We start from the raw sequence: 44,448 nt of genomic DNA, 5'->3' as shown, positions 1-44,448 counted from the left end.
CCGAAAAAGCCTTTCATTGCTGAAAGGCCTCTTGTGCGGAGAGTGAGGGATTCGAACCCCCGAACCTGTGACAGTTAACGGTTTTCAAGACCGCCGCATTCGACCACTCTGCCAACTCTCCGCGACAAAAGTAGAAATTCTGACTAGATTTGCAAAACTTATTTTTGCTGCCCCTTCTTATGATTTGAAAATGAGCTAGATTGTTTTTATCAACGCTAGGCAGAGATAATCTCGTGGCAATGTTTTTTTATATTGGTAGCGATTTTATCAATCGGCAGATCGTCTTGATCTACTCCAAAAGGTTCTTCTATGGATTCTCCGATCAATTCCAGCGAAGCTAATACGTACAAAATAAACGGGACAGCCACGACAACGAAATATCCGATAGAAAATACATAGCCAATAGGAAGTGTCATCGTATAAAAGATGATAAACTTTTTGATGAAGGCACTATAGGACAATGGGATCGGCGTATTTTTGATTCTTTCACATGCTCCACATACATTTGTCATGGACACGATTTCCTCATTGAGTATAAAGAGCTGGTCGCCACTGATAATTCCAGTTTTATATAGTTCGTTTATTTTCTGAAAAATCATATTGGATACCTGATTAGGACCATGTTTTTTACTGTCCAGCGACTTTAATTCGGGATGCTCATTTTCGTCAAGCATAAATTTGGTGTAGTCAGACCGCAAAAAGTCATATAATGTCTCTGCGAATAGGGGAATAGCTTTACGGAAAAAGCTGCGGTTCACTTTGTCTTCTTCGGATAGAATAGCATTGAGTTTATACGAAAATGCTCGACTGATATTGGTCAGCGTGCCCCACTGTTTACGGGCTTCCCACCAGCGGTCGTAAGCTGAATTCGTGCGGAACACCAGCAATAGGGAAATGACAAAGCCTAACAGATTATGGACAATGGTAATGTTCTTAACCCAGCTTTTTTCATTTAATTTAAGGTACTCGAGCTCGAGATAGGCGATCCCCCAAGAATAAATGGCAATTAAAATGAGAAAGGGCAATAGCTTTTTAAAGGTATCTGATTTGTGTAGCTTGAAAGTTGCTGACAGCCAGTCTTTAGGGTTGTATACAATCATATACAAAAATATAAATTGTTGGGAAAACTTTGTGAGTTTATTATGATTGCCGTAACTTCATCTCGTATGACGCAACAGCGAACAAAACAAACGAAGGCGACGGTGAAGCACAAACCGGCCCGTGAGACCAAATGGATATGGACAGCGGGGGCGATGCTTGTTTTTTTTCTGGCGCTAATGGCCTGGCATTACAAAGCTGGTATAATCTATTACTTTCGGACGATAACCTCTAAAAGCCGAACCTTGGCAAAGGATGTCAAGTACGATATCCGGAATATCGAAATCATGAGTAAGCACAATGATAAGGTATTTGGGATAGATGTATCAACCTATCAGGACAATATTGACTGGCAAAAGGTAAATACAATAAACGACCAGTTTCCCATTGACTTTGTCTTTATACGGGCAACAATGGGCGAGAAAGGGGTAGACGATAAGTTCAGCAGAAACTGGTCCAAAATAGAAAATAGAGCAATCCTAAGGGGAGCTTACCATTACTTTCGGCCGAATGAAAATTCAGTCAAACAGGCCAAAAATTTTATCCGTAAGGTCAAGCTCCGGCCAGGAGATCTACCGCCAGTACTGGATATCGAAGAGCATCCAAAGCAACAATCGATGGACAGCCTCAAGGTAGGTTTAAAACGATGGCTTAACGAAGTGGAATCGCATTATAAGGTCAAGCCTATTCTCTATTCTGGGGACAAATTTTATAGCGATTTTTTGGAAAGGGAATTTTCAACATACACCCTCTGGATTGCCAACTATAATTTTTGGATTGAAAATCCGAAAGACCACTGGGCGTTTTGGCAGTTTTCCGAAAAGGGCACCGTAACAGGCATCCGTGGTGATGTAGATTTAAATATCTATAATGGTAAAATTGAAGAATTGGAAAAATTGCTTATTCCGTTTAAATAAAAAAAATGCGAAGATTTTTAATGTTTATGTTTACCACAGGTATGCTTATTTGGGCCGGAGGTTCACCTGCTTCGGCCGGACAGGAAAATACCTGTTGTTTTTTGTTTGGTGTTGCCCAAGATGTCCCGACGCTCAGCGTCGAACAATTTAAAAGGTACCGTAAGCAGACTGACGTCATCGTATTGGATACACGCTCCGGTGATGAGTTTTTAAAAGGCTTTGTTCCCCAGTCTGTCAATATCGGTTTCAAGGGGCCTTTCGATACTTTTTTGATGCGGGTGTTTCCGGATAAGAGCCAGAAGCTGCTCGTTATTGTTAAAGACGTGGAGAGGGATGCAGTATTACAGCGGCTGCTCGGATTGGGATATACCCGAGTTATTGGTACTCTGATCGGTGGGATAATCGAGTGGAAGTGCAGTGAAGCCGTGGACTCCATATCAGACCTAACAGTAAGCGAATTTTATAAAAAATCAGACCAAGGTCATATTGTTGATGTTCGTACTCCCGAAGAGTTTGATCGCGGACATATTGACAATGCAATGAACATTCCGTTGTTGGATTTCGCTAATTTTGGGAATACGCTTAAGAACGACAGCCCATGGGTGTTTGTACACTGTCAGTCAGGATATAGAAGTGTGATCGCTGTCTCCATTTTACGCGCAAAGGGATTTAAACATATTTGCAATATCCAGGGAGGATATAAGGCATTAAAAGAAGAAATAAAGGAGAATAATAATGGCAACTTTTGACCAGATTATACAATCAAATTCACTGGTTTTGGTGGATTTTTTTGCAACGTGGTGCGGTCCATGCCAGACTATGGCGCCAATATTACAGGATGTAAAGGAGTTTTATCAGGAGGATCTTTCTATCATCAAGATAGATGTGGACAAAAATCCTAAAATTGCTGCTATTTATAGGGTAAGCGGCGTCCCGACGTTTATACTGTTTAAAAATGGACAGCAGGTATGGCGGCAGAGTGGGATGATTCCGAAGATGGAATTACACAAACTGATCGATCAGGTGAAGTAATCGAAAGTGAAAAAATAAGGCGTTCAATGTACATTGAACGCCTTATTTTTGTAATGATTCTCTGGTTTTAATAGGTAGTGTTGTATGCACTATATATTAAAATTCATCGTCATCATCGAAGTCATCCAATCCTCCAATCGAGTCGATTTCAGATATATCGAAATCATCATCGAAATCATCATCGTCGTCATCAGGTCCGTTGAAAGATGCGAACTTTACTTCTTCAAGATCTTCGTTAGCTAACATTGCCGTGTTCATAAAATAATACTTTATTGTTTCTTATTCAATGTTGTAAAATTAGAGAAGAAAACGATTTTTTAAAACTTTTTTTAAAAAAAATATATGGCTTTATTTTTCTGTTAATCAGTATGTTGAACTCTGTTTTAAAAATAAAAATTTATTTTATTTTATTTACTCATTGGTTTCGCCAATTGCATTGTCTTCTGTCACGATATCTTTAAGCTGCGGTAAATCGCGGACACCATTAATCCCGAAATGATCCATGAATTGTTGGCTGGTGGCGTAAAGTAGCGGTTTGCCGATACTGTCAGCTTTACCTGCGATCTTGATCAATTTCTTTTCCAATAGCCTTTGAATAGAGTAATCACAGCTCACTCCCCTAATTTGTTCAACCTCTAGTTTTGTAATTGGCTGTCGGTAAGCGATGATGGCCAAGGTTTCAAGGGCGGACTGGCTTAGTTTCCTTTTGTTGCTGTGGTTCTGTAACTGTTGGATCGATTCGTGGTAAACGGCTTTTGTCAGAAACTGATAGGAATTGTTAATATACCTTAGCTCCAAAACGTAATCTTCGTCTTGATATTTGATTTCGATCTTTTTGATCAGGTCACGCAACTCTTCCCTAGAGATCTCAATTGCGAGCGCTTCCTGCAAAATCTGCTTGATGTCGCCCAGATCGATGCCTTCTGCAGAAGCAAATATAATTGCTTCGATATTTCTAATGACGTCTTTCAATGTAAATATTAATAATTAATCACTTGTTCGACCATATGCGTCGGAAGCTCTCTGAACTCATATTTTTGTGTTCTCAATTGGGGTTTAAAACCTGCTTCTATGATAGCTTCCTGTATCGACCTCGACGTGAAACGATGTGGTGCACCGGCTGCTGAAACAACATTTTCTTCAATCATAATGGACCCAAAATCATTTGCTCCTGCATGAAGGCACAGTTGCGCTGTTCTTTTGCCAACAGTAAGCCAGGACGCTTGGATGTTTTTAATGTTGGGTAGCATAATCCTGCTTAAGGCAATCATGCGGATATACTCTTCGCTGGTTACGTTGTTGGTAATGCCGCGGAGCCGTTTCAATAAGGTGCCATCATCTTGGAAAGGCCAAGGAATAAAAGCGATAAAGCCGTAGGCGTCTTTTGGTTTTTCTTCCTGTACTTCCCGAATCCAGACGAGATGTTCAAACCGTTCTTCTATGGTTTCTATGTGTCCAAACATCATTGTCGCAGAAGTAGGCAAATTTATTTTATGTGCGGCACGCATCACATCAAGCCATTCCTTTCCGCCACATTTTCCTTTCGAAATAAGTCGTCTGACACGGTCGTTAAGGATCTCCGCGCCGGCACCCGGAAGAGAATCCAGACCAGCAGATTGTAGCTGGGTGAGCACATCGATATGACTCATATTTTCCAGTTTGGCGATATGAGCGATCTCGGGCGGGCCAAGTGAATGCAATTTTAGTGTAGGATAAAGATCCTTTAGCTGCTTAAATAGATCTTTGTAGAAATTAATACCTAAATCGGGATGGTGGCCTCCTTGCAATAATAACTGGTCACCACCATATTTAAAGGTTTCTTCGATCTTCTGTTTGTAACTTTCGATATCAGTGATATAGCTATCCTCGTGTCCGGGTCGACGAAAGAAGTTGCAAAACTTGCAGTTCGCAACGCAAACATTGGTGGTATTGACATTTCGGTCAATCTGCCAGGTTACTTTACCATGCGGCACTTGTATCTTTCGCAATTCATTGGCTACAAAAGTCAAATCAGCTGTAGGGGCGTTTTGATATAAAAATACACCCTCTTCCTTGGAGAGGAACTCAAATCGGAGCGCCCGTTCTAATAAATTACTTGCATTCATTTATCACAAATATAAGTACCTTTTGGCGTATTTATATGTATTTGCAGAATATTTGACAATTCTGTTTTGACAACATAGCGAAAAACATGAACACAACAGAGTATTGGTCTTTTGTAACAAAAATACCGATAAATAGCTTAGTGTATAAAATACAATATCTTGATTTATAATGTGTTGTAACTTAAATTCATTTTTTTCTTTCTTTTTACATTTATTATTCTTTACATTTATTTAACAGATTTTAACATTTTCTGAAAAATAACCAAACAAATAAAAAATGATAACCAAAATGCGCCATGGCCAATGGCATTTAATATTGTCGGAGATTGAAGCGCAATAACCAAACTAAAAGACCAATAGAACCAAGAAACAATAGACATAAATTTTTTTAAACCACCTATTTATAAAATTATGATGAAAAAAACGGACAAAAATTGCTGTTTTGATCTCATATTGGGCCAAAAGTTCAATAAGAGGTTCCTGTTGATGAGTTCTCTTCTCGTTGCAGGAGGAATGACTGCTCATGCAGCTGCCAATGGGTTGGAGGCTCATAAGCGAGTTGAAGTCGTTTCACTATTTAAAGTCAAAGGATTTCAGGAGACACCGATTAAGGGTGTGGTTAAAGATGCCGTTACCGGTGAACCCATCAGCGGTGTCTCGGTAAAAGTTAAGGGGACTGCGAAAGGTACTTCCACCGACGCGAATGGTGCATTCACCATCGACTCAAAAATAGGTGACGTACTGATCGTAAGCTATATCGGTTATAGCAGCTCAGAAATAACAGTTGTCGGAAAAGCAGATTTAACAATTTCGCTCAACTCTTCAGAAGACGCCCTGGAAGAAGTTGTTGTGACGGGCTATTCGACACAACGCAAGAAAGATTTGACAGGATCTGTCGCCGTTGTCAATACCGATCAGTTGAAGACAACTCCCTCTGCAAGTGCCGTAGAGTCTTTGCAAGGACGTGCGACGGGCGTGCAGGTAGTTACAGATGGTGCTCCTGGAGCTACTCCGGCGATCAAGATTCGGGGATATAGTACTATCAATAATAATGAACCTCTTTACGTTATTGATGGAGTACCTTATGAAGGTAAATTAAGCTGGCTGAACCAAAATGATATCGAATCTATGCAGGTGCTAAAAGACGCGTCTGCTGCTTCCATTTACGGTTCTCGAGCAAATAACGGAGTCATTATTGTAACCACGAAGAATGGGCGATCGGGAAGCAAACCCCAAATTAATTTTGATGCTTACTATGGTGTGCAAGTTCCTAACAGCTCGCGATTCCCCAAAATGTTAAGCCCACAGCAAATATTGGACCTAAACAATAAATTAAATGGAGAAAACAATGTGCTTCCTGATTATTTGATCGCAGGAAGTAAAATAGGAGCCGATGTGACTGCTAGTGATGCAGATATGTCAAAATATAAATACGCAGATAATAAGGAAGAGTTTTATCAAATTACTAAGGCGAATAAGGCGGGCACGGACTGGTTTAAGGAGTTAAGTCAGAATGCGCCAACCCAATCTTATCAATTGAGTACGGTAGGGGGAGGTGAAAATGCAAGTTACGCTGTTTCGGGAGGATATCTGGGGCAGAAAGGTACCGTGATTCACACAGGCTTCGAACGTTTTAATATTCGCTCTAATACAAACTTTTCTGCTTTTAACAAAAAACTCCGTTTCGGGGAAAATATGCAATACAGCTTCACAAAAGGACATGGTATTGGCGTAAACACAAATACGGCAGGAGATTATATCGGTGAGGGCAGTGTAATTGGTTTTGCCTATCGTATTAAAAATATTATACCGGTATACGATGAAGGTGGGCACTTTGCAGGTTCTAGAGGTGGCTGGGGGAATGGTGAAAACCCCGTAGCAATTGCATATCGGGCTAAAGATGACGTCAGCAAGAGCAATTTATTTTTTGGAAATGCATTTGGTGAATATGATATTTTTAAAGGTTTGACTTTCAGGACAAGTTTCGGTATCAAATATGAGAATTATTACTCCATGGACTATACTTATCCGAACTTAGAGTTTACCGAAGGTAGCGCAAATAATGGGGTAACCGAAACCTCTGGTTATAACACAGAATGGACTTGGACAAACACATTAAACTATAAAGCCAATTTTAATGATGTTCACAACTTAAATATCTTGTTGGGATCTGAAGCTATTGACAACTCCTATCGGCAGGTTCAAGGTAAAGGAAATGATTATTTTATCACAGATAATCTGGATTACTTTTATGTAAGTTCGGGCAGTAAGAAATCAGGTGAAAGCGAAGGAAACTTTGGATCTCTATACTCTATCTTCGGTAAGGTAGATTATTCTTATAAAGATCGATATTTATTGAGTGCAACTGTAAGGCGGGACGGGTCTTCTAATTTTGGTCCGAAGAACAAATATGGAACGTTCCCCGGGGCGAGTGTAGCCTGGCGCCTGTCCCAAGAGGAATTTATGCAAAATGTGTCTTGGCTGAGCGACCTCAAAGCCAGGGTAGGATACGGTATTACAGGTAACCAACGTATACCGTCATTTCAATATTTAAAAAGATATCAATTGTCGCAAAATTCATCTTCTTATCCAATAGGCGGTAGCTTGACTAGCGGTATGTGGATAAGCGATTATAATAACGATAATGTGAAATGGGAGCAAGTTAAATCACTAAATGTGGGGCTGGATTTTTCTTTATTCCAAGGTAAAGTCGACGGAACATTTGACTGGTACAACAAAAAGACTTCAGATATGCTTTTCGCGTTGCCATTAACAGCGACAGCGGTAGGAAGAGGGAACTCGCCTTATATCAACATCGGTGATATGGAAAACAAAGGTGTTGAAGTCTCGCTTAATTATCATCATCAACAAAAAGATCCGGATAAATTTAATTTTGATATTGGGGTTAATTTTTCTAAGAACAAGAATGAAATCATTTCATTGGCTCCCGGTGTTGATGAAGTCGTCTATGGAGCATTCCGGAGTATGGAAACTTCTATCATGAGAAAAGGACAGCCATTTGGTGCTTTTTACGGTTTTAAAGTCGCAGGTATTTACCAGAATGAAGGTGAGCTGAAAAGTTACCCTGGTTATACTGATGCTCGAGTCGGCGGTTTTCGGTTCGAGGACATCAATAGTGATGGCGTGATCGATGCTAACGACAGAACGATTATCGGCTCGCCACACCCTGACTTTACTTACTCATTAAATTTTAACGCAAATTATAAGAGCTTTGATTTAATGATGTATTTCTATGGTTCGCAAGGTAATCAAAACTATGAAGCGACACGGTATTTTACTGATTTTGGTGTATTTGATGGGCAGAAAAGCGTTCGTATCCTTGACGCTTGGAGTACATCAAATACCGGTAGTATGATTCCATCTCAGACTAAAGAAAAGGTCTCTGCGAATGAGTATGCGTCGTCGACCTATTATATACAAGATGCTAGTTTCTTAAAAATGAAGAATCTACAGATAGGTTATAATTTTAAAACAGATAAATTGTTTGGAGCGGAAAGTAGTGTTAAAAAATTACGAGCGTATTTTGGTGTAACAAACCTATTTACAATTACCAAATATGAAGGATTAGATCCTGAAGTGACCGCAACACCATCAAAATACCCCGCATTAGGTGTAGATTTTGGGGTGTATCCACAGTCTAGGCAATATATGTTAGGTGTAAGTTTAGGGTTTTAACTTAAAGAAATGTAAAAATGAAAAATATAAGAGTTTTTATAGGTTTAGTGAGTGTTGGAATCGCGGGATTGGTTGGATGTAGTAAGGGGTTTTTAGAGAAAACGCCGCAAGGTCAACTCATTGAAGAGCAAGTAGGAAATAAAAAAGGTGTGGAAGCTGCTTTAATCGGGGCTTATTCAATACTAAATGGAAATGTTAATGGCACATGGGGAAATTATGCGTCTGCTCCCAGCCAATGGGTCTTCGGAGAAATCACTTCAGATAATGCTCATAAGGGATCTACTCCAACTGACCAACCTAATATGAATATGTTGGTGAATTTTTCGCCCTTATCTTCCAATGATAATTTAAGCACCATGTGGCAGGTTTATTATGAAGGCATCATTAGGACGAATAGTACATTGGCTTTGTTAAAGCAAGACCAAGCGGGGACCAAAAGTATTTCTGCGGATCGTGCAAAACAAATTGAAGGTGAAGCTAAAATGCTACGTGCTCATTATTATTTTCTTCTTTGGCGGGTCTTTAAAAACATTCCACTTATCGATGAGAATACGACTACGGAAGAAGCTAAGCTTGTCAAAAACACTCAGGAGAACGTGATCTTGCCTTTTATCGAAAACGATCTGAAAGTTGCTGTCGCCAATTTGCCGACTTCTAAAATCAATAACGAAGCTGGTCGGATGGATCAGTATGCGGCAAAAGCGTATTTAGGAAAGTTATACCTTTATCAGAAAAAATATAAGGAGGCGCTAGATCTTTTTAAAGCAGTGATTGCCGGTCGGGATATTACAACAATGCCTTATCAGAACAATTACGATGTATTGAAAGAAGATGGGCCGGAAGCTATCATGGTGTCTAAGCATGTAATCAATCCTGACGGTTCTGGAGATAACGCGAATGTGGGGGATATGTTAAGTGGGCTAAATGGAGACAACCCTGTCGGTTGTTGTGGTTTCTATCAACCGACCATTGATTTGGTCAATGCGTACAAGGTGGACGCAAATGGTCTCCCTTATTTGGACGGATCGTATCGAAATAACCCATATACCTCCGATATTAAATTGACAGGCGAAGCGTTAAAAAATTATAAGCTTGATACCAAACTGAGTTTTGATCCTCGTCTGGATTATAATGTTGGACGTAGGGGAGTCATGTTTCTGGATTATGGCATCTTCCCGGGCGATCCTTGGTTGAGGTCTGAAGGAAATGATAGACCACATGGTGGCCCTTTTTCCGGCATTAAGACAATGATTCCTAAAGCGCTATTTTCTGGTCATACATCTAACGATGGAAAATATGTAACAGATTTGGATGTGAACATTATTCGTTTAGCTGATGTCATCTTAATGGCCGCAGAATGCGATGTTGAGTTAAATAATCTAGGAGAAGCGTTGATGTATGTGAACTGGATTAGAAGTCGCGCAGCGAAACTCCCACCTAAGTTGACAGCAGATGGAACACCTGCTGCTAATTATGTTGTTAAACCGTATCCATCATTTCCGAACCAAGACTATGCCCGGAATGCCGTTCGATTTGAACGCAGATTGGAGTTAGCTATGGAGGGCCATCGTTTTTACGATTTAGTTCGTTGGGGAATCGCAAAGCAAGTCATTGAGTCTTATTCCGCTTTTGAAGGAAATATTCTTCCTACATTCAAAGACATCACGTTTACGACCAACAGAAACGAGATATTTCCAATACCACAAGATGAAATTAATAGAAGTATGGGGAATTTAGTTCAAAACCCAGGCTATTAACAATCTGTATGTAACTAAAAAAGGAGGAATTGATTTCCTCCTTTTCTATTTTAACGGTTTGTATCCGAATTTTGGCAATAGGTGAAAAGGACTTGTCGCGCTTTTTTGTATGTTTGAGCCGATGAAAAATTATCTGCGCTCCATCCTGCTATTTTTGATGGTTCCATGTCTTATACATTCGGTACATTCCCAGGAATTTGAAGACCTCTACCGGATGTTTCAGGAATCAAAGATACTGAATGATCATTTTTACGGATTTTCGCTGTATGATCTCCATTCCGATAGGTTCGTTATGGATATCAATGGCAATAAGCATTTTACGCCGGCTTCCAACACCAAAATGTATACCACGTATGCAACGCTTGAACTCCTGGGAGATTCGATACCTGGATTGGAGTATGTGGAGAGAGGTGACTCGTTACTAGTCTGGGGGACCGGAGATCCTACTTTTTTACATAATAGACTGGATACACGGGTGGTCTATAATTTTTTGAAGAAAACCGACAAAACAATCTATATTGTGCCCGGAACAATGAAAAATAAGTTCTACGCACATGGCTGGGCAATGGAAGATTACGAGGCGTATTATCAGCCTGAAATAAGTACATTTCCAATTTATGGAAATGTCGTGACCTTCCGCCAGAAAGGTTATAATCGCCTTGTTACATCCCCCGCAAGTTTTCAAAAGCTCCTGGATGTCCTGGCGGAACCTAAGCAGGGAGGCTTCGAACTCTCCCGCTCTTTTAGAGATAATCGCTTCTGGATGTCCAAACGAGCTGTGCCAGAAGATTACGTCAATGAGGTACCTTTTATTTATTCTGATACTTTGTTTATTCGGCTATTGTCGGACACCCTTGGCAAGAATGTGCAGTTATTGGATTACGCGAAACCAAATGATACCAAAATTCTGTATTCAGGACTGACCAAAGACCTCCTCCGGGAAATGATGCTACCCAGTGATAATTTTATTGCCGAACAGTTTCTGATGATGTGTTCATGGCGACAGTTTGGGCAGTTTGATACTTATCTGGTACGTGACTGGATGAAAAACAATGTGTACAAGTTCTTTTCAAGCGAAGTGGCCATTTTTGACGGATCTGGCTTATCGTCCTATAATAAAGTGACTCCCAACAATAATATCGATCTGCTGGTGTTACTAAAAAGTAAGATTCCGGATGAAAAAGAACGGTTCCGGCTATTCCCGGCCGGTGGGGTGGACGGTACATTAAAGAGGACCTACAGCAAGGATCTGGGTGTACCCTTCGTCTTCGCCAAAACGGGCACCATCACCTCTGTTTACAATCAGAGCGGGTACTTAATAACACGATCCGGCAGACGCTTTGCCTTTTCGTTTATGAACAATAATTACATCGATGATCAGGCACCTGCAATTCGTAAAGAAATGGCTAAAATAATTACTTATATTCGTCAAACTTATTAAGCCAATTTACATGCAAGCAATTGAAAAAAACAATAAAAAATTGATCCGGTCCTGGGCCATGTTTGACTGGGCTAATTCTGCTTATAACCTTGTCATTACCTCTACCATCTTTCCGGTTTACTATACCACGATTACGACTACAAAAGAGCATGGTGATGTGGTTAATTTTTTCGGCTTTGAAATTGTCAATACCGCATTATCCAATTTCGCACTCGCGGTAGCTTATTTGTTGATGTCCTTTTCATTGCCTTTTATATCCTCCTATGCTGATGCACGGGGGCTGAAGAAACAAATCATGAAATTTTTTACCTACATGGGGGCAATCTCCTGTATGTGTCTATTTTTCTTCAAACTTGAAACGCTGGAAATCGGAATAATTTGTTTCGCTTTAGCTGCAATGGGCTATATCGGAGGTGTGCTATTCAATAATTCATATTTGCCGCTACTGGCGACTGTGGATCAACAGGACCGCGTGAGTGCCCAAGGGTTTGCTTTTGGTTATATAGGCTGTGTTACCCTACAGATACTTTGTTTTATCGTAGTGCTGAAGCCAGCATGGTTCGGTATCACTGATCCTTCTTTGCCAGCACGGATATCTTTTCTAATGGTCGGATTGTGGTGGTTGGGATTCTCCATGATACCTTTTAAATACCTGCCCAAAATTGAAGCGTCGGCAAACAATACGGACAAAACCTTTGTGCAGAACGTAAGGGATGAATTTACTTATGTAACTCAGAAAATAAAGGGCATTCCGGAGATTAAGCAGTTTCTACCTGCTTTTTTCTTTTATGCTATCGGCGTACAGACCCTCATGATTGTCGCCTCATCCTTCGGTGAAAAAATTCTTCATCTTGGTGCTGAACGGTTGATCGCTACGATTCTTTTGATTCAGCTGGTCGCTATATTGGGAGCGTTTCTGATGTCTTATTTATCGAGGATCTATGGGAATATCAAAGTGTTGATTGTGGTTGTCATGTTGTGGATCGCGATATGTATAGCCGCATTTTACTTGTCTACGGCCTTGCAATTTTATATTATTGCAGCACTGGTTGGTTTAGTGATGGGCGGTATACAATCTTTATCCCGGTCAACCTACTCTAAATTGATTCCTGCCGATATCAAGGATACAACAGCCTTCTTCTCTTTTTATGATGTGACAGAAAAAGTAGCGATCGTACTTGGGCTGTTTTCCTTTGGACTGATCGAGCAGATCACACACAATATCCGTTACTCTGCTTTGGTCTTGTCTGTGTTTTTTGTAATTGGATTGTTACTTTTGATACGGATATTAGTATCCAATAAATCTTAATTTTATTGATTGAATTAAATATGAAAGTAGAACTTTTTGTTCCTTGTTTTATAGACCAGCTTTATCCGGACACTGCTTTTAATACGATCCGTTTGTTGGAAAAAGCGGGTTGTGAAGTGGTCTACAATCCTGATCAGACTTGCTGTGGCCAACCGGCCTACAATGCTGGATTTTGGGACGATGCGAAACAGGTCGGCAAGAAGTTCCTCGATGATTTCTCAGGACAGCACCTGATCATATCACCCTCAGCCTCCTGCACTGGTATGGTCAGACATGGTTACAGCGATCTATTTGCCAATTCGGCCGATTCTCACCAGTGTCATAAAATACAACAGCAGGTAATGGAAGTTTCCGATTTTCTAGTCAATGTACTGAAAAAAGAGTATTTTGGGGCTGAATTGGAGGGTGTAGCGGTGTATCATGATTCTTGTTCGGCACTGCGTGAATGCAAAATTAAAAATGAACCTAGAAAGTTGCTGAGCAGGGTGTTGGGGCTGGAAATGGTAGAGGTCAAGGACAGCGAAACTTGCTGTGGTTTTGGGGGGAGCTTTGCTGTTAAATTTGAAGGTATATCAGCGGCCATGGCCGAGCAAAAGGTTCGTAACGCCATGGCACTCAATGCCGATTATATTATATCAACAGATTCTTCCTGCTTATTGCAATTGCAGGGATATATTGATAAACATAAATTACCCATTCAGACTCTGCATCTTGTGGATGTACTGACGACTGGCTGGGGAAATATATAAATAACACACTTTAAATCTAAACACATGAATTCGAGAAGAGATTTTCTAAAAAACCTTGCATTAGCTTCTGCTGGTATCGCATTGGCGCCATCGTTGGAAAGTTTTGCCACCGCAAAGAAAGATTGGTTTGACATTTCCTTAGCTGAATGGTCCTTACATAAAACGTTATTTAAAGGTGATCTGAATAATTTGGATTTCCCAGTTGTGGCAGCCAAAAAATATGGTATATATGGTGTTGAATATGTAAATCAGTTCTTCAAGGACAAGGCCAATGATAATAACTATCTAACAGAGCTTAACATGCGCGCCAAAGATAATGGTGTCCGCAATGTCCTCATCATGGTGGATGGCGAAGGGAACCTAGGTGATGAGGATGAAACTAAAAGGAAACAAGCTGTACAGAATCATTATAAGTGGATTTCAGCCGCAAATTTTTTGGGTTGTCACGCTATCCGTGTGAATGCCGCCGGTAAAGGCACTCCCGAAGAGGTTAGCAAACGTGTGGTTGAGAGTTTGACGGCATTATCGGATATCGGAAAAAAAGCAGGTATCAGCATCATTGTAGAGAATCACGGTGGTATATCGTCCCACGGTGACTGGTTGGCTAAGACATTAAAAGCTGTGGGAAGCAAATACTGTGGCAGCTTGCCGGATCTCGGTAATTTTTATGAATATGACCGTTATCAAGGGGTAGCAGACCTGATGCCTTATGCGCATGGTGTCAGTGCAAAGACACATGACTTTGATGCCAATGGAAATGAAACGCAGATCGATTATGAACGCATGCTGAAAATCGTGAAAAAGGCGAAGTTTAAAGGTTATATCGGCATTGAATATGAAGGAAGTAAATTAAGCGAGGAAGAAGGTATCTTCGCTACTAAAAAATTATTGGAGCGCCTGCGCCCGCTGATTTAATTGAAAGCCGCGTTTCTCTAAAAAGGGAAATGCGGCTTTTCACAGGAGCTAGGCTGATGCCGGACCGCTGGTCCGCGCCTGTCTCTATCATCATCCCATATATTAACTATAGTTGTTACAGAACCTTTCGTTGAGTGTTTATCGTATCATAGCAGATATTCAGCTGGGGATAAAAAGGAATAATCGACATCACACTACCTGATATTGAAAAATAAGAATTGAAAACATGAATTTGGAAAAAGATGCTGTTCTGGAGTCCCATCTAACTCAAGTGGGGGCTGAACATGTATTGGTGAAAGGACATCCCGCAGGCTTATTTGTATTGTTTTTTACTGAAATGTGGGAACGCTTCAGTTATTATGGGATGCGAGCCCTATTGGTCAACTTTCTGGTTTCTACGATTGCCCAGCATGGCTGGGGCTGGACCAATTCAGAAGCCATGAAACTATATGGTCTATATACCGGCATGGTCTTTTTAACACCATTATTCGGTGGGATTATTGCTGATCGCGTCACCGGATATAAAAAGTCTATTATGGTGGGGGCGATAATCATGACCTTAGGGCATCTGTCGATGGCCATGGAAGGTTTTAGCAAGAACTTTTTTCTAGCTGGGCTGATGCTCATCGTTCTTGGGAATGGTCTTTTCAAACCGAATATCTCTTCGATGGTTGGTAAACTGTATCCTGACAAAGGAGGGAAAAAAGACGCTGGATATACGATTTTTTACATGGGCATCAACGGAGGAGCCTTCCTCGGCATGATGTTATGTGGTTATATTGGCGAGAAAATTGGCTGGCACTTCGGCTTTGGACTCGCAGGGATCTTTATGTTCTTGGGGATGCTGCAATTTTATTTCGCACAGCGTATTTTTGGGACAATAGGTAACAGTCCGGAGAAAGCGGATATAATGCTGGAGCAGTCCGTAAAAGAAGACGAGCATCCGAAGCACATCGTGCGTGACCGCCTATTGGTAATTGCTATTTTTATGTTTTCCAGCATCGTGTTCCATCTAGCTTTTGAACAGGCAGGTGGATCGATGACTATATTTGCAAAGAATTATACACAGCGCCTGTTGAGCGGAGGAGCTGCAACGATTTTTAAATGGGCTGACTTTGCATTGACGATAGTACCTATTGTCGTGATCACGGGCGTACTCTATGTATTGGCAAAAAAGATAATCCGTAAATATCCGCTCATTATACTTTTTTCAGGGATTTCATTTGTTATCATCTGGTCTCTATGTCTCTGGAAGGTGTACCGTGAATACCATGGTATGAACTCTGAAGTTACCGTTTCTTGGTTTCCTATGCTCAATTCCTTCTTTATCATTACTTTAGCTACATCTTTTAGCAAGATATGGGAAAAGGTATGGAACCCCTCCGGCCCGATTAAATTTGCCATGGGCCTCACATTGGTAGGAGTTGGCTTTGCCGCATTGTCTGTGGGGAGCGCCGAAATACCGACAGGGGCGAAAACTGCTTCGGTAAGTATGATCTGGCTGGTGGCCGCTTATTTTTTTCATACCGTAGGCGAACTGTGCATTGGTCCCGTGGGATTGTCGTATGTCAGCAAGCTGTCACCAAAGAAATTTTTGGGACTGCTGTTTGGTTTTTGGTTTTGTGCCAACGCCATTGCCAATTTTATTGGTGGCTTTATCGGATCTTACATCGATAACATCACCAGTTCTCATTCCATGTCGTATTTCTTTGCGGTATTTACCATAATACCGATGATTGCAGCTGTATTGCTGATTCTAGGAAATAAAAAAATAAAAAAGATGATGCATGGAATTGATTAATTCATAGAAAAATAGTGTATATTCAAGCGATTTTTAACAAAATAAAAACAAAACCTGAGTTATAAAACAATTATCGAAATTATATGAATCAAGAAAAAGATCAAGTTCTTGTAGCACATCTGGCCAAACAGGGGATTGACGACAAGATGGTGAAAGGGCATCCTGCCGGATTATTCGTGCTATTCTTTACAGAAATGTGGGAGCGTTTTAGCTACTATGGTATGCGTGCGCTTCTGGTTAACTTTCTAGTCTCCACGATTGCACAACAAGGCTGGCAATGGACAAATGAAGAGGCAATGAAATTATATGGAGTATATACCTTCGCCGTTTACCTCACACCGCTCTTTGGGGGCATGATTGCTGACCGCTTGACGGGTTATAAAAAAGCGATACTTATAGGCGCTTTGATCATGACTCTCGGGCATGCCTCAATGGCCTTGGAAGGTATTTCTAAAAGTTTCTTTTTTCTTGGTTTAATCTTGATGATTTTGGGGAATGGGATGTTCAAACCCAATATATCTTCCATGGTCGGTAAATTATATCCCGATACGAGCCCTAAAAAGGATGCGGGCTATACTATTTTCTATATGGGTATCAACGGAGGTGCATTTTTAGGTATGTTGCTCTGCGGTTATATTGGTGAGAAAATCGGCTGGCATTATGGGTTTGGATTGGCTGGTGTGTTTATGTTTTTTGGGATGATCCAATTTTACTTTGGGCAGCGTATTTTTGGAATTGTAGGTGAAACTCCAAAGGCCATTCAGGCGGACCATGACAAAAAGATGAGTGTCAACAAGGAGGAGGAAGAAACGATTCCGGCAAATATTGTGCGTGACCGTCTGGTAGTCGTTGCGGTTCTGATGATAGCCAGTATCGTGTTCTTCTTGGCGTTTGAACAAGCAGGCGGTTCGATGACAATTTTTGCAAAAGATTATACACAGCGCCTGCTCAGTGGAAATATGGCCATTGGTTTTAGGTGGCTGGATGCTGCCCTAACCATATTCCCTATCATGGTCATCACCGGTGTACTTTTTTCGCTGGCTAGAAAGGTGTATACCAAGTATCCACTGACCATTATTTTTACCGCTATCTCCTTTGCCATCATCTGGGTTTTGTGTATCTGGAAAGTGCACCGCGAATTTACAGCAGTGAATACGGAGGTAACCGTGTCTTGGTTCCAGATATTAAACTCGTTCTTTATTATTACACTTGCATCGAGTTTTAGTAAGTTCTGGGAGAAGGTATGGAATCCCTCGGGCCCGATTAAGTTTGCGCTGGGTTTAATATTGGTGGGCGTAGGTTTTGCAGCCCTGTCATATGGAAGCCTTTCTATTCCACAAGGAGCTAAAACAGCCTCTGTAAGTATGATCTGGCTGATATTAGCCTATTTTTTCCACACTTCCGGCGAGTTATGTCTTTCTCCTGTAGGCCTTTCCTATGTGAGTAAATTGTCACCAAAGAAATTCCTGGGCCTCTTATTCGGTTTTTGGTTTTGTGCGTCTGCAATAGCAAACCTGATCGGTGGATTTTTGGGTGCATATATTGATAAGATAACCACAACACATTCGATGTCCTACTTTTTTGGCATCTTTACAATCGTACCCTGTATCGCAGCTTTAATTCTGATTTTATTAAATCCAGTACTGAAAAGAATGATGCACGGGATCAATTAATAACGTACGTATCATAGTTAGAATACATAGTAACCGAGGGGCGGTCCAACTTATTACCGGCCCTCGGTTTTGAGCACTAAGATTCCATGGGTGCGTACCGCAGGCGCAGATGCCAGTGGTTTGTTACTCTTCTATTTTCAGTAACAGCTTGTCTATGCGGTTGCCGTCCATGTCCAGTACCTCCAACACCAAATTTTTAAAACGTACACGCTCTCCTTCTTCCGGAACATGATCCAGTAATAAAAATACTAGGCCGCCCACGGTCGTGACGTTGTTGATGTCATCTTCATCTTCCTCGGAAAGACCTACCTCAAATTCGTCAAAAAGATCTTCGATCTGATACTGTCCATCCACGACATAGTCTCCACTTTCAAGCTGCCGTATGGAGGGACGTATACTGATGTCACTTTCCGTAATATTTCCCACCAAATCGCCGACGATATCACGTAGTGTAATGATGCCTTGGGGCGAACCATATTCATCTATGACCACAGCTTGATGCACCTTGGATGTGCGCAATATGTTCATGATGCTATAAGAAGAACTGAATTCGTTGACAAATTTTATCGGAAGCAGCACCTCCTGAAGATTAAACGGTTTGTTCTCTAGGCACTGCCGTAGCAAAGACTTGACATGAACTACCCCCTTAATATTGTCCAGACCACCTTCACAGACGGGATAGATCGAGTGATCGTTATTCAGGATTACCTGTCTGTTTTCTTCAAAGGAGTCCTCTAGGTCCAAGAATACGATATTTTTGCGGTGAGTCATCAGGTTAATGGCTTTCTTGTCTCCCAGGCTTAGAAGACGGTCAACAATGTCATGCTCAATACCTTCGATCACGCCACTGTCTACACCTTCGTCGACCAGCGCTTTTATCTCCTCTTCTGTTACGCTGTTACCTGTGCTTTTAATGTTCAGGATCTTGACAATAAACTCCGTGGATGCGCTTAAAAGCCAGACAAAGGGTCTGACGATCTTGCTAAGCAGGTTCATTGGGTAGGCGATAAACATGGCGTATTTTTCGGGGATAGCCATACCGATACGTTTCGGGACCAGTTCACCAAGCACCAGGGAAAAGTAAGTGATAACGAGCACGACCAAAATGACGGCTAATTGCTGGCTGTAGGGGGCAATGATGCTCGATTTGTTGAAGATTTCAATGAGATAGGCTGAAATACTGCCGCCCGAAAAGAATCCTGTTAGAATGCCAATCAGGGTGATCCCTATTTGTACTGTCGAAAGAAAACTGTTGGGCGACTCTTTCAGATGGAGAGCGATTTTCGCGGCTGGATTATTTTTATCGCTTTCGGCCTGCAGCCGCGCTTTTCTGCTGGACACGATAGAAATTTCGGATGCGGACAGTACCCCGTTTAGGATAATCAGTATGAGGATTATAATTGCTTCAGTGAGCATAATGTGTTGAAAGTTGTTTACTAATGCTAATTTAAGAAAAAGACAGTCTAAATCGTAGAATAATCGCTTTATAAAGCAAAGAAGCTGCATCTTTGTGAGATACAGCTTCTTTTATTGGGGATAAATTTTTGAAATTACATACCGCTGTCATCCAGCATAAACGTGTTCTTTTTAGTTTTCCATTTCCCTCTGGTAAAGTCCGGAAACTCGAGCGTTTTGTTACCCTTCTTGATGGATTCAGTAGAAAGCGGAAATACAGCACTCATGGTGACAGAGTCGTATACGTCAATAGGCGTTTGTACCTTTTGCTTAACAGCTTGAATGAACGCATTGAACACAAACCAGTCCATACCGCCGTGACCGGATCCTGTCGCTAGTTCTTCATATTTTTTCCAGATTGGGTGATCGTATTTTTTTACCCATTCATCTGCTGGATCCCATGTATGCGGCTTAGATTTGCCTTCGATATGGATGCCTTTGGCAACGTCCATCCAGATGCCCTCCGTTCCTTGCACACGGAAGCCGATAGAATAGGGTCTTGGCAGGTGGGTATCGTGTGTCAGCAACATCGTCTCTCCGTTGGCACACTGAAGCATCGTCTGCGTGATATCTCCGTTTTTGTAATCGATTTTGCTGTTTGGATGGCCCGGCGAAACTTTATTTACATAGGCCGCCAAACCACGTGCTTTGCTGGAGTAAGAGGTTAAGTGTGTGAATCTATTGCCTTTGTTGATATCTACAAATTGCATGATCGGGCCTAAGCCGTGCGTAGGGTATAGGTCGCCGTCTTGGTCGATGTTAAATTGTGTGCGCCATTGAGCTTCAGAAATCGCCTTTGGCCCGTATTCCACACCGTGACCGTAGTAGTTCTTTCCATCATTGAATAGCACTTCTCGCAGGTCGTGCTGGTAGCCCCCTTCGAGGTGCAATAATTCACCGAAAAGTCCTTGTCTGTGCATATTTAATACGGCAAGTACGTCACGGCGAAAAGCAACATTTTCTAGCGTCATGTAAGGCTTTCCGGTTTCTTCTGATGCTTTGACGACATCCCAGTGATCTTGCACTGTTAGACCCGCGATTACTTCGCAGCCAACATACAGGCCTGCTTTCATCGAATCAATAGCTTGGTCTTTATGAAACTGCCAAGGCGTAGCGATGATGACAGCATCTAGCTTTTCATTGCTCAGCATTTTTTTGTAGGCATCTACGCCGCCGGTATATTCTTTAGGTAGTTTGGTGCCCTTCGCATTGAATTGTTTGCGACACTGCGCAAGAGATTCTTCTTGCGTATCACATATGGCTACAATTTCTAAATCGTCTCTATTTAAGGCTATCTGAACATGGTTACGTCCGCGAAGGCCGACTCCAATGAAACCGATTTTAATCTTTCCAGTTGTCTGGGCAAAAAGATCTGTGCTTGACAGGACACCGATTCCAGCCGTAGTGATGGCCGTTGATTTAATGAAATTTCTTCTATCCATTGTTTTGAGATATGAGGAGTTGTATATTAGTTATTTAACGCCGTAAAACCGTCTAAGCGACTGGCTCTTATCAACAAATATATTATTTCATTTCCTATAAATGAAAGTGCAAACGATTGTCTAAAATTATTTAATTTCATGCAATCGTTTGATTGAAATAAAAATTATCATTTATTAATTCAATTTGTGATATTGCAGGCACATTGATGATTTAAAAAACATAGTTTAATGTCTGATTTTAACCAATTAGTAGTAGAGAGCGCAGCAAAACAATTTACGTTAGAAGGAGATATCATTTCAGTACAGCCTTTTGGTTCCGGTCATATCAATGATACGTATCGTGTAGTAAGTTCTGTCAATAACGGCATATCCTATTTATTGCAGCGAATTAACCATCATGTTTTTCCAAATGTGGATGGCTTGATGCATAATATAGCGATTGTGACCAAGCATCTGAGTAAGAAGGTAAAAGTTGCCCAAGGAAAGAGGGTGACGGATCATGTGCTGACGATCATTCCGACAGTAGAAGGAAAATTATATACAAAAGATAGCCAGGGCAACTACTGGCGCATGTTTATTCTGATTGAAGATACAAAGAGCTACGATATTGTGGAGACAGAGGTGCAGGCAGCAGAGGGCGGGCGTGCTTTTGGACTGTTTCAGAAACAGCTTTCTGACTTGGATGCATCTCAGATCGTTGAAGTACTTCCCAATTTTCACAATATAGAATTCAGGCTCGACAACCTCAGGAAGGCCATCGAAACGGATGTCTGTCAGCGCGTCGACGCGGTGAAGGACAAATTAGATTTTATCTTTAGCCGCGAAGGACGGATGAAAACAATTCTGGATCTGGGAAACAAAGGCGCATTGCCTGTGCGGATTACACATAACGATACCAAGTTTAATAATGTGCTTCTGGATATCCATGACAAAATGCAATGTGTAATCGACCTGGATACGGTAATGCCCGGATATGTAGCCTATGATTTTGGAGATGCGATCCGAACCATTATTAACCCTGTTGCGGAAGATGAAAAAGATGTTTCCAAGGTTGTGCTCAATCTGGGTTTATATAAAGCGTATGCCGAAGGGTACCTGGAAGAAGCAAACGCATTTTTGACCACCCTGGAGAAGGAAACATTGGTTGACGGTGCATTTTTATTGCCTTATATGCAGGGTGTACGTTTCTTGACCGACTATCTGGAAGGGGACCATTATTATAAAACCAGATATGATGAGCATAATTTGGTGCGTACCAACACACAATTGAAGTTAGTTGAGGAAATGGAGAAGAATGAAGAGTTTATGCGCAAAGTAATCTTTGATTCTATTTAGCGATTTTATACCTTTAAATTTATGAATAAACTGACTATCCTTCCGATCCTCTCAAACCTGCCCGGTAAGGAGGATTTCTACCAGTTGTCAGCGCTTGTTGAAAATCTGGAGTGGAATACCTTATCCTATTGCAACTGGAGCGAATCCTATCCCTATCAGCCATGCGTACGGTTCAGGATCGGATACACGGAGGACGCATTTCTATTGCAGTTTGATGTAGAAGAAGAGCAGATGCGTGGAAATTATTCCGAAATGAACCAAAATGTCTGGGAAGATAGCTGTGTAGAGTTTTTTATTTCATTTGATGAGGGGAAAACCTATTACAACATTGAATTTAATCTGATTGGTACAGGTCTCATCGGTTATGGATCCGCAGACAAGTCGACCCGGAATAGACTGAGTGCCGACGAAATCGGGTCTGTGCGAACATTTTCCATGATTGAGCGTCATGGTGAAAAGAAGCATTGGAGCATGATCCAACTTGTTCCATTTGCCGTTCTAAAGCTTAGCAATTCAGGTGATCTGAAAGGTAGGAAAGTGCATGGTAATTTCTATAAATGTGGTGATAAGTTAAAAAATCCGCATTTTTTATCCTGGAGCAAAATAGACAATCCAACTCCTAATTTCCATTTGCCTCAGTTCTTTGGGGAATTGGTCTTTGGATAGAAGTTGGATTGTAGAAGTGTCTATGCTTATTGGTAAACAGATTCTTTTTTGAATTTTTTTGCCAATAATGCGTATACCAATACACGGTACTTATTTTTATTGGATTTACCAATGGCTGCGATCACCTCTTCCAACGCTTTGTCTAAATCCGGCCCATCTTTTAGCCCCAATTTTTTAATTAAGAAATTTTGTTTGACACGATTAAGTTCATCGGGATCTGAAGCGGCGATAGTCTCCGAATCTGGGTTATAAATGGAAGGTCCGAACGCCCTTGTTACTTTGGCAATAAAGGCTTCATCCAATGATAAACCTAATTTTTTGGACTCTGCAGTGTATGCTGCGATTTTTTCATCTAATTTGCTCATAATTATGTAAACGATTTAATTGTAGTAAGTTAAATTAATGAAAAAAAGTTGGAGAACAAAATAATTCTTGGGAGATTAATAAAGATTGTTACATTTGTACGCAGTTGATGCCGGTAACTCAAAGTGTGGAAAAATTCCCTGAATTATTCTGAATAACTGTTGCAAGTTACATTTTTATAAGTTATCTTTGCACCTCAATAATTGAATATACGTAATCATAATAATAATGAAAAAAGATTTGCACCCTTCAAATTACAGATTAGTTGTATTTAAAGATATGTCAAATGACTATGCTTTTCTTACCAAATCTTGTGTTGAAACCAAAGAAACTATTCAATGGGAAGATGGTAATGAGTACCCAGTTGTAAAATTAGAGATTTCTCATACATCACACCCTTTCTATACAGGTAAGATGAAATTGGTTGATACAGCTGGTCGTATCGATAAATTCCGCAACCGTTACAACAAGAAATAATTGTAGCAGATCTGTATATTACAATATCAAGAACTCGATAAATATGATTTGTCGGGTTTTTTTTATTACTTTTATTTTGTGAAAATCTTTTTTGTAGACAGCTCAGAGACTGTTCAGCCATTGGGCAAACTTAGCCACCCAGTAGCTTTTTTTGATAAAAAGAGTTTATATCCGTTTACCTTTATCAAATCCTGTTTAGACTTGCGTGTAGGAATTCTTACGCTCAAAGAGAAGTGGATTAAGCTGGCGTCTAAACTAGCACTTGAGCTGATATGCGTTGGAGATAGCAGAGGCGAAGAGGGTTTAATCTGGGTTTCAGCGAATGTTGTTCCCTCCGTACCATTACTCAAGGTTATCCAAGGAATGGCTGCCGGTGATGTCCTGCAACAGGAAGGGCAGGCTGTGGCTGTTCGCTATAGCGTCAAAGGCGATTACTCCCTCCGCGATTTGCCGGTAAGGGTCAGTCTTCTACAAGGGGTCGAAGACCTATTCTTGACAGTGGGAGCTGAAATTAGAAGCGACTTCGGCCTGCTGGTCGAAGAACAGGTGCAACCTCTAGTGTCATCGACCAATCAATTGCTCGGTACAGCCTTTTCTATTGGCGCAGATGTATCTATGGAGTGTGCTACTCTCAATGCGATGGATGGGCCAATCTATATTGACGAAGGAGTCACTATTATGGAAGGAGCCCGTTTACGTGGACCTCTATATCTTGGACAAGGAGCCGTTGTAAAGATGGGGGCTACAATTTATGGTAATGTTTCCGTTGGCAAACAGAGTGTAGTGGGCGGTGAGGTCGGTAATTCGGTCATCGGCGACTTCTCTGCCAAAGGGCATCATGGCTATCTGGGCTGTTCGGTTGTCGGCGACTGGTGCAACCTTGGCGCTGGCACCTCCAATTCGAATCTGAAAAACAATCTCAAAACGGTGTCGATTTATGACTATAAGCAAGAAGCCTTTCGCGACACCGGTCTCCTCAAATGTGGCGCTTTTATCGGTGACTATTCAAGGCTGGGGATAAATTCAGCTCTAAATACGGGGACAGTAATTGGTATGGCAAGTATGCTGGCAGATACAAGTTTTTATGCTAAATTTGTACCGTCATTTGCATGGGCGTTCGATGGCGATGTGCAGCCCTATCGCTTGGACAAATGCATGGAGTATCTGGAAGAGTTATACAAATCAAAAGGGCAGAAGCTTCCAGAACAGATCAAAAGGGAATTGAATCAACTTAACAGAAATATCATTAAATCGTAAAAATCATGCGTAAAAAAATCGTAGCTGGTAATTGGAAAATGAATCTGGACTATCAGTCTGGACTAAGTCTGTTTTCCGAGATTATCAATATGGCCAAAGATGAGGTGATTGGCAATCAACAATTGGTCGTGTGTAGCCCATTTATTCATTTGTCAAGCCTTGGACAATTATCGAAAAATATTGCTAATGTGAATATCGGCGCGCAAAATATTCATCAAGCGGAGTCTGGAGCCTATACAGGCGAGGTGTCTGCAGCACAGGTTAAATCAGTTGGGGCTTCACATGTAATTTTGGGGCATTCGGAGAGACGCGCATATTTCGGAGAGACAGATGCATTGTTAGCGACTAAAGTTGATGCTGCACTTAAGCATGACCTGACACCAATTTTCTGTGTTGGCGAAACAAAAGAAGAACGCGAGTCCGGCGATTTCTTTACCGTAATTAAAACACAATTGGCAGATGGATTGTTTCACTTATCCAAAGAGGCTTTTGAAGCGATCGTTTTAGCATATGAACCGGTCTGGGCGATTGGTACCGGACTTACAGCGAGCCCTGAACAGGCACAGGAAGTCCATGCATTTATTCGTAAAGTTATCGCTGAAAAATACGGGCAGGAGACCGCAGATAATACAAGTGTACTATATGGTGGATCATGCAATCCGGGAAATGCAAAAGATTTATTTGCACAGGCGGATATCGACGGTGGTCTCATTGGTGGTGCTTCTTTGAAATCGCGAGATTTTATAGATATTGCCAAAGTGTTTAACGGCTAATTTAAAAAAATGAAATACCTGGAGGTTATCTTTCAAATGCTATCTGGTGAAGAATGGCAAAAAGATCTGTTGATAGCAGATTTGGCGGACATTGGTTTTGATACTTTTGAAGATACCGAATCTGGATTTGCAGCCTATATCCCGGCTGCAAATCTAGATTTGCAAGCTTTAGAAACGTTGATGCTCAATCTTGACGAAGGAATTGAGGTGAACTATAAAGTCAGCGAAATTGAAAATCAGAATTGGAACAAGCTTTGGGAAAGTAATTTTAATCCCATTGAAGTTGGTGAACAGTGTTATGTACGGGCAACTTTTCATGACACGAAGCCTGATTTTCCCTATGAAATAATTATTGATCCAAAGATGTCTTTCGGGACAGGTCACCATCAGACTACTTCGATGATGTTGCAGTACATTCTTGAGGATGAGTTTGAGGGTAAGGCAGTTCTGGATATGGGCTGTGGAACAGGTATCTTAGCGATACTGGCATCAAAAAAAGGTGCTAACCCCATATTAGCGGTAGACTATGACGAGATCTGTGTCGATAGTGTGCGTGAAAATAGTGTGCTGAACCAGGTGGATAATATCGAGCCCCTTTGTGGCTCGTATGAAGTTTTGGAGGGCAGGTCGTTCGATAGTATTCTGGCAAATATTAATCGGAATATTCTGTTGGAACAATTGCCTCAGTATGCGCACAGTATACAGCACAATGGAGCATTGTATCTGAGCGGTTTTTATGAGCAGGAAGATTTGCCTATGTTGCTGGAGGCAGCACAATCTTTGGGCTTTGAGTTTGTCTCCAAAAAAGTTTTAAATAATTGGTGTGCAGCCAAGTTTGTGAAACGGTAATAGAGCTATGCGTATTCATTTTATAGCGATAGGCGGAAGTGTGATGCACAACCTTGCAATTTCATTGGCCAAGCAAGGGCATCAGGTTACGGGATCCGACGACCAGATCGTAGAACCTTCACGGTCTCATTTGATTGAAGCGGGCTTATTGCCGGATCAGCTCGGATGGTTTGAAGAAAGAGTAACTGATGATATCGATGCCGTGATTTTGGGCGCCCACGCCCAGGCAGATAATCCCGAGTTAAAGAAAGCGCAGGATCTGGCGCTTAAAATCTATTCTTTCCCAGAATTTGTTCAAGAACTTTCACAGGATAAAATCCGTGTAGTCATTGCCGGTAGTTATGGTAAAACGACGATTGCAAGTATGGTCATGCATGTCATGCGTTATTTAGGCAAGGAGTTTGACTATCTGGTCGGTGCACAGTTACGCGGCTTCGACAGGCTGGTCGATATTACCAAACACAACAAGGTAATCATTATCGAAGGAGATGAGTATGTGTCCTCCAAAATCGACCCTAAGTCCAAGTTTTTATACTATAAACCAAATATTGCATTGATTTCTGGCATCGTTTGGAATGAGTATAATTCGAAATTATCAAAAGAAGACTATATTCAGCAATTTGAAGATTTTATCGACACCATCCCCTCTAAAGGTACATTAATCTACAACAAGGAAGATGCTGTGCTACAAAAGGTCCTGCAGGACACCAAAGACTGTAAGATCAACAGACATGGATATAAAATTCCGGAGTATACAATCAATAAGGGAATTACCTATATCAATACACCTGAAGGAGACGTGCCGCTACAGGTATTTGGAAAGCACAATTTATCCAATATTGCAGGTGCTTATACTGTTTGCGAATGGCTGGGCATCAAGAAGAAAGATTTTTTTGAGGCCATCAAAAGCTTCAATACATCTATCCGCTATTTGGAGTTTGTAGCAAGCTCAGAGGGGTCTGTGGTCTACCAGGATTATGCATGTAATGCGGATAAGGTCAAGTCTAGTATTCATGCGGTTAAAGAGCAATTTCCTAATCAGAAACTGGTCACAATTATCGAATTAAACTCTTATGATAGTTTAGACTCGTCATTTTTGTTACAATACGCAGACTCTATGAAAGAGTCGGATGTATCTGTGGTCTATGTCAATATCAACTCCTGTAAGGAGCTGAATAAAGATGTGGAAAGTGTACCTGAAAATATTAAGAAAAGTTTTAACAATCCTGATTTAGAGGTTGTTGTAAGTTTGGATGGACTTTACTCCTTTCTGGATGGCGTTAAATCTAGGGGTTACAATTTACTGCTTATGAGTTTAAATAATTATAATGGGGTTAACCTCTCAGTGCTCGCAGATCGTTTTTTTCGGGATTTTTAAGGAAAAAAATATAATTTAATGTAAATTAATTTTTAAATGCTATTTTTGTTTGCTATTTTTGTTTAAAATATCTACCAGATGAACGCATTAGGAAAAAAAATTAGATTACTTAGACACCAAAAAGGGTGGAGCCAAGAAGATGTTGCAAAGCGATTGGATATCTCAATCCCAGCATTTTCTAAAATTGAAACAGGAATTACAGATGTCAATCTGTCTCGCCTAAATCAAATTTCAAAATTATTCAATTTGACAGTTGTTCAACTATTATCGACCTCCGATTCGGAAGAAGATAAAGAGTATGTCAACGAGGTAAATGCACTAACGCAGAAGTTGCAGCAGCGCGATACTGAAGTGATTGAACTTCAAAAAAAGGTCATCGACCTTTACGAGCAATTGCACAAAAGATAGGGCATATTAAAATTGTTACTTAAAAGGCGATCCAACGGATTGCCTTTTTTTGTTTATGCAACTTTATTTTGGTCAAAAGTGATTTTGTTTTTGTTTCTTTGTAAGTATTTTAAAAAAAAATAAAGGTTGACTACTTATGGGGAGATTAAACGGGGAAGCAACAACAATCCCGTCGAACGATTTTTTTAAATCGAATGTACTCGGACAGCGCTCAGGCCTGTTCGTGCTATTCTTTACAGAGATGTGGGAACGGTTTTCGTTCTATGGCATGCGCGTTTTACTAATACAATTTTTAACCGCAGCAGTGATTCACGGAAGCCCTTTCTCAGGCTGGGCTTGGACCGCACAACAGGCTGGTGCACTATACGGAACCTATGCCATGATGCTCTATCTGACACCGATTCTCGGGGGGATCATTGCCGATAAATATATCGGATCCCGAAAGGCAGTAATTATCGGAGCGCTTATCATGACCTTGGGACATGCAGCTATGGCTTTCGATACAGCCATCATGTTTTTTTTAGGACTCGTCTGCCTCGTCGTTGGTACAGGTTTTTTCAAGCCCAATATGCCTTCAATATTAGGTGAAATGTATAAAGATCTACCGGAAAAGAAAGATGGTGCATATACTATATTTTATATGGGGGTGAATGCCGGAGCTTTCTTTGGCATGATGCTGTGTGGTTATATCGCCGAAACTTATGGCTGGCACTGGGGCTTTGGACTAGCTGGTATATTTATGTTTTTAGGCACTCTGCAATTTGCATTTGCTAAACCACTTATGGGGAACCTGGGCGTGTTGGACAAAGTGGCAGCAGGCAATTTGGTAGCAAAAGAGAGTAAAGAGCTGATCGAGGATACCGATACTAAAAATCCTTTTACGCTGCGGGACTACATTCTTATAGGTATAGTATCCATCATTGGTTTTGTATATGCATTTAATGATCCTTTGTCAAAAAATGGGATAATCGATGTCTTTTCCCGATTAGATACCTCCTTTTTAAGAGGACAATATCTGATGGTAATCATCGCTTTAGTGCTATTCATTTATCTGTTCGTATCCCGAATTTTGCGGTATGAAAAAGTAGTCCGTGATCGGATGTTTGCGGTGGTGCTGTTGGCTTTTTTTCTGATTTTTTTCTTTATGAGTTTTGAACAGGGAGCCACATCTTTGGTTTTGGTTGCGCGTGACAATATTGACCGGGCCCTTACCGGAACAGCATTGACAACATTCAACGTAGTCAATGGCTTATTGACCATTGTGCCCCTATCTATTATTACATGGGTATTGGTAAAACTGGCGCGCGTGACCTGGAATAAAATTGCATTATCGAATATCGTTTTATTTGTCTGCTTTGCACTGATCTGGGGCGCAGCGATCTGGATGCTTTACAAAGAGTTTAATAAAGAGGCGTCTGAGATCAAGGTATCTTGGTTCTCCATCCTCAACTCCTTTTTTATTATTGCGCTAGCCTCTACCATATCTAAAATCTGGGAATCTAAATATAATCCCTCTGCAGCGTTCAAATATGGCTTTGGATTAATTCTGGTTGCTATCGGATTTCTGATCATTGGTTTAGGCTCCTGGGGTATCGCGCCGGGTACAAAAATCTCTATGGTATTTCTGGTAATGACCTACCTCTTCCATACGTTGGGCGAATTATTTATTTCTCCTGTGGGCTTATCGTATGTATCCAAGTTGGTTCCAGCACGGATGCTAGCTTTTATGTTTGGAATATGGTACCTCGCTATTGCCATTGCTCAGAAGGTGGCGGCAGTTTTGGGAGGCCAGGTGGAAGCTATTCAGCAAGAGTATTCTTTAAGCCACTTTTTCTTCTTGTTTACAGCAATTCCCGCCCTGGCCGGATTGCTCGTTATGCTGTTCAATCCTTTGATCAAAAGATTGATGCACGGAATTAAATAGTAAACTATACAAGCTTCTTTTGCGAAAGAAGCTTTTTTGATTAATATAAAATTAACTATGGAGGCGAGTAAACGCGAGTCGTTAGAAGAGATTCAAAATTTTGAAGGAAAATATCCAAAACAAATCTGGAACCTGTTTTTCTCGGAAATGTGGGAAAGATTTTGCTTTTATGGCATGCGAGGGATGTTGGTATTCTTTATGATTTCACAGCTGAATTTTGCTGAAAAAGAGGCTAATCTTCAGTATGGTGCGACACAGGCATTCGTATATGCATTTACATTTATCGGCGGCCTGTTTGCCGATAAGATTTTAGGTTTTCGAAAATCGCTATTTTGGGGGGGATTATTAATGATCGTAGGTAGCCTTTTTCTAGCTACAGATCCACATCAGTATTTTTTCTTTGGCCTTTCGTTTATCATCATTGGTACGGGTTTTTTTAAACCAAATATTTCAACGATGGTGGGTGAACTGTACCGGGAAGGTGATAATCGGCGGGACGGTGGTTTCTCCTTGTTCTATGCCGGAATAAACCTGGGTGCCTTCTTAGGAGGCTACGTTTGCGTGGCTATTGGAAAAGGTTATATGCTGACTTCGATCATTTCAGAAGCGCATCGCTGGAATGTAGCGTTCGGCTTAGCTGCAGTGGGTATGCTGATCAGTTTGGTTAATTTTCACTTTACCAAAAAACATCTTGGCCCTATTGGTCTGCAACCGGGAGATCCAGAAGCTATCGTGAAAACTAAGGCGTTACCTCGATGGGTGGAATACGCTGTATATGGGCTTACATTGCTCTTTATACCTGTTATACAGATTATGGTGTCAAAGACGCAATATACCGATTATTTCATGTACACCATTGGGCCGTTGACGCTGCTGTACCTCTTCTATGAAATGTCAAAAGTGAATCGCGAAGAGCGTAACAAATTGGTTGCGGCGCTCGTATTTATTCTGTTTTCAATTATTTTCTGGGGAATATATGAGCAGAGCGGCGGTTCCTTGAGTATTTTTGCTGCCAAGCACCTGAACGATTCCCTGTTGGGGGTAGTGACCCTCGATCCCAATGGCGTGAACAACTCGGGCGGCGCGTTATTTATTATTGCCTTAGCCCCTTTGTTTGGACTATTTTGGATCTGGTTGGCGAAGCGGAAACTTGAACCGAATACAATTATCAAGTTTGGTCTCGGATTTGTTTTCTTAGGTTTGGGCTATTATGTGCTTTTTGCGACACGGTTGTTTGCCCACGATGGAATGACGTCATTGGATATCTTTACACTCGCGCTATTGGTAATTACGGTAGGTGAGCTTTGCCTTTCTCCAATCGGACTTTCTATCATGACTAAACTGTCTCCAGCAAAATTGCAAGGAATTATGATGGGGATGTGGTTTTTGGCCAGTGCCTACGGTCAGTACGTTGCTGGCTTGATCGGCGCGAGTATGGCCGAGACAAAAGAAGGCAGCTCCCTGGCTGATAACTTGACAACCTATACAGAAAGTTACAAGCAACTGGGTTTATATTCGTTGATAGCAGGTGTCGTCCTTATCGCTTTATCGCCGGTCGTACGTAAACTAATGGGTAACGTCAAATAGGGAAGTATTACGCAAAATTCCATTAAGGTTAAAAAAGGATACTTGCGAAAAGGAAGAATATTCACAATGGCTAAATAAAAAAAGCTTGACTAAAATCAAGCTTTTTTTATTTAGCCATAAATCCATTTGAATTTATATTCTTTTTCCGGGATCTTCATCCGATCAGCCAACCTTGTAAGGCGGTCCGGCAGTTTGAGAAGGTAGTCTCTCGCTTTCTCTCCTTTATCATTTAGGCCTGACACTTGATCAATTTTCCATTCATTGTTTAGTTCTTTTAGGATATCCACGTAATCGAGGGCTGTATAGACTCCGAGTCTCTGTGCAGCATCTGAAAAATGGGCAAATGCCTCACCCTGAGGCTCGCCGGATTCTCTCAAAAACTGTGCTGGCATCACGATTTTCTTGCGCATCATATCTTCAAATGCAATCATGACTTCACTCGGGTCAACTGTTATCGCTTTCGATATGAAGGACATATAGGCTTTGGCATGACGGGCTTCATCAGAAGCAATGACACCGCACATCTTTGCTAGCAACTTGTCTCCACTTTTTTTAGAAAGCCCAGCAACTCGACGGTGTGACACATTAGTCGCCAATTCCTGAAAAGAGGTATAAATAAAATTGCGGTAAGGATCTGCTCCTGTACCAATATCAAATCCATCCTGAATAAGATATTGCGTAGAAATTTCGAACTGACGCATATCTATTCTTCCGGATAAATAAAGGTATTTATTTAATAGGTCGCCATGCCGATTTTCTTCTGCAGTCCACGCACGCACCCACTTCATCCAACCGCCCTGTTCATTTTTGTCAACATCTTCAACCATCGTCAGCCAGGACTCGTAAGTTGGCAGAGCCTCCTCTGTTATCGTGTCACCTATTAATACTGCAACTAAATCATATGGAAGTTCCTTAGCACTTTCCTGTAAATCTCTTATTTCCTCAAAAAACGTATCCCTCGAAGCATCTGGAAGAAAATCAGCAGGTTGCCACATTTCTTCAACAGGCTTCAGGTATTCGCTCATCTCATTCAACATGAACGGTTCCAAGTAGGCCATCACTTCTTTACGTGACCCTTCGGGTATATTTAGAGGTAATTCTTGCATATTAATACAAAGGTAACTAAATAGCGTCAATAAATTATATAAGGACAATAGAATTGTGAAAAATCGCAAGAGATGGCGTATTTTATGGATAATTGCACGCGTTCAGTGTTTATGACAAAGCTGTTACAGCATGCATTCGAGTATATTTTATCGGCAAAAGATGGATAGTAAGTGATGCTGAAAAAAACTTGTCTGATGTTATTTGGCCATATTTACGGACAATGCCAAAGGAATACTTGATAATGACATAAAAAACAGATTGCCGGTCCTGTATTCGATAAAATACTATTAACTTTGTATAAATTATTTAGACTGCTTTGGAAACATATAATATAGATAAAATACGTGCAGATTTCCCGATTTTAAAAAAAGAGGTAAATGGTAAGCCCCTGGTCTACTTGGACAATGGTGCCACGACGCAGAAACCTGTATCCGTTATCAATTCGATAGCGCATTATTATAGCGATATGAATAGTAATGTGCATCGCGGTGTTCATTATTTAAGTCAGATTTCAACAGATGCTTTTGAGGTAACCCGTAGGAAGATTCAGTTTTTCATCAATGCGCCGGAGGACAGACAGGTGATCATTACCAAAGGCACCACAGATAGTATCAATCTGGTGGCAACTTGTTATGGCGGAGCTTTTATCCAAGAAGGCGAAGAAATTATCCTTTCCGCCATGGAACACCATTCCAATATCGTACCTTGGCAGATGCTATGTGATGAAAAAGGTTGCAAGATCCGTGTTATCCCGATGAATGATAAGGGCGAATTGGATATGGATGCCTATCGTGGACTGTTTAACGAACGGACCAAGCTTGTGGCGGTAACCTATGTTTCTAACGCATTAGGTACCATTAATCCTGTCAAAGAGATGATTTCGATTGCCCACGCACATGGAGCGGTCGTACTGGTGGATGCAGCTCAGGCTATACAGCATATCCAGGTGGATGTGCAGGATCTGGACGTGGACTTTTTGGCATTTTCGGGACATAAAATGTACGGACCTACTGGAGTCGGAGTATTGTATGGCAAAGAGGAATTGCTGAATGCCATGCCTCCCTATCAGGGTGGCGGTGATATGATTAAAGATGTCACTTTTGAAAAAACGACTTACAACGAACTTCCTTTTAAATTTGAAGCCGGTACCCCCAATATCGAAGCGGGCATATGTCTGAATGAAGCCATCGATTATATCAGCTCGATTGGTTTAGCACATATCGAGGCCTATGAACACGAACTGCTGGCCTACACACAAGAAAAATTAAGCCAGATTCCGGGAATACGTTTTATAGGTACCGCAGATCAAAAATGTTCGGTGATCTCCTTTATCATAGAGGGCACCCATCCCTATGACGTGGGGGTAATTTTGGATAAACTGGGTATTGCTGTACGCACTGGTCACCACTGCGCACAGCCGGTAATGGACCGCTTTGGCATTCCGGGAACAATCCGGGTTTCTTTGGCCCTTTATAATACGAAAGAAGATATAGATATCTTGGTAGCAGGCATTCAGCGTGCCGTAAATATGTTAGTTTAATAAAAGTAGTTATGACTATTAATGAGATACAAGATGAGTTAATTGAAGATTTTGCTTTCTATACCGACTGGATGGAAAAATATGAATACATCATCCAGCTGGGTAAAGAAGTCCCTTTGATTGATGAACAATATAAGACAGATGAATATATTATCAAAGGATGCCAATCCAAGGTGTGGTTATATCCTGAAATGAAAGATGGCAAAGTATATTTCACTGCGGATAGCGATGCCATTATTACAAAAGGGCTTGTGAGTCTTATGGTAAAAGTGTTGTCAGGACATACGCCCAAAGAAATTGTGGAGGCTGAGCTATACTTTGTTGATCAGATCGGTCTAAAAGAACATTTATCACCAACCCGTGCAAACGGACTGCTGTCGATGATCAAGCAGATGAAATTATACGCACTGGCCCTGCAGGTCAACGCTTAGAAAGATCACAATCGCGCACATGTGCAAAGAGGTGAACGGTTTCTTTGCGCATGTGCGACAAGGATCTCGTTGTTAGACGGGCCGACCTCACCTCACACCTAAATTGGATCATTTCAAAAGGTCTTTGATCAGAATCTTGTTCATTTTCATTAATGCTTCAACGGCTCCGGGTTGCTGAAGATAATCTGCGATCTGTTCTGGTACAATTTGCCAGCTTATACCAAACTGGTCTTTGCACCATCCACAGCGACTTTCGTTTCCCTGCTGTGTGATTTTGTCCCAATAATAATCTATTTCCTCCTGATCCTTACAGAGGATGGTCATCGAAACGCCTTCCGTAAAGGTAAAGTCCTGCTTGACCCCACTATCCATCGCCATAAGCGTGAAGCCATTGACAACGAATTGAGTATGCTGGACCGAGCCTTTAAATTCTCCTTCAGGGTAGCGTAAGATACCGTTGCTCTGAAAATCCTTAAATAGATCTTCAAAAAAATGGAGCGCGGCTTCGCATTTACCTTGGTGAGCACCGCAGTACATCAGTGTAGGGACAATCGCCTGTTGGTTCGTATCGCTCAGTTTACCTTGATTGAGTTGCCAGTTAACACCATACTTGTCTGCTAACCAGCCATAGTATGAACTCCAAGGGTAACTGTCGAGTGGCATCAGAATATGGCCACCTCGGGAAAAAGCATCCCAGACACGGTCTATTTCTTCTTTTGATTCGCAGATCACCATAAAGGAGATCGAGGGATTAGGTTTAAACATCGGGCCGCCGTTGATACCGATAAACCGGATACCGTTTAATTCGGCTTCAACCACGATAGAAGAGGTGCTTTGGCAGTGGCTGTTCGGGAAAACCTGGCAGTATAAGTTAAAAGCCTCTTGGGCATTTTGGTCAAACCAGATAGAGGGAATAATTGAATTTTTCATGAACGCTATTTTTAGAAAATCTCATTATCTATATTTATCATTCAGCCCTTTATTGGCAAGAATCAGTGGTTTTATTTTTTCTAGCCGGGATAATTTGGTTTTTTGCTGTTTAGCATCATCGATATACTCGATATACTCTTTTTGCCTCCCAGCGCTAAGTGATTTAAACTGTTGATACAGTTCATAATCAGCTTCTAGCATGTCTAGCAATATCCCCGAAGGTGGTTTTACAGGGGTCTTGACTGGTTTAAGCTCTTTACCTTGTTCAATCGTCTGAATGGATTCCAGGATATAGTTTTCGATTTTGGCACTGTCCATTTGGCTTACGTCTTTAAAGCGCCATTGCCGGAGTGCTTTGGTTTTCCCTTCCGACGCATTGATCAGAACCCTTTCTTTGTCCATCAGAAAAACGCCGTTATAAAACCACAGAGAAAAGAAATGTTTGAAGCCGCCCCAGCCAATAACGTTCTTTCCCTTGTACGTATAGACGTAGCTGCCCCATTTAAACTCTTTTTTCAAGGGCATCTTTTGTATGATCTGCTGCATCAGTTCTTCTGCATTCTGCCATTCCCCACGGCTTTTGTGCCAATTTGGTCCCTGCTTATTGTTTAACTTTTCAACATTGAACGCTACAATAGCCCGGATAATAGTTTCGGGAACAGGCTGATCTATTGGAATCTGTATGGCGCCTTTAGACGTTTTGAATGCTCTTAACTGCTCCGCAAAATGTGCAATAGCCTCCGGACCCGGATACAGGCCGAGATGCTGTTTATTCATTGCAAAATGGATCAGATTACCATGAAATCGAAATGTGGGCATCTGATAAGAGATGGTCTCTGTTGCCGAATCAGGTACCACCTCGGCAAGAAGCCGTCGGATCTTTATAAGGTAATTTTTCTTCTCACCTTCGAATTGATTGATATATTCGTCAATTGTCGAAATGCTATTTGCCATAATCTGCTTCTAGTTTTTGATGCGTGTATATTTTCATTCGAGAAACTCGGTGGTATGGCGCATAACCGCTGACAGCTCTACTCATCAATTTCACTCATCAAGTTGTCCAGCTGTATGCAATCCATTTTTTTTGCCCCGATCTGTTAAAGTGCCGATACAATCATCGACACCATTATTTGTATAAGCAGTTTGTTTATTTTCAATCTAGAATTTTTTGCAAGAATATGAGTGCATCGTCTTACGATTGTTGAAACATAAAATCGAAGGCACCGGTCCTTAGATTAATACCGTATTCTAGATAAGCTTTGAGACAGGCCAGAAAATTTGCCCAGCCTTCCGTCTGCCTCATCATGATCAAAATACCATCCTGGTCATTGTTCATTTCATGCTCCGTAATTTTGACAACCGTAGCGCTATCGCCATAAGTAGACAAGTGGATTTCGACCAGCTGGCCAGCAGTGCCCCCGCTCCAGTCAAACGAAATATAAGAATCAGCCTCGATGGTCTTCCCCGTTACTGGGAAACTGTCGGGGAATTCGGGAAACGTCCATTGGACGGTTCTCCCGGTTTCCAGTCGTCCAGTGGAACCTTTAATAAAATAGTGACTCATTTTATTGGGGTCTACAATTGCTTCAAAAACTTCGTGAATAGGTTTTCGAATCTGAATACTGGCTTTAGCAGTGATTTTTTCCATCGCATTGAATTTTATTTAGACAAATACTGTACGAATATATATAGGTTGTTACGACCCATAAGAAATATTTTCTGAAAACAGAAGCATTTGGTACTCGTCCTAGATAACATTCAAATAGAGTTTAGGTTTTCTTCTCCTGTTAATTTTCGTCGTGATTCCACTTTAATAAACAAATTATATGTCTGGAGGAGTCTGTTCTCGTATTTATGGGCGGTAACATAAGGTCGGTAGGTGCCTTAGGAAGGCTTCTAACAAGAAACTTAACGGTGGTTTGGCACAGCTGTAGGGAAGAGCGGGTTTATCCGCAAGCAGACATCCGGTCGAACTTCGGCCGATTAACATTCAAGGAAGGGAGACAGCAAAGTTGATGGGAGTTGTATTGCCGTGGGTCAAATGAATTTCCGCGGTCACAAGTACTGATAATGCTTTCTCATCAATATGAAAAACAGAAATAAAAAAGGCTAATCAAATGATTAGCCTTTTTAGTGATCCCGCTGGGACTCGAACCCAGGACCCATACATTAAAAGTGTATTGCTCTACCAGCTGAGCTACGGAATCCTTTCCTTTTTTGAAAGTGATGCAAAGGTATGAAAAGTTATTATGCCCTCCAAATGTTTTTAGCTTTTTTTGTATGTATAAATTATAACAGATTAAAAATTACTTCGTTAATTTTTTGTTTCGTCACATCGGTATTGAAGAATGAAGTGAATACTTCTTCTCTGCAGTTCAAGCTACAATGTTTTGGAGGATTATGTATATTACGCACAAAAAAGCCGGCGATGTAATGCCGGCTTTCTCAATATCTTTGGCGTTGAGAAAAATCTTATTCTGTCACAACACCCATATTGCTGAACTTGTCGATCCGCTCTTTGATAAGGGTATCGCTATCTTTAGCGGTCAGCTCTGCCAAGTCTCTTAACAATTGTTCTTTTAAATTGCTTGCAGCTTTTGCAGGATCCTGATGTGCGCCACCTAAGGGTTCAGGAATAATCCCATCGATCAATCCATTCCCCAACATGTCATGAGCAGTCAACTTCAGTGCCTCTGCAGCTTTTTCTTTATGATCCCAACTGCGCCAAAGGATGGAAGAGCATGATTCAGGTGAAATAACCGAATACCACGTGTGCTCCATCATATAGACACGGTTACCCACGCCAATGCCCAGAGCACCACCAGAAGCGCCCTCGCCTATTACAACACAGATAATAGGAACTTTCAGTACAGACATCTCCATTAAGTTGCGGGCGATAGCTTCACCTTGTCCACGTTCTTCAGCTTCCAATCCGGGATAAGCTCCCATGGTGTCAATAAGAGTGATGACCGGTTTATTGAATTTCTCGGCCATCTTCATCAGACGTAGGGCTTTTCGATAACCTTCCGGATTTGCCATTCCAAAATTATGGTACTGGCGCTCTTTGGTGTTTTTTCCTTTTTGGTGTCCAATAATCATGACGGCATTACCATCGATGGAAGCCATTCCCCCGACAATAGCTTTATCGTCTTTGACCGTCCTGTCGCCATGCAGTTCGACAAATTCATCACAGATGGCTTCGATATAGTCGTATGTCTGGGGGCGGTCCGGATGGCGTGACATTTGCACATTCTGCCATCCAGTTAAATTGCTATATATTTCTTTTTCCGTAGAAGCAAGTTTTTCCTCAAGCTCACGAATAGTCGCACTCATGTCTACCTGAGTTTTCTCGGCAACTTGTGTCACCTTTTCAATTTGCAATTGCAAATCTGCAATCGGCTTTTCAAAATCAAACGTAGTTTTCATATATCTATTTTATGAAAATATTTAGGGGGCTAATTTAGCGCATTTTTTCCGAAATTAAAATTTGAGCGTACAATATCATTGGAAATCCTTTGTTACATTTGTATTATAATCATAGTGGTGGCTTAGTTTTTGATGGTAGGCCTGTGAAAAATGTTGACTTATGCTGAATAAATACTTTTACTTTCTTTTCCTATTGATTTCACCTTTATTGGCGCGGTCAGAAAGCTATCCAGAAGTGCTCTTTGACAACAGTATTATTAATGGTAGCTATGCCAAAAGCATAGCACATTATACCGGTGAATCCTGGATACAGAATGTGGGGCACAGTTTACCCATTTCCGATAGTCTGTTTTTTACTCCGGGTAATTCACTTTCGCTGCGTTATGTCTCCTCGCCCAACGGCAAATGGGAAGCCAGTATACTGAATGATAAACAGAAATTTCAGTATATGATTGCGAAAGATGATCATTTGACCTTTAAATTGTTTATTCAGAGCAATACCGAAAAAGGACAGCTGCCTAAGGTGTCTCTGCAACAAGGCGACGTACGTACCGCGGCTTTGGACCTAGCGCCTTATATCGATGATTTTTCCTATGACACATGGCTCAACGTCTCGATTCCCGTCACCAAGTTTGAAGGTATAGGAGTGGGCAGGGCGGTGTCGGCCCTACTGTTGGAACAAAATGGCAACGCTACAATTACGCATCAGCTTTTTATTGACCAAATTGAATTTCTGCCCAAAAACTATCCGAAAGTAAAGCTGTCATCGGCAGCTATTTTATCGAAGGTAGCTGCTGTCGATAAGCAGGTTGAACTCGTCTGGCAGTTGCCGCTGACGCCGAGTATCCGCTATGTGAAAATCTACCGTTCGGAAGACAGGGAGAATTTTCAGCCGATCGCCATCCTGCCGATTTATGTCCAGAAATGCCTGGATAGAGTCAACGAGTATAATAAAAGCTATTATTATAAAATTGCGTGGGTGGATTATAATTACGTCGAATCACCGTTCTCGGATGTAAAGGAAATACAGACCAGAAAGGGTACCGACGCCGAGATGCTTACGTTTATCCGGGATGCTCATGTTAACTATTTTATCGATAATTATGATGTAAACAGCGGTATGTATCTTCCCGATAGGGGGAACAGGCAGGCTATCGTTTCAACAAATGAAACTGCCTATGCAGTATTGGGACTGTTGGTAGCCTGCGAGAATAAATTGATGTCTAGACAAGCTTTACTGTCACGCCTCTCCCGCATGGTTAAATTCCTGAATGCTGCCCAGAATCATCAGGGAATCTTTACTGCATACTATGACGGAAGGCACGGTATACCTTATTATCGTGATTCAATTCCAACTTACGATGTGCGTGCAACTTCACATTTGATGGAATCTTTATTGATAGCCAGGGAGTATTTCTCCAAGGAGGATCGCCAGGAGAGGGAGCTGAGAAATACCATTACTGAGCTTTGGAAACGAATAAATTGGAATTATTTTACCGGTACGGCTAATCCGGACGTGCTGTGGAACAAATGGTCGCCTATTGATAGTACTTCGCGAGCCCAGCCTTTGGGCGGTTTCAATGAGAGCTTGAGTACCTACATTCTGGCGATGTCTTCTCCTACACATCCCTTAGCACCGTCGGCTTATATGAATGGATTCGCCACCAGACACGTCGATTCGCTGGATTTTGTGGATTCTCTCGGGCTATTGGCACCCGAGCTAAAAGTGAACCCAAATGATTCACTAACTCAACCATCGAGCACTAATCCCTTAATGGGAAATGCAGGTACGACTGGTACTTCGATTTATGCGGACGACAAGGTGATTTTTGCGAAAAGTATTGCTGGAGGTAACCTGACCGAATCCCTTATGTCGGTATACAGACCTTTTCTAGTTATGAATCCTACCGGAAAAGCGGATAACTTTGTGGACTACAAGAAATATCTGTCCGATTATATACTAGCCTATAAAAGACGGGATAATGAGCTGAACATCGGCACAAGGTTTACTGATATCTGGGGGGTGGAACAAGCCAATAATAGCTATCAGGGATATCTGGTCAACCCGGCTATAGCAATAGCTTCTTATCCTTTCGAAAAGGAAATAGGTTTAAAAGCCTTACGCAAGTTTTATGAAGAGTATGCAGATGTGCTGTTTACGCAATACGGTTTTAGGGCATGGATAGATCTTAAAAATAATGATGTTTCTGAAAGCTACCGTGCGCGTAACCAGGCTACAATTGCGGTGATGCTTGAGAATGCGCATTCAGGTATGATTTGGAAGCTGTATGAGCAGATTCCGGAGATCAGGAAAACACTGGAAACTGTTTATGTGAAGAAATAGATTTGTTACGATATAACTGAGGATAGGGACATGTTTTTGGACTTTTTTCCTTATATTTACAGTACTTAAATCGATAATATATACGTTAAGAACGATGCTTAGAAAAAATAATTGGGGAGTATTAGCCATATGTGCAAGCTTATCGTTATTTTCCTGTAAACAGCAGGCGATCGTGGTTAATCCCGGTGCTGTTGTGACCAAAGATGGAACGGATGATGGCTTGAAAAACGTAAAAAAAGACTTTAATGATGCTAAAAGAACAGATGAAGGAATCAAGTTCAGTATTTCATCTGATTTGTTGTTCCCGACAAATTCTTCTTATCTTTCTGAAAAAGCGAAAAGTGAAGTAAGCAAGCTGGCCTTGATATTGAAAGAGAACAATAACAAAATTAAGGTGGACGGCTATACGGATGCGACTGGTACAGTTGAATATAACCAGTGGCTGTCTGAAAAAAGAGCCGCGTCAGTGAAGAAATTTTTAGTTGATTCAGGGGTGCAGGAATCCCGAATTACAGCAAAAGGATTCGGACAGTCAAATCCTGTGGGGGATAATAAAACTCCTGAAGGCCGTCAGAAAAACAGACGCGTAGAAGTCACCATTTTAGACCAGAAGTAAAACTGTCAGGATTTTTTTCTGATTTAAAAAGCGAGATATTTTCAATATATCGCTTTTTTTATGTTATCACGAAACTGCAGCAGAGAGCTGCAGTTTGGCCATACCAAACTTATGTGAACGATAAAACGGAGAATTTGTTGGAAAATAATAAACCGTGTCAAGACGATAAACCGCTTATACCAAACTTTAAAGAAGCCGTCCGGTTTTGGTTTGTCTTGGGCTGGATAAGCTTTGGCGGTACGACCGGGCATATTACCATCATGCACGATTTTTTGGTCGACAAGAAGAGGTGGGTTAGCAGCAAAAAATTTTTTCAGGCCCTCAATACGTGCATGTTACTGCCCGGACCCGAGGCTCATCAGCTCAGTATTTATCTGGGCTGGAAACTGCATGGCCTCAGGGGCGGCATCTTGGCTGGCTTATTTTTTATTATGCCTTCTTTACTGATCATATTCGGGCTTTCGTTAATCTATGTGTATTTTGGCCATTCCACTTTTCTAAGTGCTTTATTTTCGGGATTGAAACCGGCTGTCCTTGCCATTATATTATTTGCCACTTATCAGGTGGGACGCAAGTCTTTATCCAGCTTATGGCATTACAGCGTTGCCTTAGCGGCATTTTTACTTAGTTATCTGGCAGAAGTTCCAATGCCGTGGATTATCTTGGGGGTGATCATCTTAGGTCTGGTAGCCTATTTCTTCAAGATAACAGGCGCACAGCCCCAGCCTGTAGACTCCGGGAAGGATGTTATGGAAAGCCAATATCCTGTCAACTCTTTGCAAAGTGTGCCGCCCGCCAGTATTCGAAAGATCGCCTTTCAGTTGTTTATATTTTTCATGCTATGGCTGGGGCCTTTTGCATTTTTACTTTTGTTAATGCCGGATGCGCGGTTCTGGCAGTCCTTGTCTTTTTTGTTTACCAAATCAGCCTATCTGACAATTGGAGGGTCATATACGGTCATCCCTTTTGTGGCACATGTAGTGACGGAGAAACTTTTGTGGCTTTCAAAAGCACAGATGATCGATGGTTTTGCGCTGGCCGAAACCACTCCCGGACCTCTGGTGATCGTATTGGCATATGTAGGATTTATGGCGGGGTTCAACTACTTTGGCCATTCCTATGCAATGGCATCCATCGGACTCTTGGCGACCGCTTATTTTACTTTCCTGCCCAATTTTGCATTGATCTTTGTAGGTGCACCCTTAATGGAACGGTCACAAAAAAGTTTGGCTATCCAGTACGTGCTCTCGTTGGTCACCGCATCGGTTGTCGGTGTAATCGTCAATTTAGCCTGTTATCTGGGAACAAGTATTTTATTTCCTAAAGGAGAGATTTTGTTGTCGGATGTGGATTGGGCAGCCTTATGTTGGGTAATGCTATCGCTTCTGCTGTTATTCAGATACCGGATAGGAATGCTGCCACTCATTCTGCTGAGCTTGGTTTTCGGAGTAGTATTGTATGCAATAATATAAAACAAGAAAAGCCCACCTGATGATGAGCTTTCTTGTACCTAGGGCGGGAATCGAACCCGCACTCGCTTTAGGGCGAACAGGATTTTAAGTCCTGCGTGTCTACCAGTTCCACCACCTAGGCAGGTGAGCGAAAAACGAGATTCGAACTCGCGACCCCAACCTTGGCAAGGTTGTG

The 44,448-nt window shown here is 41.4% G+C and carries 38 protein-coding genes and 3 tRNA genes; 26 read left to right on the top strand and 15 right to left on the bottom strand.

Going from position 1 to position 44,448, the window contains the following annotated elements; all coding sequences use genetic code 11:
* Positions 1-36: 36 nt before the first annotated feature.
* Together K7A41_RS00805 and K7A41_RS00800 are read right to left on the bottom strand one after the other, a co-directional pair.
* A tRNA-Ser gene (locus tag K7A41_RS00805) sits at positions 37-121 on the bottom strand.
* A 94-nt stretch (positions 122-215) separates the two neighbouring features.
* The gene (locus K7A41_RS00800) at positions 216-1,100 is read right to left on the bottom strand and encodes a bestrophin family protein (RefSeq protein WP_265712193.1); all 885 of its coding nucleotides are present in this window, start codon (positions 1,098-1,100) and stop codon (positions 216-218) included.
* Between the two features lie 66 nt (positions 1,101-1,166).
* Between K7A41_RS00800 and K7A41_RS00795 the strand changes: the two genes are divergently transcribed.
* Genes K7A41_RS00795 through trxA form a run of 3 tightly spaced genes read left to right on the top strand, consistent with a single transcriptional unit; the run spans position 1,167 to position 3,047 of the window.
* Positions 1,167-2,015 (top strand): glycoside hydrolase family 25 protein, encoded by an 849-nt coding sequence (locus K7A41_RS00795; RefSeq protein WP_265712192.1) that lies wholly within the window; start codon positions 1,167-1,169, stop codon positions 2,013-2,015.
* Positions 2,016-2,020: 5 nt separating this feature from the next.
* A complete protein-coding gene (locus K7A41_RS00790) occupies positions 2,021-2,764 on the top strand; it encodes a rhodanese-like domain-containing protein (protein WP_265712191.1) in 744 nt (247 codons plus the stop codon).
* Positions 2,751-3,047: a thioredoxin gene (trxA, locus tag K7A41_RS00785; protein WP_265712190.1), complete on the top strand. Its 297-nt coding sequence runs from the start codon at positions 2,751-2,753 to the stop codon at positions 3,045-3,047. Before K7A41_RS00790 ends, trxA begins: the two co-directional genes overlap by 14 nt.
* A 96-nt stretch (positions 3,048-3,143) precedes the next feature.
* Here the strand turns inward: trxA and K7A41_RS00780 are convergent, their stop codons facing one another.
* From K7A41_RS00780 to mqnC, 3 genes are all read right to left on the bottom strand, one after another.
* Positions 3,144-3,305 carry a hypothetical protein gene (locus K7A41_RS00780; RefSeq protein ID WP_265712189.1) on the bottom strand — a complete coding sequence of 54 codons (162 nt, stop codon included), beginning with the start codon at positions 3,303-3,305 and terminating at the stop codon, positions 3,144-3,146.
* 153 nt (positions 3,306-3,458) lie between these two features.
* Positions 3,459-4,019, bottom strand: a complete 561-nt coding sequence (gene scpB / locus K7A41_RS00775; RefSeq protein ID WP_265712188.1) for an SMC-Scp complex subunit ScpB — start codon at positions 4,017-4,019, stop codon at positions 3,459-3,461.
* A gap of 8 nt (positions 4,020-4,027) precedes the next feature.
* Complete coding sequence (gene mqnC / locus K7A41_RS00770; protein WP_265712187.1) at positions 4,028-5,152, bottom strand: cyclic dehypoxanthinyl futalosine synthase; 1,125 nt, start codon at positions 5,150-5,152, stop codon at positions 4,028-4,030.
* Between the two features lie 411 nt (positions 5,153-5,563).
* Here mqnC and K7A41_RS00765 point away from each other — a divergent pair, with 411 nt between their 5' ends.
* The 8 genes from K7A41_RS00765 to K7A41_RS00730 all read left to right on the top strand — a co-directional run bounded on the left by K7A41_RS00765 (position 5,564) and on the right by K7A41_RS00730 (position 18,493).
* Positions 5,564-8,848 carry a SusC/RagA family TonB-linked outer membrane protein gene (locus tag K7A41_RS00765; protein ID WP_265712186.1) on the top strand — a complete coding sequence of 1,095 codons (3,285 nt, stop codon included), beginning with the start codon at positions 5,564-5,566 and terminating at the stop codon, positions 8,846-8,848.
* A 17-nt stretch (positions 8,849-8,865) separates the two neighbouring features.
* Positions 8,866-10,605 carry a RagB/SusD family nutrient uptake outer membrane protein gene (locus K7A41_RS00760; RefSeq protein ID WP_265712185.1) on the top strand — a complete coding sequence of 580 codons (1,740 nt, stop codon included), beginning with the start codon at positions 8,866-8,868 and terminating at the stop codon, positions 10,603-10,605.
* Positions 10,606-10,726: 121 nt separating this feature from the next.
* Complete coding sequence (locus K7A41_RS00755; protein WP_265712184.1) at positions 10,727-12,046, top strand: D-alanyl-D-alanine carboxypeptidase; 1,320 nt, start codon at positions 10,727-10,729, stop codon at positions 12,044-12,046.
* A 10-nt stretch (positions 12,047-12,056) separates the two neighbouring features.
* Positions 12,057-13,355 (top strand): MFS transporter, encoded by a 1,299-nt coding sequence (locus tag K7A41_RS00750; RefSeq protein ID WP_265712183.1) that lies wholly within the window; start codon positions 12,057-12,059, stop codon positions 13,353-13,355.
* 20 nt (positions 13,356-13,375) lie between these two features.
* The gene (locus K7A41_RS00745; RefSeq protein ID WP_028071312.1) at positions 13,376-14,104 is read left to right on the top strand and encodes a (Fe-S)-binding protein; all 729 of its coding nucleotides are present in this window, start codon (positions 13,376-13,378) and stop codon (positions 14,102-14,104) included.
* A 24-nt stretch (positions 14,105-14,128) separates the two neighbouring features.
* A complete protein-coding gene (locus tag K7A41_RS00740; protein WP_028071313.1) occupies positions 14,129-15,019 on the top strand; it encodes a TIM barrel protein in 891 nt (296 codons plus the stop codon).
* Between the two features lie 226 nt (positions 15,020-15,245).
* Positions 15,246-16,820 carry a peptide MFS transporter gene (locus K7A41_RS00735; RefSeq protein ID WP_265712182.1) on the top strand — a complete coding sequence of 525 codons (1,575 nt, stop codon included), beginning with the start codon at positions 15,246-15,248 and terminating at the stop codon, positions 16,818-16,820.
* 83 nt (positions 16,821-16,903) lie between these two features.
* Positions 16,904-18,493, top strand: coding sequence for a peptide MFS transporter (locus K7A41_RS00730; RefSeq protein ID WP_265712181.1), 1,590 nt, complete (start codon positions 16,904-16,906; stop codon positions 18,491-18,493).
* Positions 18,494-18,616: 123 nt separating this feature from the next.
* On the opposite strand, the gene K7A41_RS00725 is transcribed toward K7A41_RS00730, so the two are convergent.
* Positions 18,617-19,909, bottom strand: a complete 1,293-nt coding sequence (locus K7A41_RS00725; protein WP_265712180.1) for a hemolysin family protein — start codon at positions 19,907-19,909, stop codon at positions 18,617-18,619.
* 134 nt (positions 19,910-20,043) lie between these two features.
* A complete protein-coding gene (locus K7A41_RS00720; RefSeq protein ID WP_028071317.1) occupies positions 20,044-21,390 on the bottom strand; it encodes a Gfo/Idh/MocA family protein in 1,347 nt (448 codons plus the stop codon).
* Between the two features lie 228 nt (positions 21,391-21,618).
* On the opposite strand from K7A41_RS00720, the gene K7A41_RS00715 reads away from it, so the two are divergent.
* Both K7A41_RS00715 and K7A41_RS00710 read left to right on the top strand, forming a co-directional pair.
* On the top strand, positions 21,619-22,725 hold the full coding sequence (locus K7A41_RS00715) for a phosphotransferase enzyme family protein (protein WP_265712179.1): 1,107 nt from the start codon (positions 21,619-21,621) through the stop codon (positions 22,723-22,725).
* A gap of 21 nt (positions 22,726-22,746) precedes the next feature.
* Complete coding sequence (locus tag K7A41_RS00710) at positions 22,747-23,391, top strand: carbohydrate-binding family 9-like protein (protein ID WP_265712178.1); 645 nt, start codon at positions 22,747-22,749, stop codon at positions 23,389-23,391.
* A gap of 26 nt (positions 23,392-23,417) precedes the next feature.
* On the opposite strand, the gene K7A41_RS00705 is transcribed toward K7A41_RS00710, so the two are convergent.
* Positions 23,418-23,756 (bottom strand): DUF2853 family protein, encoded by a 339-nt coding sequence (locus tag K7A41_RS00705; RefSeq protein ID WP_265712177.1) that lies wholly within the window; start codon positions 23,754-23,756, stop codon positions 23,418-23,420.
* A gap of 226 nt (positions 23,757-23,982) precedes the next feature.
* Between K7A41_RS00705 and K7A41_RS00700 the strand changes: the two genes are divergently transcribed.
* The 8 genes from K7A41_RS00700 (at position 23,983) to K7A41_RS00665 (ending at position 32,407) form a co-directional block, all read left to right on the top strand.
* On the top strand, positions 23,983-24,231 hold the full coding sequence (locus tag K7A41_RS00700; RefSeq protein WP_028071321.1) for a type B 50S ribosomal protein L31: 249 nt from the start codon (positions 23,983-23,985) through the stop codon (positions 24,229-24,231).
* Positions 24,232-24,309: 78 nt separating this feature from the next.
* Positions 24,310-25,488, top strand: coding sequence for a putative sugar nucleotidyl transferase (locus K7A41_RS00695; protein ID WP_265712176.1), 1,179 nt, complete (start codon positions 24,310-24,312; stop codon positions 25,486-25,488).
* A 5-nt stretch (positions 25,489-25,493) separates the two neighbouring features.
* Positions 25,494-26,261 (top strand): triose-phosphate isomerase, encoded by a 768-nt coding sequence (gene tpiA, locus K7A41_RS00690; protein WP_265712175.1) that lies wholly within the window; start codon positions 25,494-25,496, stop codon positions 26,259-26,261.
* 9 nt (positions 26,262-26,270) lie between these two features.
* Positions 26,271-27,110 carry a 50S ribosomal protein L11 methyltransferase gene (prmA, locus tag K7A41_RS00685; RefSeq protein ID WP_265712174.1) on the top strand — a complete coding sequence of 280 codons (840 nt, stop codon included), beginning with the start codon at positions 26,271-26,273 and terminating at the stop codon, positions 27,108-27,110.
* A gap of 7 nt (positions 27,111-27,117) precedes the next feature.
* Positions 27,118-28,488, top strand: a complete 1,371-nt coding sequence (locus K7A41_RS00680; RefSeq protein ID WP_028071324.1) for a Mur ligase domain-containing protein — start codon at positions 27,118-27,120, stop codon at positions 28,486-28,488.
* Between the two features lie 78 nt (positions 28,489-28,566).
* Positions 28,567-28,896, top strand: a complete 330-nt coding sequence (locus tag K7A41_RS00675) for a helix-turn-helix domain-containing protein (protein ID WP_028071325.1) — start codon at positions 28,567-28,569, stop codon at positions 28,894-28,896.
* 136 nt (positions 28,897-29,032) lie between these two features.
* Positions 29,033-30,820, top strand: coding sequence for a peptide MFS transporter (locus tag K7A41_RS00670; protein ID WP_265712173.1), 1,788 nt, complete (start codon positions 29,033-29,035; stop codon positions 30,818-30,820).
* A gap of 57 nt (positions 30,821-30,877) precedes the next feature.
* On the top strand, positions 30,878-32,407 hold the full coding sequence (locus K7A41_RS00665; protein ID WP_265712172.1) for a peptide MFS transporter: 1,530 nt from the start codon (positions 30,878-30,880) through the stop codon (positions 32,405-32,407).
* Between the two features lie 110 nt (positions 32,408-32,517).
* On the opposite strand, the gene K7A41_RS00660 is transcribed toward K7A41_RS00665, so the two are convergent.
* Positions 32,518-33,513, bottom strand: coding sequence for an acyl-ACP desaturase (locus K7A41_RS00660; protein WP_265712171.1), 996 nt, complete (start codon positions 33,511-33,513; stop codon positions 32,518-32,520).
* Between the two features lie 317 nt (positions 33,514-33,830).
* Here K7A41_RS00660 and K7A41_RS00655 point away from each other — a divergent pair, with 317 nt between their 5' ends.
* On the top strand, positions 33,831-35,054 hold the full coding sequence (locus tag K7A41_RS00655) for a cysteine desulfurase (protein ID WP_265712170.1): 1,224 nt from the start codon (positions 33,831-33,833) through the stop codon (positions 35,052-35,054).
* An 11-nt stretch (positions 35,055-35,065) separates the two neighbouring features.
* A complete protein-coding gene (locus tag K7A41_RS00650; RefSeq protein ID WP_265712169.1) occupies positions 35,066-35,485 on the top strand; it encodes a SufE family protein in 420 nt (139 codons plus the stop codon).
* 108 nt (positions 35,486-35,593) lie between these two features.
* Here K7A41_RS00650 and K7A41_RS00645 read toward each other — a convergent pair whose 3' ends face one another.
* From K7A41_RS00645 to K7A41_RS00625, 5 genes are all read right to left on the bottom strand, one after another.
* On the bottom strand, positions 35,594-36,415 hold the full coding sequence (locus K7A41_RS00645) for a VOC family protein (RefSeq protein WP_265712168.1): 822 nt from the start codon (positions 36,413-36,415) through the stop codon (positions 35,594-35,596).
* Between the two features lie 24 nt (positions 36,416-36,439).
* Positions 36,440-37,369: a DUF1801 domain-containing protein gene (locus K7A41_RS00640; protein WP_265712167.1), complete on the bottom strand. Its 930-nt coding sequence runs from the start codon at positions 37,367-37,369 to the stop codon at positions 36,440-36,442.
* 238 nt (positions 37,370-37,607) lie between these two features.
* The gene (locus K7A41_RS00635; protein WP_265712166.1) at positions 37,608-38,063 is read right to left on the bottom strand and encodes an SRPBCC domain-containing protein; all 456 of its coding nucleotides are present in this window, start codon (positions 38,061-38,063) and stop codon (positions 37,608-37,610) included.
* A gap of 486 nt (positions 38,064-38,549) precedes the next feature.
* Positions 38,550-38,622, bottom strand: a tRNA-Lys gene (locus K7A41_RS00630).
* A 265-nt stretch (positions 38,623-38,887) separates the two neighbouring features.
* Positions 38,888-39,841, bottom strand: coding sequence for an acetyl-CoA carboxylase carboxyltransferase subunit alpha (locus tag K7A41_RS00625; RefSeq protein ID WP_265712165.1), 954 nt, complete (start codon positions 39,839-39,841; stop codon positions 38,888-38,890).
* Between the two features lie 160 nt (positions 39,842-40,001).
* On the opposite strand from K7A41_RS00625, the gene K7A41_RS00620 reads away from it, so the two are divergent.
* From K7A41_RS00620 to chrA, 3 genes are all read left to right on the top strand, one after another.
* Positions 40,002-42,185: a glucoamylase family protein gene (locus tag K7A41_RS00620; RefSeq protein ID WP_265712164.1), complete on the top strand. Its 2,184-nt coding sequence runs from the start codon at positions 40,002-40,004 to the stop codon at positions 42,183-42,185.
* A 94-nt stretch (positions 42,186-42,279) separates the two neighbouring features.
* On the top strand, positions 42,280-42,801 hold the full coding sequence (locus K7A41_RS00615) for an OmpA family protein (protein ID WP_028071336.1): 522 nt from the start codon (positions 42,280-42,282) through the stop codon (positions 42,799-42,801).
* A 113-nt stretch (positions 42,802-42,914) separates the two neighbouring features.
* On the top strand, positions 42,915-44,273 hold the full coding sequence (gene chrA, locus K7A41_RS00610) for a chromate efflux transporter (protein WP_265712163.1): 1,359 nt from the start codon (positions 42,915-42,917) through the stop codon (positions 44,271-44,273).
* A 35-nt stretch (positions 44,274-44,308) separates the two neighbouring features.
* Here the strand turns inward: chrA and K7A41_RS00605 are convergent.
* Positions 44,309-44,394: transfer RNA gene (locus K7A41_RS00605), tRNA-Leu, on the bottom strand.
* Positions 44,395-44,448: the final 54 nt, after the last annotated feature.

Origin of the sequence: Sphingobacterium sp. InxBP1 (assembly GCF_026191775.1) — a bacterium.
Lineage (GTDB): Bacteria > Bacteroidota > Bacteroidia > Sphingobacteriales > Sphingobacteriaceae > Sphingobacterium > Sphingobacterium thalpophilum.
Note: the sequence above shows the minus strand (reverse complement) of the source record. Positions and strands in the feature narration are given on the sequence as shown.

Bases quoted from the DNA above. Each gene is read 5' to 3' on its own strand.
- K7A41_RS00670 (WP_265712173.1), top strand. From the start codon at position 29,033: ATGGGGAGATTAAACGGGGAAGCAACAACAATCCCGTCGAACGATTTT.
- K7A41_RS00615 (WP_028071336.1), top strand. From the start codon at position 42,280: ATGCTTAGAAAAAATAATTGGGGAGTATTAGCCATATGTGCAAGCTTA.
- K7A41_RS00755 (WP_265712184.1), top strand. From the start codon at position 10,727: ATGAAAAATTATCTGCGCTCCATCCTGCTATTTTTGATGGTTCCATGT.
- K7A41_RS00790 (WP_265712191.1), top strand. From the start codon at position 2,021: ATGCGAAGATTTTTAATGTTTATGTTTACCACAGGTATGCTTATTTGG.
- K7A41_RS00760 (WP_265712185.1), top strand. From the start codon at position 8,866: ATGAAAAATATAAGAGTTTTTATAGGTTTAGTGAGTGTTGGAATCGCG.
- K7A41_RS00795 (WP_265712192.1), top strand. From the start codon at position 1,167: ATGACGCAACAGCGAACAAAACAAACGAAGGCGACGGTGAAGCACAAA.
- K7A41_RS00660 (WP_265712171.1), bottom strand. From the start codon at position 33,513: ATGCAAGAATTACCTCTAAATATACCCGAAGGGTCACGTAAAGAAGTG.
- K7A41_RS00645 (WP_265712168.1), bottom strand. From the start codon at position 36,415: ATGAAAAATTCAATTATTCCCTCTATCTGGTTTGACCAAAATGCCCAA.
- K7A41_RS00665 (WP_265712172.1), top strand. From the start codon at position 30,878: ATGGAGGCGAGTAAACGCGAGTCGTTAGAAGAGATTCAAAATTTTGAA.
- K7A41_RS00740 (WP_028071313.1), top strand. From the start codon at position 14,129: ATGAATTCGAGAAGAGATTTTCTAAAAAACCTTGCATTAGCTTCTGCT.
- K7A41_RS00710 (WP_265712178.1), top strand. From the start codon at position 22,747: ATGAATAAACTGACTATCCTTCCGATCCTCTCAAACCTGCCCGGTAAG.
- K7A41_RS00730 (WP_265712181.1), top strand. From the start codon at position 16,904: ATGAATCAAGAAAAAGATCAAGTTCTTGTAGCACATCTGGCCAAACAG.
- prmA (WP_265712174.1), top strand. From the start codon at position 26,271: ATGAAATACCTGGAGGTTATCTTTCAAATGCTATCTGGTGAAGAATGG.
- K7A41_RS00765 (WP_265712186.1), top strand. From the start codon at position 5,564: ATGATGAAAAAAACGGACAAAAATTGCTGTTTTGATCTCATATTGGGC.
- K7A41_RS00635 (WP_265712166.1), bottom strand. From the start codon at position 38,063: ATGGAAAAAATCACTGCTAAAGCCAGTATTCAGATTCGAAAACCTATT.
- K7A41_RS00745 (WP_028071312.1), top strand. From the start codon at position 13,376: ATGAAAGTAGAACTTTTTGTTCCTTGTTTTATAGACCAGCTTTATCCG.
- mqnC (WP_265712187.1), bottom strand. From the start codon at position 5,152: ATGAATGCAAGTAATTTATTAGAACGGGCGCTCCGATTTGAGTTCCTC.
- K7A41_RS00715 (WP_265712179.1), top strand. From the start codon at position 21,619: ATGTCTGATTTTAACCAATTAGTAGTAGAGAGCGCAGCAAAACAATTT.
- K7A41_RS00680 (WP_028071324.1), top strand. From the start codon at position 27,118: ATGCGTATTCATTTTATAGCGATAGGCGGAAGTGTGATGCACAACCTT.
- K7A41_RS00650 (WP_265712169.1), top strand. From the start codon at position 35,066: ATGACTATTAATGAGATACAAGATGAGTTAATTGAAGATTTTGCTTTC.
- K7A41_RS00705 (WP_265712177.1), bottom strand. From the start codon at position 23,756: ATGAGCAAATTAGATGAAAAAATCGCAGCATACACTGCAGAGTCCAAA.
- K7A41_RS00620 (WP_265712164.1), top strand. From the start codon at position 40,002: ATGCTGAATAAATACTTTTACTTTCTTTTCCTATTGATTTCACCTTTA.
- trxA (WP_265712190.1), top strand. From the start codon at position 2,751: ATGGCAACTTTTGACCAGATTATACAATCAAATTCACTGGTTTTGGTG.
- K7A41_RS00735 (WP_265712182.1), top strand. From the start codon at position 15,246: ATGAATTTGGAAAAAGATGCTGTTCTGGAGTCCCATCTAACTCAAGTG.
- K7A41_RS00800 (WP_265712193.1), bottom strand. From the start codon at position 1,100: ATGATTGTATACAACCCTAAAGACTGGCTGTCAGCAACTTTCAAGCTA.
- K7A41_RS00725 (WP_265712180.1), bottom strand. From the start codon at position 19,909: ATGCTCACTGAAGCAATTATAATCCTCATACTGATTATCCTAAACGGG.
- tpiA (WP_265712175.1), top strand. From the start codon at position 25,494: ATGCGTAAAAAAATCGTAGCTGGTAATTGGAAAATGAATCTGGACTAT.
- K7A41_RS00675 (WP_028071325.1), top strand. From the start codon at position 28,567: ATGAACGCATTAGGAAAAAAAATTAGATTACTTAGACACCAAAAAGGG.
- K7A41_RS00640 (WP_265712167.1), bottom strand. From the start codon at position 37,369: ATGGCAAATAGCATTTCGACAATTGACGAATATATCAATCAATTCGAA.
- K7A41_RS00625 (WP_265712165.1), bottom strand. From the start codon at position 39,841: ATGAAAACTACGTTTGATTTTGAAAAGCCGATTGCAGATTTGCAATTG.
- K7A41_RS00720 (WP_028071317.1), bottom strand. From the start codon at position 21,390: ATGGATAGAAGAAATTTCATTAAATCAACGGCCATCACTACGGCTGGA.
- K7A41_RS00700 (WP_028071321.1), top strand. From the start codon at position 23,983: ATGAAAAAAGATTTGCACCCTTCAAATTACAGATTAGTTGTATTTAAA.
- K7A41_RS00750 (WP_265712183.1), top strand. From the start codon at position 12,057: ATGCAAGCAATTGAAAAAAACAATAAAAAATTGATCCGGTCCTGGGCC.
- K7A41_RS00780 (WP_265712189.1), bottom strand. From the start codon at position 3,305: ATGAACACGGCAATGTTAGCTAACGAAGATCTTGAAGAAGTAAAGTTC.